This window comes from uncultured Arthrobacter sp. (genome assembly GCF_947495145.1).
Lineage (GTDB): Bacteria > Actinomycetota > Actinomycetes > Actinomycetales > Micrococcaceae > Arthrobacter_D.
Map to the genome: position 1 here is coordinate 57,672 of NZ_CANLXP010000004.1, position 57,182 is coordinate 114,853.

50 protein-coding genes and 1 tRNA gene (2 of these 51 cut by a window edge) are annotated in these 57,182 nt (G+C 64.3%); 22 read left to right on the forward strand and 29 right to left on the reverse strand.

Going from position 1 to position 57,182, the window contains the following annotated elements:
• The 6 genes in view from Q0877_RS04180 to Q0877_RS04205 are tightly spaced (at most 34 nt apart) and all read left to right on the forward strand, a layout consistent with a single transcriptional unit that may run on beyond the window.
• A protein-coding gene (locus Q0877_RS04180) for a glycerophosphoryl diester phosphodiesterase membrane domain-containing protein (RefSeq protein ID WP_299165990.1) crosses the window boundary here: on the forward strand, window positions 1-838 show its 3' portion. It extends 389 nt beyond the left edge of the window; only the last 838 of its 1,227 coding nucleotides appear in the window; the start codon falls outside the window, past its left edge; the stop codon is at window positions 836-838.
• Between the two features lie 5 nt (window positions 839-843).
• A complete protein-coding gene (locus Q0877_RS04185; RefSeq protein ID WP_299165992.1) occupies window positions 844-1,521 on the forward strand; it encodes a DUF4129 domain-containing protein in 678 nt (225 codons plus the stop codon).
• On the forward strand, window positions 1,518-2,759 hold the full coding sequence (locus Q0877_RS04190) for a DUF4350 domain-containing protein (RefSeq protein WP_299165994.1): 1,242 nt from the start codon (window positions 1,518-1,520) through the stop codon (window positions 2,757-2,759). Before Q0877_RS04185 ends, Q0877_RS04190 begins: the two co-directional genes overlap by 4 nt.
• The gene (locus Q0877_RS04195; protein WP_299165996.1) at window positions 2,756-3,808 is read left to right on the forward strand and encodes a MoxR family ATPase; all 1,053 of its coding nucleotides are present in this window, start codon (window positions 2,756-2,758) and stop codon (window positions 3,806-3,808) included. Before Q0877_RS04190 ends, Q0877_RS04195 begins: the two co-directional genes overlap by 4 nt.
• A 16-nt stretch (window positions 3,809-3,824) precedes the next feature.
• Window positions 3,825-5,117 carry a DUF58 domain-containing protein gene (locus Q0877_RS04200; protein ID WP_299165998.1) on the forward strand — a complete coding sequence of 431 codons (1,293 nt, stop codon included), beginning with the start codon at window positions 3,825-3,827 and terminating at the stop codon, window positions 5,115-5,117.
• A 34-nt stretch (window positions 5,118-5,151) separates the two neighbouring features.
• The gene (locus Q0877_RS04205) at window positions 5,152-5,823 is read left to right on the forward strand and encodes a DUF4166 domain-containing protein (RefSeq protein WP_299166000.1); all 672 of its coding nucleotides are present in this window, start codon (window positions 5,152-5,154) and stop codon (window positions 5,821-5,823) included.
• 29 nt (window positions 5,824-5,852) lie between these two features.
• On the opposite strand, the gene Q0877_RS04210 is transcribed toward Q0877_RS04205, so the two are convergent.
• The 4 genes from Q0877_RS04210 to Q0877_RS04225 are packed head-to-tail and all read right to left on the reverse strand — an operon-like array spanning window position 5,853 to window position 9,670.
• On the reverse strand, window positions 5,853-6,890 hold the full coding sequence (locus Q0877_RS04210; protein WP_299166003.1) for a hypothetical protein: 1,038 nt from the start codon (window positions 6,888-6,890) through the stop codon (window positions 5,853-5,855).
• Complete coding sequence (locus Q0877_RS04215) at window positions 6,883-7,245, reverse strand: chorismate mutase (RefSeq protein WP_299166007.1); 363 nt, start codon at window positions 7,243-7,245, stop codon at window positions 6,883-6,885. The genes Q0877_RS04210 and Q0877_RS04215 overlap by 8 nt, the downstream gene beginning before the upstream one ends.
• Window positions 7,246-7,305: 60 nt before the next feature.
• On the reverse strand, window positions 7,306-8,445 hold the full coding sequence (mnmA, locus tag Q0877_RS04220; protein ID WP_299166009.1) for a tRNA 2-thiouridine(34) synthase MnmA: 1,140 nt from the start codon (window positions 8,443-8,445) through the stop codon (window positions 7,306-7,308).
• A 16-nt stretch (window positions 8,446-8,461) separates the two neighbouring features.
• Window positions 8,462-9,670, reverse strand: a complete 1,209-nt coding sequence (locus Q0877_RS04225; RefSeq protein WP_299166011.1) for a cysteine desulfurase family protein — start codon at window positions 9,668-9,670, stop codon at window positions 8,462-8,464.
• A 128-nt stretch (window positions 9,671-9,798) separates the two neighbouring features.
• On the opposite strand from Q0877_RS04225, the gene folP reads away from it, so the two are divergent.
• Window positions 9,799-10,683, forward strand: coding sequence for a dihydropteroate synthase (gene folP / locus Q0877_RS04230; RefSeq protein WP_299166199.1), 885 nt, complete (start codon window positions 9,799-9,801; stop codon window positions 10,681-10,683).
• Entirely contained in the window at window positions 10,680-11,426 is a 747-nt protein-coding gene (locus Q0877_RS04235) for a pyrimidine reductase family protein (RefSeq protein WP_299166013.1), read from the forward strand. The genes folP and Q0877_RS04235 overlap by 4 nt, the downstream gene beginning before the upstream one ends.
• Here Q0877_RS04235 and Q0877_RS04240 read toward each other — a convergent pair.
• The 3 genes from Q0877_RS04240 to Q0877_RS04250 all read right to left on the reverse strand — a co-directional run bounded on the left by Q0877_RS04240 (window position 11,423) and on the right by Q0877_RS04250 (window position 13,723).
• The gene (locus Q0877_RS04240) at window positions 11,423-12,133 is read right to left on the reverse strand and encodes a hypothetical protein (RefSeq protein WP_299166015.1); all 711 of its coding nucleotides are present in this window, start codon (window positions 12,131-12,133) and stop codon (window positions 11,423-11,425) included. The genes Q0877_RS04235 and Q0877_RS04240 overlap by 4 nt on opposite strands.
• A 100-nt stretch (window positions 12,134-12,233) precedes the next feature.
• Window positions 12,234-13,124, reverse strand: a complete 891-nt coding sequence (locus Q0877_RS04245) for a diacylglycerol kinase family protein (protein WP_299166018.1) — start codon at window positions 13,122-13,124, stop codon at window positions 12,234-12,236.
• Window positions 13,121-13,723 (reverse strand): pentapeptide repeat-containing protein, encoded by a 603-nt coding sequence (locus Q0877_RS04250; protein ID WP_299166021.1) that lies wholly within the window; start codon window positions 13,721-13,723, stop codon window positions 13,121-13,123. The genes Q0877_RS04245 and Q0877_RS04250 overlap by 4 nt, the downstream gene beginning before the upstream one ends.
• A gap of 106 nt (window positions 13,724-13,829) precedes the next feature.
• Here Q0877_RS04250 and Q0877_RS04255 point away from each other — a divergent pair, with 106 nt between their 5' ends.
• From Q0877_RS04255 to Q0877_RS04275, 5 genes are all read left to right on the forward strand, one after another.
• A complete protein-coding gene (locus Q0877_RS04255; RefSeq protein WP_299166023.1) occupies window positions 13,830-14,756 on the forward strand; it encodes a J domain-containing protein in 927 nt (308 codons plus the stop codon).
• Between the two features lie 9 nt (window positions 14,757-14,765).
• On the forward strand, window positions 14,766-15,260 hold the full coding sequence (locus Q0877_RS04260; RefSeq protein WP_299166025.1) for a tRNA (cytidine(34)-2'-O)-methyltransferase: 495 nt from the start codon (window positions 14,766-14,768) through the stop codon (window positions 15,258-15,260).
• Window positions 15,257-16,054, forward strand: coding sequence for a class I SAM-dependent methyltransferase (locus tag Q0877_RS04265; RefSeq protein ID WP_299166027.1), 798 nt, complete (start codon window positions 15,257-15,259; stop codon window positions 16,052-16,054). Before Q0877_RS04260 ends, Q0877_RS04265 begins: the two co-directional genes overlap by 4 nt.
• 195 nt (window positions 16,055-16,249) lie before the next feature.
• Complete coding sequence (gene sigK / locus Q0877_RS04270; protein WP_299166029.1) at window positions 16,250-16,870, forward strand: ECF RNA polymerase sigma factor SigK; 621 nt, start codon at window positions 16,250-16,252, stop codon at window positions 16,868-16,870.
• 16 nt (window positions 16,871-16,886) lie between these two features.
• Window positions 16,887-17,672 carry an anti-sigma factor gene (locus tag Q0877_RS04275; RefSeq protein WP_299166030.1) on the forward strand — a complete coding sequence of 262 codons (786 nt, stop codon included), beginning with the start codon at window positions 16,887-16,889 and terminating at the stop codon, window positions 17,670-17,672.
• A 28-nt stretch (window positions 17,673-17,700) separates the two neighbouring features.
• On the opposite strand, the gene Q0877_RS04280 is transcribed toward Q0877_RS04275, so the two are convergent.
• From Q0877_RS04280 to Q0877_RS04295, 4 genes are all read right to left on the reverse strand, one after another.
• On the reverse strand, window positions 17,701-18,459 hold the full coding sequence (locus Q0877_RS04280; RefSeq protein WP_299166031.1) for a PIG-L deacetylase family protein: 759 nt from the start codon (window positions 18,457-18,459) through the stop codon (window positions 17,701-17,703).
• Window positions 18,460-18,461: 2 nt separating this feature from the next.
• Entirely contained in the window at window positions 18,462-19,409 is a 948-nt protein-coding gene (locus tag Q0877_RS04285) for an electron transfer flavoprotein subunit alpha/FixB family protein (RefSeq protein ID WP_299166033.1), read from the reverse strand.
• 42 nt (window positions 19,410-19,451) lie between these two features.
• Window positions 19,452-20,270 carry an electron transfer flavoprotein subunit beta/FixA family protein gene (locus tag Q0877_RS04290; RefSeq protein WP_299166035.1) on the reverse strand — a complete coding sequence of 273 codons (819 nt, stop codon included), beginning with the start codon at window positions 20,268-20,270 and terminating at the stop codon, window positions 19,452-19,454.
• Window positions 20,271-20,412: 142 nt separating this feature from the next.
• Entirely contained in the window at window positions 20,413-21,786 is a 1,374-nt protein-coding gene (locus Q0877_RS04295; RefSeq protein ID WP_299166037.1) for a S1C family serine protease, read from the reverse strand.
• Between the two features lie 307 nt (window positions 21,787-22,093).
• Between Q0877_RS04295 and Q0877_RS04300 the strand changes: the two genes are divergently transcribed.
• From Q0877_RS04300 to Q0877_RS04310, 3 genes are all read left to right on the forward strand, one after another.
• Window positions 22,094-24,202 (forward strand): TPM domain-containing protein, encoded by a 2,109-nt coding sequence (locus Q0877_RS04300; RefSeq protein WP_299166039.1) that lies wholly within the window; start codon window positions 22,094-22,096, stop codon window positions 24,200-24,202.
• A gap of 52 nt (window positions 24,203-24,254) precedes the next feature.
• On the forward strand, window positions 24,255-25,022 hold the full coding sequence (locus Q0877_RS04305) for a PspA/IM30 family protein (RefSeq protein WP_299166041.1): 768 nt from the start codon (window positions 24,255-24,257) through the stop codon (window positions 25,020-25,022).
• Between the two features lie 112 nt (window positions 25,023-25,134).
• Window positions 25,135-26,526 carry a deoxyribodipyrimidine photo-lyase gene (locus Q0877_RS04310; protein WP_299166044.1) on the forward strand — a complete coding sequence of 464 codons (1,392 nt, stop codon included), beginning with the start codon at window positions 25,135-25,137 and terminating at the stop codon, window positions 26,524-26,526.
• On the opposite strand, the gene Q0877_RS04315 is transcribed toward Q0877_RS04310, so the two are convergent.
• The 4 genes from Q0877_RS04315 to Q0877_RS04330 form a co-directional block, all read right to left on the reverse strand.
• On the reverse strand, window positions 26,495-27,019 hold the full coding sequence (locus Q0877_RS04315) for a DUF6328 family protein (protein ID WP_299166045.1): 525 nt from the start codon (window positions 27,017-27,019) through the stop codon (window positions 26,495-26,497). The genes Q0877_RS04310 and Q0877_RS04315 overlap by 32 nt on opposite strands.
• A 110-nt stretch (window positions 27,020-27,129) precedes the next feature.
• Window positions 27,130-27,203 (reverse strand) — tRNA-Met (locus tag Q0877_RS04320).
• 57 nt (window positions 27,204-27,260) lie between these two features.
• Window positions 27,261-30,218, reverse strand: a complete 2,958-nt coding sequence (locus Q0877_RS04325; protein WP_299166201.1) for a UPF0182 family protein — start codon at window positions 30,216-30,218, stop codon at window positions 27,261-27,263.
• 251 nt (window positions 30,219-30,469) lie between these two features.
• Window positions 30,470-31,573: a PDZ domain-containing protein gene (locus Q0877_RS04330; protein WP_299166047.1), complete on the reverse strand. Its 1,104-nt coding sequence runs from the start codon at window positions 31,571-31,573 to the stop codon at window positions 30,470-30,472.
• 312 nt (window positions 31,574-31,885) lie between these two features.
• On the opposite strand from Q0877_RS04330, the gene Q0877_RS04335 reads away from it, so the two are divergent.
• Window positions 31,886-33,301, forward strand: a complete 1,416-nt coding sequence (locus Q0877_RS04335) for a zinc-dependent metalloprotease (RefSeq protein ID WP_299166049.1) — start codon at window positions 31,886-31,888, stop codon at window positions 33,299-33,301.
• Between the two features lie 21 nt (window positions 33,302-33,322).
• On the opposite strand, the gene Q0877_RS04340 is transcribed toward Q0877_RS04335, so the two are convergent.
• Genes Q0877_RS04340 through nudC form a run of 3 tightly spaced genes read right to left on the reverse strand, consistent with a single transcriptional unit; the run spans window position 33,323 to window position 36,972 of the window.
• Entirely contained in the window at window positions 33,323-33,862 is a 540-nt protein-coding gene (locus Q0877_RS04340; RefSeq protein WP_299166051.1) for a M48 family metallopeptidase, read from the reverse strand.
• Window positions 33,863-33,889: 27 nt separating this feature from the next.
• Window positions 33,890-35,995, reverse strand: coding sequence for an ATP-dependent DNA helicase UvrD2 (locus tag Q0877_RS04345; protein WP_299166053.1), 2,106 nt, complete (start codon window positions 35,993-35,995; stop codon window positions 33,890-33,892).
• Window positions 35,995-36,972 carry an NAD(+) diphosphatase gene (gene nudC / locus Q0877_RS04350; protein WP_299166055.1) on the reverse strand — a complete coding sequence of 326 codons (978 nt, stop codon included), beginning with the start codon at window positions 36,970-36,972 and terminating at the stop codon, window positions 35,995-35,997. Before nudC ends, Q0877_RS04345 begins: the two co-directional genes overlap by 1 nt.
• A gap of 133 nt (window positions 36,973-37,105) precedes the next feature.
• Here nudC and Q0877_RS04355 point away from each other — a divergent pair, with 133 nt between their 5' ends.
• Window positions 37,106-38,200: a macrolide 2'-phosphotransferase gene (locus Q0877_RS04355; protein WP_299166057.1), complete on the forward strand. Its 1,095-nt coding sequence runs from the start codon at window positions 37,106-37,108 to the stop codon at window positions 38,198-38,200.
• Here Q0877_RS04355 and Q0877_RS04360 read toward each other — a convergent pair.
• From Q0877_RS04360 to Q0877_RS04370, 3 genes are read right to left on the reverse strand one after another with little or no spacing between them, the layout of a single operon-like run.
• On the reverse strand, window positions 38,197-41,703 hold the full coding sequence (locus Q0877_RS04360) for an ATP-dependent DNA helicase (protein ID WP_299166059.1): 3,507 nt from the start codon (window positions 41,701-41,703) through the stop codon (window positions 38,197-38,199). The two genes, Q0877_RS04355 and Q0877_RS04360, sit on opposite strands and share 4 nt — an antisense overlap.
• Complete coding sequence (locus Q0877_RS04365) at window positions 41,700-44,996, reverse strand: ATP-dependent DNA helicase (RefSeq protein WP_299166061.1); 3,297 nt, start codon at window positions 44,994-44,996, stop codon at window positions 41,700-41,702. The genes Q0877_RS04360 and Q0877_RS04365 overlap by 4 nt, the downstream gene beginning before the upstream one ends.
• Window positions 44,993-45,430 (reverse strand): MGMT family protein, encoded by a 438-nt coding sequence (locus tag Q0877_RS04370; RefSeq protein ID WP_299166062.1) that lies wholly within the window; start codon window positions 45,428-45,430, stop codon window positions 44,993-44,995. The genes Q0877_RS04365 and Q0877_RS04370 overlap by 4 nt, the downstream gene beginning before the upstream one ends.
• Window positions 45,431-45,528: 98 nt before the next feature.
• On the opposite strand from Q0877_RS04370, the gene Q0877_RS04375 reads away from it, so the two are divergent.
• The 4 genes from Q0877_RS04375 to Q0877_RS04390 all read left to right on the forward strand — a co-directional run bounded on the left by Q0877_RS04375 (window position 45,529) and on the right by Q0877_RS04390 (window position 49,224).
• Window positions 45,529-46,215 carry a 3'-5' exonuclease gene (locus Q0877_RS04375; protein WP_299166064.1) on the forward strand — a complete coding sequence of 229 codons (687 nt, stop codon included), beginning with the start codon at window positions 45,529-45,531 and terminating at the stop codon, window positions 46,213-46,215.
• Window positions 46,216-46,524: 309 nt separating this feature from the next.
• Complete coding sequence (locus tag Q0877_RS04380; protein WP_299166065.1) at window positions 46,525-47,505, forward strand: methionine ABC transporter ATP-binding protein; 981 nt, start codon at window positions 46,525-46,527, stop codon at window positions 47,503-47,505.
• Window positions 47,502-48,257 (forward strand): methionine ABC transporter permease, encoded by a 756-nt coding sequence (locus tag Q0877_RS04385; protein WP_299166067.1) that lies wholly within the window; start codon window positions 47,502-47,504, stop codon window positions 48,255-48,257. Before Q0877_RS04380 ends, Q0877_RS04385 begins: the two co-directional genes overlap by 4 nt.
• A gap of 124 nt (window positions 48,258-48,381) precedes the next feature.
• Window positions 48,382-49,224 (forward strand): MetQ/NlpA family ABC transporter substrate-binding protein, encoded by an 843-nt coding sequence (locus Q0877_RS04390; RefSeq protein WP_299166069.1) that lies wholly within the window; start codon window positions 48,382-48,384, stop codon window positions 49,222-49,224.
• A 137-nt stretch (window positions 49,225-49,361) separates the two neighbouring features.
• Here Q0877_RS04390 and hemL read toward each other — a convergent pair whose 3' ends face one another.
• The 8 genes from hemL to hemE form a co-directional block, all read right to left on the reverse strand.
• On the reverse strand, window positions 49,362-50,684 hold the full coding sequence (gene hemL / locus Q0877_RS04395; RefSeq protein WP_299166071.1) for a glutamate-1-semialdehyde 2,1-aminomutase: 1,323 nt from the start codon (window positions 50,682-50,684) through the stop codon (window positions 49,362-49,364).
• Window positions 50,685-51,668, reverse strand: a complete 984-nt coding sequence (hemB, locus tag Q0877_RS04400; RefSeq protein ID WP_299166073.1) for a porphobilinogen synthase — start codon at window positions 51,666-51,668, stop codon at window positions 50,685-50,687.
• Window positions 51,669-51,671: 3 nt separating this feature from the next.
• Complete coding sequence (locus tag Q0877_RS04405) at window positions 51,672-52,550, reverse strand: uroporphyrinogen-III synthase (RefSeq protein ID WP_299166075.1); 879 nt, start codon at window positions 52,548-52,550, stop codon at window positions 51,672-51,674.
• A complete protein-coding gene (gene hemC / locus Q0877_RS04410) occupies window positions 52,547-53,503 on the reverse strand; it encodes a hydroxymethylbilane synthase (protein ID WP_299166076.1) in 957 nt (318 codons plus the stop codon). The genes Q0877_RS04405 and hemC overlap by 4 nt, the downstream gene beginning before the upstream one ends.
• Window positions 53,500-54,702, reverse strand: a complete 1,203-nt coding sequence (locus Q0877_RS04415; RefSeq protein WP_299166077.1) for a ferrochelatase — start codon at window positions 54,700-54,702, stop codon at window positions 53,500-53,502. The genes hemC and Q0877_RS04415 overlap by 4 nt, the downstream gene beginning before the upstream one ends.
• On the reverse strand, window positions 54,699-55,424 hold the full coding sequence (gene hemQ, locus Q0877_RS04420) for a hydrogen peroxide-dependent heme synthase (protein WP_299166078.1): 726 nt from the start codon (window positions 55,422-55,424) through the stop codon (window positions 54,699-54,701). Before hemQ ends, Q0877_RS04415 begins: the two co-directional genes overlap by 4 nt.
• Window positions 55,425-55,510: 86 nt before the next feature.
• Window positions 55,511-56,956, reverse strand: a complete 1,446-nt coding sequence (gene hemG, locus Q0877_RS04425; RefSeq protein ID WP_299166079.1) for a protoporphyrinogen oxidase — start codon at window positions 56,954-56,956, stop codon at window positions 55,511-55,513.
• On the reverse strand, window positions 56,953-57,182 hold the 3' portion of the coding sequence (gene hemE, locus Q0877_RS04430) for a uroporphyrinogen decarboxylase (protein WP_299166081.1). Its footprint extends 838 nt past the window's final position; only the last 230 of its 1,068 coding nucleotides appear in the window; its start codon lies beyond the right edge, outside the window; the stop codon is at window positions 56,953-56,955. The genes hemG and hemE overlap by 4 nt, the downstream gene beginning before the upstream one ends.

The window sequence follows — 57,182 nt, forward strand, 5'->3', positions numbered from 1 at the left end:
ATCCTCTGCCGAGGTCACCGGGCTGGTGGCCTCGGCGCTCTCCGTCGGCTCAGTGCTCATCCTGCTGACCTCGGTGGGTGTCCTCATCCTGCAAGGAGTACTGATCATCCCGATTGCCCGGGCGGTTCTCGATGAACGCACCGGGTTCGGGCAGCTGTGGAAGCTTGCCGGGCGCAGGATTCTTCCGCTGGTAGGACTCGGTGCAATCCTTCTCCTGCTCTGGACAGTTTCCGCCGTCGTGCTCGTGCTGATTCTGGTCGGTCTTTCGCTCGCGCTTGAGGACGCCGCCGTCGCAATTGTTGTGATCGGTGTTCTGGCGGCGGTGGCTGTTGCCATCTGGCTCAATATCAAATGGATCATGGCGCCGGCCGCCCTGATGCTTGAGGGCGTCGGCCCCATAGGCGCTCTGCGCCGGTCCTGGACCCTCACCACAGGCAACTGGTGGCGGACGTTCGGGATCCTGGTGCTCACCTCCATTATTGTTTCGATCATCACCCAGGTTGTCGCGGCGCCCGTGTCTTTCCTTGCCTTCGGTTTGGGATCCTTCACATCTGCGCCCGCTTCTACCGAGGCGGCGCTCCTTGAGTCCCTCCCCGTGCTGCTGATCGTCCAGGCCGTTACCGCAGTTTTCACCGCAATCGGCTTCGCTTTCCAGGCCGGCGTCACCGCGCTCCTCTACGTCGACCTTCGTATTCGGCGCGAGGGCTTCGATATTGTCCTGCTGAGGGAGAACGAGGCACGTACCAAGGGGACCTACTCCCCCATCCCCGGACAGTCGACGGGCGGCGAGTACGGACACCCGGGGCCACAGGGGCCGTCAACCGGGCCGGGAGCCTGAGCCAGGTGTACGCCGGACCAGTGGTGTCGCTGCTGCCTGTCGCCGTGCCTGTTCAACCGGACGACGACGAAGCGCGCCAACTGCTTCAGGAGGAACTGGCGAAAGGCGTCTACCAGGAGGCCGAACCGTCGCTCCTTGAGCGGGCCTGGGCGGCTTTCCTCACCTGGCTTGGTGAAGTCCTGGGGCAAATTCGAAGTGTCGACGCCGGGCTGGGAACCGTCCTGTTGGCGGTGGGTGCCGTCGTCGTTATCGCTGCAGTAGTCCTCCTCATCAAACCTCGGCTCAACGCGCGGAAGCGTGCGGAGCCGCAAGTCTTCCAGGCCAAGACCCGGCTAACCGCGCAAGCTCATCGCGAATCCGCGGATGCTGCTGCCCGCACGGGGAGCTGGGACGACGCACTCACAGAGCGCTTCCGGGCAATAACCCGAGCCGCGGAAGAGCGCGTAATCCTCGACGAGCAGGCCGGGCGTACTGCCGGAGAGGTGGCCCGCCAACTCCAGGACCTGTTCACCGATCAAGCGGAAACCGTCGAATGGCTGGCCTTGCGCTTCAATGAAGTGCACTACGGTGCCAGACCGGCCACCCCGAACGACTATCAGCGGGCCGTTGGGCTCGACCAGGAACTGCAGCGAACCCAGCCCCGCCGACAGGCCGGAAACCAGCACTGGGCGGCCCCCGTATGAGCGGCGCTACGGAAGCCATGCAGTCCAGCCGACGCCGCGCCGCACCTGATGAAATTGCCGGCGGGGAAGTAGTCGGCGATGGAGGGAACGCGCGTTCCACACTTCGCGGCAAGCTGAAGCGGTTGCGGGGCTGGATAGTCCTCGGTGTCCTCCTCGTGCTCGCCGTCATCATCGGTGCAGTGGCAGCAGGGGCCGGAGGCCAGACTCCGCTCTCCCCCGACAATGCTGCGCCGGACGGGGCCCGGGCAGCCGCGGAGGTGTTAGGCCGCAGCGGCGTCGAGGTCATCCGTGCGGAATCCCTCGAAGCTGCCGTCGACGCCCTGCAGGGCCCAGATGACACGCTGCTCCTTCACGATTCCAACGGCTGGTTGACGTCGGAGCAATTAGCTACCTTGGGCGGCACGCTGGCCGACCGGACAGTCCTGGTCGAACCGAGCCTCACCATTCTCAGCGAACTGGCTGACGGCATACGTTCCGCCGGAGTTTTCCCGGCTGACCTCGGGGGTCCCCTTCAGGCAGCCTGCGCTGATGCGGATGCGAGAGCTGCAGCCGCCGTGAGCCCGGGCGGACTGTCCTACCGGGGCCCAGTCACGTGTTTCCCGCTTCCGCAGGGCGGCGATGGCAATCCCGCAGGAAGCTTCGCAACGACGGCCGACGGTACGGTTGCCGTCCTGGGCAACGCTGCTATCGCGAGCAACGACCTCATTGATGAGCACGGTAACGCCGCACTCACGCTGCGCGTGCTCGGCACCACGCCGACGCTCGTCTGGTACCAGCCTACCCAGGACGATCTGGCAGTTACGTCGGGGGCTGCGGATCCGCTGAGCCTGCTTCCCGACTTTGTTGATCCGCTGATGTTCTGGCTGCTGTTGACGGCGCTGTTAGCCATTCTGTGGCGGTCCCGCCGTCTGGGCCCTCTGGTAACCGAGCCGCTTCCCGTCGTCGTCCGCTCAGCTGAAACCGCCTCCGGAAGGGCACGCCTGTACCAGGATGCAGGTGCAATTGAGCACGCGGCGGAAACGCTCCGCGCCGGTACGCTGACACGGCTGGCGGCAGCACTGCGTATCCCGCCCTCCAGCCCGCGGGCATCCGTCATGGCGGCTGCAGCAAGAAAAACCCACAGGGAGTACGCCGACCTGGACCGGCTGCTCAACTCTTTCATCCCTCACTCCGACGCCCAACTGGTGCAATGGAGCCAGGAACTGGACAAACTCGAACAGGAGATTCTTCGTTCATGAATCAGCAATACCCGCACCAGCCGGCACCACCTGCGTACCAACCGGGACAGGGCACTGCTTCACACCGGACAGACGGTTCGGATGAGGGCACGACGACGACCGATCCGTCGCGCCGTGCCCTCGCGGCAGTGCGTCACGAGGTTGCCAAGGCTGTCGTCGGTCAAGACGCTGCGGTGACCGGGCTTCTCATCGCGCTCCTTGCCAAAGGCCACGTGCTTCTGGAAGGTGTGCCCGGCGTTGCAAAGACGCTTCTGGTGCGCAGCGTTTCCGCCGCTCTCAGCCTTGATACGAAGCGGGTCCAGTTCACACCGGACCTTATGCCCGGCGACGTGACCGGCTCACTTATCTTCGAATCCCGGACAGCTGAGTTCACTTTTCGGGAGGGCCCTGTCTTCACCAACATCCTCCTCGCCGACGAGATCAACCGCACGCCGCCCAAAACGCAGGCGGCACTATTGGAAGCAATGGAGGAGCGGCAGGTGTCGGTGGACGGAGTGACCCGGCCGCTGCCGGAGCCGTTCATCGTCGCAGCTACCCAGAACCCGGTGGAATACGAGGGAACCTATCCCCTTCCCGAGGCTCAACTGGATCGCTTCCTGCTGAAGCTCACCCTCCCACTGCCGGAGCGGGACGACGAGATCGAAGTCATCCGTCGGCACAGTGCAGGATTCGATCCCCGGGATCTAAATGCCGCGGGAGTGCGGGCCGTTGCAGGTGAACGTGATCTGGCAGCAGCCAGACACGCCGTGCAGCAGGTAGGAGTTGCTCCGGAGGTGCTCAGCTACATTGTCGACGTGGTGCGTGCAACGCGTTCCGCGCCGTCGTTCCAGCTTGGTGTCTCGCCCCGCGGTGCCACCGCGCTGTTGAACACCTCCCGTGCCTGGGCCTGGCTCTCCGGCCGTGATTTCGTCACCCCTGACGATGTGAAGGCGTTGGCGATGCCTGCCCTGCGGCACCGGGTGGCGCTGCGGCCGGAAGCGCAGATGGACGGCGTCAGCGTGGACAGCGTCCTGGGCAACATCCTCAGCACCGTTCCCGTGCCGAGGTAGTCGTGGGCTTCGCAGCATGACCATTACTGCCCGCCTCGTCTTCCTGGCGCTTCTCGGTGTCGTTCCTGTGATCCTTTACCCGGGGGCAGTCTCCATCGCCCTCTGGGTTGCTCTCCTGGTGCTTGGCTGCGCCGTGGATCTCACTCTCGCAGCTTCTCCGCGCGCAATCGGCGTTCAGCGGAGGCTCGCCGGGACCGTTCGCCTGACCGAGCAGACAACGAGCACGCTCACGGTTCGTAACCATTCCAAGCGAGTGTTCCGCGGCTGGATACGCGAGGGGTGGCAGCCGTCGGCCGGAGCACAAAATCCGGTGCACCGACTAAGCGTTCCGCAGGGTGAGGGCCGGAATCTCCGGGTGAATCTGGTCCCGCGCCGTCGCGGCGACCTATCGGTACACCATGTGACAATTCGCAGTGCAGGTCCTTTGGGGCTGGCTGCCCGCCAGGTCACTATCCCGGCACCCGGCACCCTGCGCGTGTTGCCGCCGTTTCATTCCAAGCGGCTTCTACCCTCGAAGCTGAGACGGCTGCGTGAACTCGATGGGCGCGCGGCAGTGCAGATCCGCGGAGCCGGCACCGAATTCGACTCGTTACGCGATTACGTCCGGGGGGACGACGTCCGCTCTATCGACTGGCGTGCCTCTGCGCGGCGCCGGGACACCGTCGTTCGGACGTGGCGGCCGGAGCGGGACCGCAGGGTGGTCATTGTGCTCGATACCTCGCGCACTTCGGCAGCCCGGATCGAGGATGAGCCCCGCCTGGACACCGGGATAGAGGCGTCCCTCCTGCTCGCAGTGCTGGCCCAGCGGGGCGGTGACCGCGTGGACTTCCTCGCGTTCGATCGGCGCCCGCGGGCAAGAGTCCAGTCGGCGGCCAAGGGTAATCTGCTCCAATCCCTGGTGACCGCTATGGCGCCGCTTGAATCCGAGCTGATTGAAGCCGATTTCTCGCAGATCCCGGCGCAAGTGCGCTCAATCTCCGCTCACCGTAGCCTCGTGGTACTCCTGACCGCGCTCGACTCGGGTGCTGTGGAGGAAGGCCTCCTTCCCATGCTCCCGTCGTTGATCTCACAGCATGTTGTGGTGGTGGCGTCGGTCCGCGACCCGTTCCTCGACGAACTGCGTTTGGAGCGAAGCACTGCTGCTGACACCTATCGGGCGGCGGCTGCCGAACGCGCCCTCCTGGACCGCGCGGCCATCAAGGAGCGGCTCCGCCAGCTCGGTGCGGAGGTAGTGGACGAGCCACCGCACGAGCTCCCGTCCAAACTTGCCGATCTCTACATCCGACTCAAGGCAGCTGGCCGGTTGTGACTACCTTGGAATGGCTCGTACAAAGGAGATGGCCATGACATCCTCGATCTATCAGCGGGCGCTTGGAACGGAATTCGGCCGGTTGCAACCGGAGCTTCAGGAGTACTTCAGCCTCCACGAAAACTCACAGGTGTATGGAACCGGACGCGGCACGTTCGACGTTGCCGGGAGCCCTGCGCGGCTCCTCAAACCGTTCTTCTCAGTTGCGGCAAAGGAGAACTCTTTCTTCCCCGAGTACGAGAACCACGTGGACTTCACCGTCCGGAACTGGGCGCACCTCGACCCGTTCGGCAGGCCCTCCCTCACAGCACGCCGCGATATCTCGTTCAGCGCCGTGGCGCGGGTATTCGAAGACACTACTTCGTGGACCGGCGACCGGTTGATCGACTACCTCGGGGTCCATCGCCGCATGGCCACAGCTCTGACCTGCGAGGTGACGGCCGGCGGTCACATGCGGATGGTTTCTTCCGCTACCCGCCTGTTCGCCGGGCTCAGGCTGCCGCTGCCCGACGTCATCGGCGCCCAGGCGTACATGGAGCAGTGGTGGGATGAGGACGAACATCGGTTCCGCATCAAGACCAATGTGCTGCACAGACAGCTCGGGCCGGTACTGGTGTACGCGGGATGGTTCAGCTATGAGCTCACCGAGTACGACGGCGGCCTGCCGGATGCCGTGGCACCGGTCCGCTGGGAACCACGCACTTAGGGAACCACGCACGTTAGGCGGAATTACCCTCAGGCGTCCGCGATTGCCTGATTGAGCGCATCCGCGCTTTGGTGCAAATGGGCCAGCATTTCGCGGGCACGGTCGGGCCCGCGCTCCGCCAGGCTGCCTGCGGGAACCAGCCGGACCGAGCCTAGCGAACCGACCGTCAGGCCGAGACCACGCCACGGACGAAGAATCACATCAGCAGTTTGCTGTGCCCGCGGGGGCCTGCCGTTCGGAACCGGCACACCTGCCCACAGTGTCCGGCCGTCTTCAATCAGTTCAGCGAGCGCCTCCCATTCGCGGTGTGAGACCGCACCTACCGGAACAGCGACGCCTACGCCGGGTACGCGCCGCGTCAGCGAAACCTGCTCTGCGGTGCTGAAGGCGAGCACGACGCCGGCCGCACCGGCTTTGCCGGCACCTTCCGCAAGCAGCGTCCATGCTTCAGCTGCTTCATGTTCCGGCACTGCGCGCAGCGTCCGGTAGCCGCTGGCGGTCGGTATGGTGCCCGCAAATATTCTGGAGATCTCGGGCTCATCGACCTGCAGCGTGAGTTTGGCACCGGGGCTGGCGGTAGCCGCACGTTGCAACAGCGAGCCGATGCCCTCGATGAGTGCATCACGAAGGTCACGACGCGCGCCGTGATCGAGCAGGGCCCGCTCGCCGCTGTGAAGGTGAAGATTAGCTGCGAGCGACAGCGGACCCCGGCAATGCACCTTGAGCTCAGCAGCCGGAGCATCTTCGGCCCCTACCGCTTCGGCGAGGACATCGAAGTCCGTGGACAAGGCTGACACAGCCCGCCGGAGGTCCCTGCCCGGATGGTCCACGAGCCGCCAGCCATGCGGCTGCAGATCGACGGGAAGTTCAGCCAGAAGCCCCGCCGTTCGGCCGATTTCGTCGCTGCCGGCACCGCGATCGGGCAGCGAGGGGAGGAACGGCAGGTTCGGGTGGCCGAGCTCGCCGCGGATGATCCGGGTTGCTTCCACAGGATCCTGGCCCGGCCAGTCGCCCAGGGCAGTGACCGTGACAGCGGCGGAGTCAGGCGGCGCAGCGGCGTCAGACATCGCGGAGCGAGTGGTTCTGCGAGATGTCCTGGTGGTGACGGATAACCTCGGAGATGATGAAGTTCAGGAACTTCTCCGCGAACGCCGGATCGAGGTGCGCTTCTTCAGCCAGTGCCCGTAGCCGGGCAATCTGCGCCGATTCTCGCGCCGGGTCCGCCGGCGGAAGTTTGTGCTCGGCTTTGAGATGGCCGACGCGCTGTGTTGCTTTGAAGCGCTCCGCCAGCAGGTACACGAGCGTGGCGTCAATGTTGTCGATGCTGCCCCGAACTGAGAGCAGTTCTTCCATTACGGCGGGATCGACTTCGCCGGCGAGTGAACTCGCCTCGGGGTCGAAACGCCGGGTCTTCTCAGTCATGGTTCCAGTTAAGCAGACGGTGCGGACCCACCTCGCATTGTGTCTGTGATCCGCCGCTTGTCAGCGTGCCACCGCGAGGTCGGGGCGCTCCAGCGAACGGGCTGAATCCAGTGTTGCCTGCCCCAGCACCCGGGTGCCCTGATAAATCACGACCGTCTGTCCGGGCGCTACACCACGCATCGGCTCGACGAGCCTAACCACGAGACTCTGGCGGCCGTCGTCGTCGTACTCAACCTGCGCGCGCGCGTCGACCGGATCACCGTGGGCACGCACCTGCGCCATGCAATCAAACTCCTCGCCGGTTTCGACGGCGGGAATGGGCAGCCCCGCCCATGACACCTTGATGCCGCGGAGCTGGTCGACGGCTAGCATGCGCTCTGGGCCCACCACAACCGTATTTTCCTTGGGACGGATCTCGAGGACGAACCGGGGCTTGCCGTCGGGAGCCGGGCGTCCGAGTTTCAGTCCCTTTCGCTGTCCGACCGTGAACGCGTTGGCTCCGGGATGCGTGCCGATCGTTTCGCCGTCGACATCCACGATGTCGCCCTCCGTCAGCTCGATGCGCTCCTCAAGCCAGCCGCGTGTGTCGCCGTCCGGGATGAAACAGATGTCGTGGCTGTCCGGCTTGTTGGCAACCGACAAACCGCGCCGTTCCGCCTCTGCACGGACTTCCGCCTTGGACGGTGTCTCGGCGAGCGGAAACATGGAGTGCTTCAGCTGCTCGTGGGTGAGGACCCCCAGCACGTAGGACTGGTCCTTGGCCCAATCGGCTGCACGGTGCAGTTCCCGACTGCCGTCAGCATTCTCGATAACCTTCGCGTAATGTCCCGTGCAGACAGCGTCGAACCCAAGAGCGAGAGCCTTCTCCAGCAGCGCCGCAAACTTGATGCGCTCGTTGCACCGCATGCACGGGTTGGGGGTGCGTCCGGCCGCATACTCGGCGATGAAGTCGTCCACCACGTCTTCCTTGAACCGCTCCGAAAAATCCCAGACGTAATAGGGGATACCGAGAATGTCGCAGGCGCGCCAGGCATCCCGGCTGTCCTCGATTGTGCAGCACCCGCGGCTGCCGGTTCGCAGGGTCCCGGGCATGCGTGAGAGCGCGAGGTGGACGCCGACGACGTCGTGCCCCGCCTCGACTGCGCGGGCGGCCGCCACGGCCGAATCTACTCCGCCGCTCATCGCTGCGAGTACCTTCATTGTTTCGGGTTCTCCCTCAGTTGAAACCTGTTCCTGCTGTTCGGATGGATGACGCGTGGCCCGACATGCCTGCCTTGCGCGCACGCTCGTATGCTTCGGGCACTGCGGCCACCAAGGCGTCAACGTCCTGGGTTGTCGATGTATGCCCGAGGCTGAAACGCTGGGCACCGCGCGCTTCGGTTTCGCTCAGTCCCATAGCCAGCAGGACGTGCGACGGCCGCGGAACGCCGGCGGTGCACGCCGAGCCTGTGGAGGACTCCACCCCCGCCACGTCCAGCAGGAAGAGCAGCGAATCGCCCTCGCAGCCCGGAAAGGTGAAGTGGGCGTTACCCGGCAGCCGTTCGGTGCGCGGCCCCCTCAAAACAGCTTCCGGAATTTCGCGTTCGACGCCGGCAATCAGGCGGTCCCGCAATGAGGCGATACGGACGGACTCCTCGGGAAGGTTGGTGACCACGTCGTCGGCGGCCGCCGCAAATGCAGCTATACCGGCGGTATCAAGCGTCCCCGAGCGGATGTCGCGCTCCTGCCCACCGCCGTGCTGAACCGGAGTGAGTTTCACCGCGCGCCCTACGAGCAACGCACCGACTCCCACCGGGCCGCCGATCTTGTGTCCGCTGACGGCCATGGTGGCGAGTCCGGATTCGGCGAAGGACACCGGAACGGAGCCGAAGGCCTGCACCGCATCTGAGTGCACAGGGATGCCGTGAGCGGCCGCTGCAGCAGTGATGCTGGACATCGGCTGCAGGGCACCCACCTCATTGTTGGCCCACATGACGGTAATCAGCGCAATCTCGTCGGCGCTGTCATCGAGTTCCTGCTCAAGCGCGTCCAGGCGGACGATGCCTTCGGCGGTCACCGAGAGCCAGGTCACCTGGGCACCCTCGTGCCGCTCCAGCCATTCGACGGTGTCCTGGACGGCCGGGTGCTCGATCGCGCTGCAAAGGATTCGCATCCGTCGTGGATCGGCTGCCCTGCGAGCCCAGTACAGGCCCTTCACGGCGAGATTGTCAGCTTCGGTTCCACCGGAGGTGAAGATAACTTCCGAAGGATGCGCACCGGCCGCCCGTGCAAGGGTTTCGCGGGCGTCCTCGACTACTCTGCGGGCACGGCGACCTGAGCCGTGCAGCGACGAAGGGTTGCCGCTACGGCTGAGCTCTGTGGTGAGTGCGGCGAGCGCGGGCGCCGAGAGGGGCGTGGTCGCCGCGTGGTCGAGGTACACGGGCACCCGACGATTCTATCGTCGGGACGGCCCAAAGCCGAACGAACCCCGGAGTCGCCATCAGGAAGGACTGATAGAAATGAGCTGTGGAAAAGACTCCCGTGCATACCGGCTCCCCGCAGTTCGTTCCCCAACTGCTGCACGCCAGGCATCATTTCGGGCAGCGCACTCTCGACTTCGACCGGCAGATAGCCCTGATGGCAATCATCAACCGCACTCCGGACTCCTTTTACGACGGCGGACGCACCTTCGCGCTACAGGCGGCAGTTGATGCTTCACTGCAGGCAGTCGCCGACGGCGCCGATTGGGTGGATATCGGCGGCGCGCCCTTTGCGCCGGGGCCGGCGATCCCCGCGGCTGAGGAAGCCGACCGGATTGTTCCGGTGATCCAGGCCGTCCGGCACGCCTCCGACGTCGTCATTTCGGCCGATACCTTCCTGCCGGAGGTCGCTGAACAGGCCATCAAGGCAGGCGCGAACGTCGTCAATGACACCACCGGCCTGCGGAACCGGGATCTCGCCGCTGTGATTGCCCAGACTGGTGCACACGTGGTGATCACCCATAGCCTTGCCAAGCCGCGGACCATCGTCGGACGGCCCACCTACACCGATGTGGTCGCAGACGTGGCGGAGTTCCTGGTTCGGCAGGTGGAACTAGCCGTTTCGCTCGGTATCAGCGAAGACCGCATCCTGGTGGATCCCGGCCACGACCTGAACAAGAACACCCTGCACTCACTCGAAATCACCCGCCGGTTCTCGGAAATCGCCAGGCTGGGGTATCCGACGCTCGCGGCGGTCTCGAACAAGGACTTCATCGGCGAGACCCTGAACGTCCCAAAGCCTGAACGGGTGGAAGGGTCTCTGGCCGCAGCCGTCATGTGCACCCTCGGCGGCGCCCGCATCCTCCGCATGCATAACGTGGCCGCGGCTCGTTCCGCCATCAACATCGTCGAGGCCGCCATGGGTTGGCGCCGCCCTGCCTATCTCCGGCACAACATGGGGGAGTTCAACGAACCATGATCAACCAGCTCCTGCCGGACAGCGCCGCCGATCGAACCGATGACGACCTGCTGGCGCTCTACGGCTATCCTTCCCAGCGCCCGTGGGTGCGGTTCAACTTCATTTCCAGCCTCGACGGATCAGCTACCCATCAGGGAGTGTCCGCGCCTTTGGGTAATGCGGGTGACCGCCGCCTGTTCGGGCTCATCCGGCGGCTCTGCGATGTGATCCTCGTGGGAGCGGGCACCGTGCGCGCCGAAGGTTATGCCGGGCCACTGGTCAGCGATGAGGACATCCGGTGGCGTACCGCACATGGACTCGCTGCACATCCCGCCCTCGGAATCATTTCAGGCACGCTGGGGGTCGATCCGGACAGCGATTTGTTCAGGCTCTCTCCGGTTCGACCCATACTTTTTACGACGACGGCTGCCGACCAGGAGCGCGTGGAGTCCCTTTCCGCGGTGTCCGATGTCGTCATTGCGGGAGTTGAAAGCGTCGGAGCAAGCACGTGCGCAGCCTGGCTCAACGACCGCGGGCTGGGACGCATACTGTGCGAAGGCGGGCCGAGCGTCTTCGACGGATTTCTTGCGGAGGGTGCAGTGGACGAACTGTGTCTGTCCCTGAGCCCGCTGCTTACCGGCGGGCAGGGTTCACGCATTGCGGCCGGCGTCGACAGTCCCGATCTGCGCGACATGGTGCTGGCGTCGCTGCTCGAATCGGATTCTGCTCTCTACGGACGGTGGGTGCGTGCGCAGGGCCCCTAGCCCGGCGGAACAACCGATACCCGGCTGCGGAGGTCCGTGACGGCAGCGGCCAGGTCTTCATCCGATGGGCAGGAGACGCTGAATACGAGCGCTGTGCCCGTTGCGTGGAAAAGCCGCAGCGAAACTGCGCTCGCGGGAGCATCGCCGGCGGCCTGCTGCGTGTAGGTCAGGAACTCGATTGATGCCGCTGACTCTCCGGGCGATGCTCCCCACAGCCACCCGGTCGTTTCCAGGTACTCGGGCAGGATGCTCGGGTCCAGATAGCGGAACAGAGCCTCGGTCGATGCCCTGTCGTCGCCGTCGACAAGGAGAGGACCCTGCGCCGGCGTAGAGCGCAGCGATGTGGTGCAACCGGCGTCGCTGACGTACACGGACTCACCGTTGACCAACAGTCTGGTCGGCGTCCAGCCCGGTGCCCGGGAAATTGCCTCCGAGAACGCCACAGTATCGGCTTCATCGATATACGCTCCCCGGTCCAAGGTCATGTCATTACCGACAATTTCGGCGCGCGGCAACGGTGGCAGCTCCGAAGCATCTTCAGCAGTTTTCGACGACGTCGGCGCCGGTGCTGGTGCCGTGGGCGCCGCCGGAGTATCCGCGTTTCCGCCGGGTGTAACGGGCACCTCGATCCGGCAGCCCGCGAGCAGCGGCACAAGGGTGACCAGGGCAACACCGGTCAGGAGCGGTCCATCCCGCCATGCCAGCACGGTGCTCCCCCGTCATTCAGTGAATCGTTGACAATGCCCGTATCTACTCTAGCGAGCGCACGGCAGTACCACGGGGAAGCGTTCTATCGGCGCCCCATGCTTACGCCAGCACTTTCAGCGCACCGGGTACTACGTCGATGCGCACCCGGCCGGTGCCAACCGGCTCGCCGTCGGCATACAGCGCGATGTGCGGCACCTCAAGTTCCACGGACGAAGCGGTGCGGATCTGCACCTCGCGGCGTCGCACATGCCGACCTGAGAAGAGGAGCGGGAACAACGCGAGCAGCTTCAGCCGGGGCAGCGGACGAACGACGAGCAGGTTCAGCCGACCGTCGTCGGGCCGCGCGTCCGGTGTGATGAGCATTCCGCCGCCGATGGAACGGAGGTTCGAAACGCAGACAAGCATGGCCAAGACGTCAGCCGGAGCACCATCGACGGTCATCCGGTAGTCCAGCGGCCGACAGAACGGCAGCTCGCGCAGCAGTGCCAGTACGTATCTGGCCCTGCCCCGCGGACGGACCCAACTGTTGGCCCGAGCACTCACCACAGCGTCGAGACCCGCGGAACAGGCAGCTGCAAACCAGATGTCCTGACCGCCGGCGCTCGTGATCAGCCCCAGGTCCATGCGTCGCGCTCCACTCTCCAGTGAGGACAGCAGCACCGTAAGGGCAGCGGAGGGCGAGCGGAGGGGAAGCTTCAGCGAGCGCGCGATGTCGTTTCCGGTGCCGACCGGGATGATGCCCAGCGGCACATCGGTTCCAGCAAGGAGGTTGACCGCGGTGTGAACGAGCCCGTCTCCCCCGACCGCGACGAGTGCGTCCGGGTTGCGCGCCATCGCTGCTGCGAGCTCGTCCGGCAACCGCGCCGCCCCCCGCAGCCCAACGACGTCGAGGTCGTGCCCTGCGTCTTCCAGCCCGCTCAGTACCCCCGGCACCGCACGTGCACCCGCGCCGGAACCTGCCAGCGGGTTCAGTGCAACGATGAGCCTCACCGGATCACCGCGCCGTGAGCCTCCGCTATGGCCATGGCCTGCGCAACGTCGACGACGGCGCCGCGGACATTGAAGTCCTCGGCTTCTATTCCCTCAAGGGCGCTTCCGCGCAGGTCAGCGCTGCGCAACCGTGCACCGCTCCAGGTGACGTTGACCAGGCGGCAGTCGCGCAGTTCGGAATTGCGGAGGTCGGCGTTGCTGAGATCGGCCTCCGTGAAATTGACCTGGGAGAAGGAGCTGCGTTGCAGATCTGCGCCCGCCAACGAGACAAAAGACCAGTTGCCGCCCTCTACGCGGACCGGCTTGAGCGAAGATCCAATGAAGACGCTGCCTGTGAACTTGCAACCTTCGAAGACGGCATCGAAGAAATTGCAGTGTTCGAACCGGCAGTTGTCAAAGGCGCTGTTGACGTGAACGGACACGTTGAACCGCACGTTGCGGAAGACACAGCCGCTGAAGATGCTGCCTTCACTGTGCATTTCAGTGAAGTCGCAGTCGACGAAGCGCTCGCCCCTGTGATCCTCGCGCTCGCTCCGAACCGCATACCAGTCAAGTCCGCTTTGTACTTTGCCATTATCTGCCTCACCAATGCCTGCCATGCCCCTGATGCTAGCTGCCCATTTGCCGGAGGGAACGGCACCGTTTACAGTCAAGCGCGGAACCTGCGAACACCGTTTCTGATCCCATCCCGCATGAAAGGCCACTATGGCAGCCCCCGACCGCACGTACTACACCGTGCTTGGGGTGAGCAGGAGCGCCACTGCGAAGGAGATCAAGGACGGCTACCGCAAGGCCGCCCGGTCAGCTCACCCTGACCAGGGCGGGACCGCTGAACTGTTCCACGACGTGGCCGTAGCCTATGAGATGCTTTCCGATCCCGAGCGCCGCCGCCGCTACGATCGCACCCTCGGTATTGAGGACCCCTTGCCCGGCGCCCGGCCTGCATCCGGTCCAAAACGCCGGCCGCAGGCGACAGCCGCCGAGGCTTACTCCCAACCGCCGCGCTACGAACCCGCCTACGACGCCGGCAGGCAGGCTCCGCCGATTCCGCTCGCCATCGCGCAGCAACAGGTGCACGGCACGGCCCGCCAGCCCGGCGCCCTCGCCCGCCTGAAGCCGGGTGCGACTGCCCGCCATGATGGTGAGCGAGCGACCGCGCGCCTGCTGGAGGCCAGTCTGCTGCCGGGTTTCCCTGCCGCACGGCTCGTCAACGGACTGGCCTTCGGTAGCGGTGCCGACGTCGGGCACGCCCTGCTCGCCGGCTACCGAATCGCCGTCATCGACTCGCTCCTGGCACCGCCTGGGAACTATTCCTGGGATGGTCACCGACTGCGGCATCGCGGCCGTCATGCCGGGGACGTACGAATTACAGAGACGGTGCGTCAGGTTCAGGACCTGTTCCCGGAGTGCAACGTGCGCGGCTGGCTGGTGCTGCACGGCCGCCAGAACAACCCTTTCGAACCGATCGTGGACTACCCGCCCTCGCTGGACCGTTCTGCCCTGGTGTCCGTTCACGTTGCCAACGCCGGCACGTTGCTACGGGAGGTCCGTCGTTTCCTCTCCGAAGGCCCGCAACCCAATACGGTGCAGGTGCCGGTGCTGGCCCGACTGCTCCATGCAGCCGGGCGCTAGGATTACACAGTGTTTCGCATCCTCTTCTACACCCCGGAAATCCCCGGCAACACCGGCAATGCCATCCGCCTTGCTGCGGTTACCGGCGCAGAGCTACACCTGGTTGAGCCCCTCGGCTTCGATCTGGACGATACGAAGCTCCGCAGGGCTGGGCTGGATTACCACGACCTTGCAGTCCTGACAGTCCACCCGGACCTGGACACCGCCCTCGCAGCCCTTCGACCCGACCGGGTCTTCGCCTATACGTCCGAGGGCACCGTTACGTACTCTGACATCCAGTACGGTCCCCGTGACGTGCTCCTCTTCGGACCGGAGTCCGTCGGGCTGCCCGCCGAGGTGAAGAACCACCCCGCCGTCACCGCAACGGTTCGGCTGCCCATGCTGCCGTCGCGCCGTTCACTCAACCTGGCCAACTCCGCATCGATCGTGGTCTACGAAGCGTGGCGCCAGCTGGGATTCGACGGCGCAGTCCAGGCACAGTCCACCGCGAAGGAGCACTCGTGACCAACGTAGGCACCCTGTTCGACGACGGCGCGGTGCACTTCGAGCGCCTCGCTCCCACTCTCTGGAACACGATGGGAAACGCGGTGGTTGCCGCCGCTGACCTGCGCGTGGGCGAGCACGTGCTGGATGCCTGTTGCGGAAGCGGGGCGGGCACCATACCCGCCGCCCAGGTGGTCGGCCCCGAGGGACGGATCGACGCCGTCGACCTTTCCTCCGAACTTCTCGCGCTGGCAGCTGCGAAGGCCGCCGCTCTTGACCTCCACACCATCACCTTCGCCAACGCGGATGTCTCGGCCTGGACGTCCGAGAAGTCCTATGACGCTGTGCTCTGCGGTTATGGGCTCTTTTTCCTTCCGGACATGGCCGATGGCACCCGGCATCTGGCGGCCCAGTTGCGCAGTGGCGGCAAGTTCGCCATGAGCACCTGGCACGAACACGCTCATGAGCCGTTTGCCTCTCTCCTGCGCGACGTCTGCGTCGAAGAGCAACCGCACCTGCTTGAAGCTGCCGTACCCAGACCCATCCGGCAGATGGCAGAGATCTCGTCGGTGGAGAAGCTGCGCGCTTTCCTTCAGGCCGCGGGGTTCGAGTCAATCGAGGTACACGAGGCCCCGCTGCAGATACCGTTGGACGCCGACCTTGCCTGGGCACTGGTCCTGGGCACCGGATACCGCTTTTTGTTGCCTTCCGACGCCGACAGCCGCGAACGCGTCCGCACCCGGTTCCTGGCGAAACTCGGAGAGAACTTCACCTTCAACGCCGATTCCCTGATCGCTATCGCGGTCCGCCGGTAACGCTGGATCAAAGACCCATCCGCTACGCCCTGTGCTCCGAACATGCTGTGTCATCTGTTGCAGTAGATCGAGTACCTGAATACGGAGAAACGGCGGTGGGGCATGGGCGCAGTGGTGGCTGGGCGAAGCGCACTCACCCGCGCTGCATGCCAGCCTGTTCGGGATACCCGATCCGGAGCTTTATGCTTGAAACCTATGGATACGCCACGTGTGAGCCGGATAACGCCCGGCAGGTCAGCCGCTGATCCGGCCGACGGTGAATCCCCGGGTTCCGCAGCTGATCTGGCTGGGCTCCTGCAGCGGATCGCGCAACAGGATCAAAGCGCATTCGCGGAGTTTTATACACAGACGTCGCGCAGGGTCTACGGCCTTGCCCGACGCGTTCTGATTGACCCCGAGCTCAGCGAAGACACCACGCAGGAGGTCTACCTGCAGGTGTGGAACATGGCGGACAGGTTCAATGCGGAAGCCGGAAGCCCCCTGGCGTGGCTGATGACGCTGGCCCATCGCCGTGCGGTGGACAGGGTGCGGTCCGAGCAAAGCTCCACGAACCGGGAAGCCCGGTACGGTGCGGCCATGCAGGTCAAAGACCATGACGACGTCGTCGACACAGTGACGCAGCGGCTGGAAGCTGAAGCTGTGGTGCAGTGTCTGGAGACCCTGACCCCGACCCAACAGGAATCCGTCCGGCTGGCTTACTACGGCGGGCTGACCTACCGGGAAGTGGCCGAGAAGCTCGACGTGGCGGTACCGACCATCAAGTCCCGGATTCGGGACGGATTGATCCGATTGAAAACGTGTTTGGGGGTGAATTGAGATGCAGGACAGAGAAATGAACAAGCAGTTTGCGGATGATCTTCGGCAGGATCTGGCCGGTGGGCTGGCTCCCGAGTGGGCTGAGCTGTATGCCCTGGATGCTGTGAGCGAAGAGGAGCGTGCCACGCTCGAGAACTACACCTCAGCTGCCGCTCCCGACGTCCGCGATGCCTTCCACCGGCGGGTTCAGTCCGCCCGTGAGACGCTGGCGCAGGCTTACGCAGTCCACGAGGAAGAGCCCCCGGCTGACCTGTTCACGCGCATCCTGGACAAACTGCCGACGGACAGTTCGTCGGCCGGCTCTACCGCTGCGCCGCTTCCGGAAGACGAGTTGGCCGCACGCCGCACCCGTCGGAGCCAGTCCCCCGTCGGTCGTTGGCTGGTCGCGGCAGCTGCTGCCGTGGTCGTGGCCGTGGGCGGCGTGACCGTGGCGCAAAACCTGCAGCCTTCGTCCGTCCAGGAGCAGGTGCTGCAGGCGAACGACGTCCAGCGCGAGGAAGTGGCGATCGGTGACACGGGAACCGCTGAACTGGCGTTCTCTGCATCCGAGGATGCGGCAGTCGTAACCCTTGACGGCGTCCCCGCCCCGCCCGAGGGCAAGGTGTACCAGATGTGGCGTCTTCCGGCGGACGGCGCATCACCGGAATCGCTCGGAACGATGACCGGCGAGGACGTAGCCCACACCGAACTCGCCATCGAAGGCATCAACTCTTACAGCGGCCTTGCAATCACTGTTGAGCCGGAGGGCGGCTCCGCAACGCCGACCCTCCCGATCGTGGTGCAGATTCCGTTCGACGCCTAAGGGCGCAAGCCACGCCCGGTCGAAAGGTTCAGAATCCGGCGATGGTTGTATCGGTGTTGACGGGAACCACCTGGAAAACCTCGGCGCATCGCCCCGGGCCCAGGCCGCCGCGCTCACCATTGGCAGCGAGGAAAGTCCGTACGGCGCTGTCCATCCGCTCGATGTCGGGATGCTGGCTGGCGTGAAAACGCAGGGCCTGCATCTTGTCTTCGACATGGTCGGTCACATCAACAAAGTGGTTCTCCAGCTGCGTAGGTCCGCCGAAGAACCACAACCAGGGCACGCGGTAGGCCTCAAGCCCGCGGGCTGCGAGTTCAGGGAAAGCATAGGGGTTCTCAACGGCGGGATAGATTGCCCGGGTGACAGCTTCGCCGCACGCCAGATGGTCGGGATGGCTCTTCTGGATCCGTTCCCAATTGCGCTCAGGGTGCATGGACAGGACGATCTGCGGCCGCACGTTCCTGATCATTTCCACTACGCCGCCCACCAGTTCCTGGTTCGGCTCCAGGTAACCGTCCTTGTGTCCGAGGAAATGCACGGTTTCAACACCGACCAGGCGAGCCGCCGCGCGCTGTTCTTCCCGTCGTCGTTCGACGATGTCGGGGCGGTGCTCGTCTGAGAAGCCCCCCGCGTCCCCGTCAGTCATGATGCAGTAATCGACAACGACGCTGGCCGCACTCCACCGCGCAACCGTACCGGCCGCTCCGAAATCGATATCATCCGGGTGCGCTGCGAAACAGAGGACCCGGCTCACGCCGTCCTCGATCGCCATGGGAAAGTCCGGCATGATCAGCTCTTGCGCTTCCTTATTTCTTCTGTTGCCTGCGGCAGGACGGTCGCCAGATCACCGATGATGCCGAAGTCGGCGATCTCGAATACCGGTGCATCAGGGTCTTTGTTAACCGCAACGATGACCTTCGCAGTCTGCATTCCGGCTTTCTGCTGGATGGCGCCGGAGATGCCAGCGGAGATGTAAAGCTGCGGTGAGACCGTCTTCCCGGTTTGGCCGACCTGCGCCGAATGGTCGATCCAGCCGGCGTCCGTTGCGGCTCTCGAGGCGCCGACCGCGCCTCCCAGCGCGTCCGCCAGATCCTCCACCGGCCCGAAGTTGCCGTCCACTCCCCGTCCGCCTGAAACCACCACGCGGGCTTCGTCCAGGGATGGGCGCCCGCTTGCGGCCTTCTGCGAACGACCGGTGATGCGTGCGGCTGCGCTGGGCACTTCCACTTGCACCGGAACAATCTCGGGAGGGGAACCGCCCTGCGGCGTCTCGATCTCCACACTGTTGGCCTTGACCGTGATGATCGGCCGACCGGTGGTTACAGCAGCGTTCACCCCGTACGAGCCGGCAAAAACCGACTTTGTGGCGGTGAAGTCATTGCCCACCGCTATGGCATCCGTGATGACGCCGGAAGAAAGACGGATACCGGCCCGCGCAGCAATCTCCTTGGCCTCGAAGGTGTTGCCCAGAAGCACGGCGTCCGCATCCGCGTCGACCGCGGCCGCAGCGAGGAAAGCAGCCTTGCCGGCAACCAGCAGCTCTTCAAGCCCGCCCGTCGAGGGCTGATATACGATACCGGCGCCGTAGGCACCCAGCTCCGCCGTGACGCCGCCTGTCAACTCTCCAAACAGGGCAACCACCGGATCCCCGAGTCTGCCTGCGAGTGTCAGCAGCTCACGATCGGTCTTGTGCAGATTGTCGCCGGGCGTATCGATATAGACGAGGACTTTTGCCATTCCAGGGACTCCTTGAAAGTTGTGTCGCTGAGCCGGATGCCGCTAGAGCAGCTTCTGCTCGGCGAGGAAATCGACCAGCCGACGCCCGGCATCGCCCTCGTCGGTGATAACCACACCCTGTGAACGCGGAGGGCGAGGCTGAGCCTGCTCCACCCGGGTCCACGCTCCGGTAAGACCGACCTCAGAAGCATCGAGGCCGATGTCGGCAAGTGAAAGGGTGGTGATCGGCTTTTTCTTGGCTGCCATGATGCCCTTGAAGTTGGGGTACCGGGGCTCGTTGATCTGGTCTGTCACGGAGACGACAGCGGGTAGCGCGCTCTCCACCGTCTCAGCCACGTTATCGCTCTCGCGGCGTGCTGTGAGGCGACGGCCGCCGTCGTCGTCGGTGAGCTCAAGGCTGGAAGCGAAAGTGACCTGAGGCAGTTCGAGCAGCTCCGCGAGCTGCGCGGGAACAAGGGATGTTTCACCGTCGGTCGAAGCCATGCCGGTGATCACCAGGTCAATCTCGCCGAGATGGCGTACGACGGCGGCCAGCGCACGCGAGGTGCCCGACGCGTCTGAACCGGCCAGGGCGTCGTCGTTGAGGTGGACACCCTCATGGGCGCCGATCTGAAGGGCCTTCTTCACTGCGTTCACCGCGGCTGTTGGACCCATGGTGACAGCCGTGACACGGTGGCCGTCACCGCCCTGCGCTTCGACGAGCTGCAGTGCCGCTTCGAGGGCATACTCGTCCAGCTCGGACAGGATGCTTTCCGAGCGCTCAGTGGTGTAGTGGTCTCCGTCAAGGTGACGATCGAACTGGGTGTCCGGTACGTGCTTGACCAACACCGCGATGTTCAGCCCGGGATTTGCCTCGTCCATTGCTGCCTTTCCTCCGGCCAATAGGTGCCCGCAAACAAGCTAACCACACAGGTGTGCCGTTTACCGCAGCCATATGACGAAGCAGCAGCGCCCTGTCCGGGAGCTGCTGCTTCTTCGTTCCAACGGTGTATTTCGGTCGGTGCTAGGCCGGTGACTGGCCGACCGTAACGTCAAGGGTCAGGGTCTCTTCACCGCGAATCAGTTCCACCTGGGTGGACTCTCCTTCGGCGAGCGTCCGTACGGCGGCCGTGAGGGCTTGCGGGTCCTCAATCGGCAGATCGCCAACGCGCGTGATCACGTCACCTTCCTGGAATCCGGCAGTCTCGGCGGGGCTGCCTGGTTCGACAGACTGCACCTGGGCACCGACGGAGAAAGAGCTGCCGCCCTCTGCGCTGCCCGACGCCGCTGCGCCGACACTCACTCCGAGGAAGCCGTGTGTTGCTTCGCCGTTGGCGATGATTTCCTCTGCCACGCGCTGTGCGTAATTGATCGGGATGGAGAAGCCGACGCCGATATTCCCGGCACTCTCGCCCGTTCCAGCAGAGGCGATAGCCACGTTGACGCCGATGATCCTGCCCTGGGAATCAACCAGGGCACCTCCCGAATTGCCCTGGTTGATGGCGGCATCAGTCTGGATCACATTGAGGTAGATGGAGCCCTGGCTTCCCTGCTGCGGGGCTTGGGATCCATCCGGCGGCAGGAAATTGAACCCGTCTCCCGGTTCCTGTTCCGGTGCGTCCGACTGTTCCTCGGGGACTGCGGAGGACTGCACACTGATGGTCCGGTTGAGTGTGGAGACGATCCCATCCGTGACGGTGCCGCTCAGGCCCAGCGGAGCGCCAATCGCGATGGCGACGTCCCCGACGTTCAGCTCGGATGAATCCGCGAGGGTTGCCGGCTGCAGGTCCGGGGCATCGATTTTGATAACCGCCAGGTCCGAGAGTGGATCGGTGCCGACTATCTGCGCCTGAAAAACCCTCCCGTCATTCGTGCGCACCTCAACGGCGGGCTCGGCGACCTGGCCGCCGAGCGTGACGACGTGGGTATTGGTGAGAATGTGGCCCTCGGCATCGAGAATGATGCCCGAGCCGGAACCGCCCGAGCCGCCGCCGCTGACCGAAATTGTTACGACGCTGGGAGAGGCCTTGGCTGCGGCGCCGGTGATCTCGTTGACGCTTTCAGTGTCGTTGACGACGACGGACTGCGCCTGTGCGGGACTGTTATTCGACCCTGGATTGCCTGACTCAAGGAGTGCGTCAGCACCCACCGCCACGCCTCCACCGAGGAGACCGGCGACCAGCATTCCGCTGAGGAACGTGCCGGTTCCGACGCGCCGCCTTGGCTCACGCTGCTTTTTTGCTCCCCCACCGGGCGCCGGATAAGGTCCGTACCCGATAGGTGCTGTGTAGGGGTGGGGCTGCTGCTGCGTGGGTGCGAAGTCCGGGTTGCTGCTCGGCGGGTTCTGCGGCCGGGGAGGAAGCGGGCCGTTGTAGGAACCGGGGGTGTTCTCGGTCATCGGGTGTCCTTTCACTGGTGCTTCCTGAACTATGCCAAAGCAAACTGTGCCTGCCACTGACGTTGCCTGTGCAGCCGCTGTGAGCCAGCCGAAAGAAGGGCCCTTCCCAGTATCCCGCACGGATCAGTGCCAAATTGATTGAGGAGGCGGGAATGCCGGGGTTTCGCTCGGGGCATACTCCTCTCGGTGGACTGCCCCCGGAGCGCGCCATAGAATCGCAATCAGGCAGACGCCGGGGGTTTGTGCCGTACCAACGGCGGTCCGCCTGTTCCCGGAGCGCCCGGCGGACACGTCTGAAGGGTTGTGAATGAAGTCGAGCATCGCACGCATCTGCTCCGCCGCGGGTGTTGGAACATTCGCCCTGTTGAGCCCGCTGGTGGCCGCGCCCGCCTACGCCGTGGATCCGGTCGACTTCAGCTCCCAAACAGTGGTGGATCAGGCTGATGTCCTTTCCGATGCTGAACAACAGCAAGTGGAACAGTCAATCGAGCAGTTGCAAAGCGAACATGGGTACACCCTGCATGTCGCCTACGTCGATTCGTTCAGCAATCCGTCGGATCCGCGCGAATGGGCTGCCGCCACCGCCGAAGTCAGCTCCTTCCAGGCCGATGACGCGATTTTCGTAGTGGGCATTGATGACAGTACCGGCGGTCTCCTCGCAGACAGTTCGAGTGTTGTGGATGACCAGTCCAACGGGATCTACCAGAGTTTCGCGGTACCGGAATTGCGGGACGATGACTGGACGGGTGCCGCGGTCGCCGCTGTCACCGGCGTTGACCAGGTCCTCGATGGCGGGACGGTCAGCCCCGCTGGAACATCCGATGACGGCGGCGGAGGTTCCTTCCTCTTCATCGGTGGACTTCTGGTTCTCGCCGGCGTGGGCGGATACTTCTACCTGCGTTCGAAGCGCCCGAAGCAGGGCGCCCGGGAACAGAACCAGCACCCGTCGGAGATTGAGTTCGGACCCGGCCGGGGCGCCGATGGACAGGTGCTCGATCCGTTGGCTTCACAGAGTGTGGAGGACCTGCGGCTCCGTGCGGGAAGCCTGCTGATAGCCGCCGATGATGCAATCAAGTCGAGCGAACAGGAAGTCGGTTTCGCGCAGGCCCAGTACGGAGACGAAGCCGTCAAGCCGTTCGCCGCCGATATCGCTGCGGCGAAGGCCCACATGAGCGAGTCATTCAAGCTTCAGCAGCAACTTGACGACCATATTCCGGACACCGAGGAAGACCAGCGGAAATGGCTCGGTGACATCATTCGCCGGTGCGAATCGGTCGATGCCAGCCTGCAGGAACACAAGGCCGACTTCGACGCACTACGAAAGCTTGAGCGCAATGCTCCGCAGGCTCTCGCAGACGCACAGGCAGCAGCCGGCGACGTCGGGACCCGCTTGACCGCGGCTGAACAGACGCTGCGCCAGCTGCAGGGTCGATACGCCGCCTCAGCTACCTCGCAGATCGAAGACAATGTGGATCAGGCTCGTGAACGTCTTCAGTTCGTCGACAATGCCGCTTCTACAGCCCAGAGCCACCTTTCAGGGGGCAACACCGGTGCCGCCGTCGTCGCCGTCCGTGCCGCAGAAGAAGGCGTGCACCAAACCAAGGTCCTGCTCGAAGCGATCGACCGACGCGCCTCCGAACTGTCCACCGCCGAGCGCGAAATGGAACGGGCCGTCTCTGACACTGCCCAGGACCTGGCGCAGGCGAAGGCAATGGTTGCCGCAGGATCTCACCCTGAACTCGCCGGGCCAGTAGCAGGAGCTGCCACGGCGCTGGACTCGGTCAAACGCGAAATCGCCTCGGGCAAGTTCGATCCGGTGTCGCTTCTGGAACGAGTCGAGAAAGCACACACCCAGTTGGACTCGACGATCGGCGGCGTGCGTGATCAGGCGGAGCAGATTCGCCGGGCACGCGAAAGTCTGCAGCACACCATCATGGCCGCCCAATCGCGGATCTCCGGCACTGCGGACTATATCCGTGCCCGCCGCGGCGGTGTGGGCAGCGAAGCCCGCACGCGTTTGGCTGAAGCGGAACGCAACCTGGACTACGCGATGCGCATTCAGACTGAAGACCCGGTCACTGCGCTCTCCCATGCTCAGCAGGCCGTAGCCCTTGCGGAACAGGCCGGCCAGATCGCCCAGAGCGATGTGGACGGGTTCGGCGGCCGGATGGGCGGCTTCGGCGGCGGCGGTATGTTCGGCGGTCGCGGAGACGGCATGGGCGGCGCGCTGCTCGGCGGCATCCTCATCGGTTCCATTCTTAACGGCGGCGGTCACGGCGGCGGATTCTTCGGCGGGGGCGGTGGCGGCTTCAGCGGGGGCGACGGCGGCGGCGTGTTCGGCGGAGGCGGGTTTGGCGGGTTTGACGCCGGTGGCGGCGGATTCGGTGACTTCGGGGGCGGCTTCGGAGATTTTTAGATGAGCGACCTCAACAGGCAGTGAACTACGTAGGCAGATCGAAAGGTATCCCATGGTAAAGCAATCAATATTCGGACGTATCGCAACACTGGCGAAAGCCAACATCAACGCGATGCTGGATCAGGCGGAAGACCCACAGAAGATGCTCGACCAGATGGTCCGCGACTACTCGAACAGTATCGCCGAGGCGGAGAGCGCAGTGGCGCAGACCATCGGAAACCTGCGCATGCTTCAGGAGGACTACAACGAGGACCGCGAGAACGCCCGCACCTGGGGAAACAAGGCGCTCGCGGCATCGAAGAAGGCCGACGAATACCGTGCGTCCGGGGACACAGCGGACGCCGAGAAGTTCGACAATCTGGCCAAGGTAGCGATCCAGCGGCAGATCACGGCAGAGAACGAGGCCAAGGGCGCAGAGCCCACCATCTCGTCCCAGACCGAGATCGTCGACAAGCTCAAGACCGGGCTCAACCAGATGAAGGGCAAGCTCAACGAGCTCACCAGCAAGCGCGATGAGCTTATTGCCCGCTCTCGCACGGCAGCGGCACAGGCGCAGGTGCACGATGCGATGAAGAGCATCGACTTCATGGATCCCACGAGCGAGGTAGGCCGCTTCGAGGAGAAGATCCGCCGCGAAGAAGCACGTGTCCTCGGTCAGGCCGAACTTGCCAATTCAAGCCTGGATGCGCAGTTCGAGAGCCTCGAGGACCTGGGCGAACAGAGCGAGATAGAAGCACGTCTCGCTGCTCTCAAGTCCGGCAGCTCCGATGCAGACGCTCCTTCAGCCATTGAGCAGGGCGAGGAAAGCCCGAAGTACTAGCCAAAAGCTTTCCTGCACGACGGCGGTTCCTCACGGGACCGCCGTCGTATCTGCTTACGGACCCGCTGGCCGTTGGATCCGCTGGCCGTTGGCCGCCGGTACATTGGGAGCTATGGCCCTGACAGTAGTATGGCTTCGCGACGACCTTCGCATCGCCGACAATCCTGCGCTGCACACTGCGGCTGAGCGTGGTGACGTCGTCGTCTGTTATCTGCTGGACGAGGTGAGCGCGGGCATACGGCCGCTCGGCGGTGCCAGCCGATGGTGGCTCCACCACTCGCTGTCCTCGCTGGCTGGTGCACTGGAGGAGCGTGGGATTCCGCTGGTACTCCGATCGGGCCAGGCAGAGGAAGAGATCCCGCGTCTCCTCACAGAGTGTGGGGCGGATGCTGTCTTCTGGAACCGCCGATACGCGTTCACGGAGCGAAATATCGATGCATTGCTTACCGCGTCCCTGACCGACGACGGATACCAGGTACAGGACTTCCAGGCGAACCTGATGTTCGAACCCTGGCAGGTAGCCACGGGCAGCGGTTCCCCCTACAAGGTCTTCACTCCCTTTTGGCGTGCCTGCCGTAACCGACAGGCACCGCGGGCACCGCTTGATGCGCCTCCTGAGTTAAGAGGCCCGAGGATACCCTCGGAAGACCTCGACGCGTGGCAGCTGCTTCCCAGCTCGCCCGACTGGGCCGGTGGCCTGAGGGAAACGTGGACCCCGGGAGAGCCAACGGCCCAGGTGCTCCTCGAACACTTTTTGACCGATACCGTTGACGGATATGCGCAGGCACGCCAGCTGCCGAACGTTGAGGGGACAAGCCGACTTTCGCCCCATTTGCGGTTCGGTGAGATAAGTCCGTTCCAGGTGTGGCATTCGGCGCAGAGCGGTTCTACCTCCGCAACTGCGGATGATCTGACGGTCTTCACGCAGGAGATCGGCTGGCGGGAGTTCTGCTGGCAGCTGCTCTACCACCAACCGCAGCTCGCTACTGAGAACTACCGATCGGAGTTCAACGCTTTCCCCTGGCAGCAGCCGGAAGCGGAAGATCTGGACGCTTGGCGTCATGGGCACACGGGGTTCCCCTTGATCGATGCCGGCATGCGCCAACTCTGGCACACCGGCTGGATGCACAATCGGGTGCGTATGACCGTGGGTTCATTCCTCGTCAAAAACATGATGGTGGACTGGCGGGTGGGTGAGCAGTGGTTCTGGGACACGCTGGTGGACGCTGATCCCGCGAACAACGCAGCGAACTGGCAGTGGGTAGCCGGCTCGGGAGCCGATGCAGCTCCCTACTTCCGCATCTTCAACCCGGTAACACAGAGCAGGAAATTCGATCCCGACGGCGGTTACCTCCGCCGTTGGGTTCCAGAGTTGCGTTCGGTGAGTAATGTGCATGAGCCGTGGAAGGATGATTCGCCCGGCGGCTATGCCGCGCCGCTTCTGGATTTGTTGGCTTCACGGGATCAGGCACTCAGCGCGTACCAGGATCTTCGCCGGGGCTAGCTGCCTTTATCGACCGCCGCTTGAGCAGTTGGGGCACGGCTACCCACAGCGCGAAGATGAGCACGGCAAGACTGATCGCGGTGATGCTACCCGCTGTCCGGTTCAGCACGATGTCAAAGATCAACCCCGTTGTCCCAATCAGGACCACGGCCACGAGCATCATCGTTGCCCGGAGAATGCGGTGCGCGTGGCGAACCAGCGCCTCCTTGATCCGCAACCGGAAGAACGTTCGGTGCATGATGACTGTACCGAGCAGCAGTGCCGTGATGAGTGCGGATAGCACCACAAGCACGAGGTACACAGCGATCTGGAACGAATCAAGCTCGGTAAAGCGGGACTGGAAAGGCAGCGTGAGAAGGAAGCCGGTGAGAATCTGGATACCGGTCTGGAGTACGCGAAGCTCCTGAAGTATTTCCAGCCAGTTCCGGTCGACCCGCTGGAGCGCGGTTTCCCCGCGTTCCTTGTCCTCACCAACCGCGCCCTGTTCGATCATGGACATAGTGTAGGTGAGCTGTGGTCGCGGTGCGGGAACGGTCGCGGGATCTCAATCCCATAAATGACGGAAGTCCTGAAAGCTTGGCTTCCAGGACTTCCGTCTCTTTGTTGCGGGGGCAAGATTTGAACTTGCGACCTCTGGGTTATGAGCCCAGCGAGCTACCGAACTGCTCCACCCCGCGGCGTGATTACTACTCTACCCGCCGCGGGGACAGATCCCAAATCGGGATCCAGATCTCTTATTCGGGGGCCCCTCCAGCCGCTTCCGAGAGGCGTGTTTCGGCGTCCAGCGCCCGCTGCAGTGCCTGGTCGAGCCGCTCCTGCGCCTCGCCGTACGCTGCGAAGTCGCCATCAGCCAGTGCGGCCTGTCCCTCCTGAATCGCTGCGTTCGCGTCCTCAAGCGCTGCACGAAGATCCGCTGCGGGGTCCCCCGTTCCCGGATCCGCGGGAGTGGTCGGTTCCTCTGCGGGTTCCTCGGTTGGCTCCGCCGTCGGCTCTTCCCCTGCCGGCGGCGCGGCCGGGTCGTCAGGGGTCTCCCCGACGTTCTCGCTGTCGCCGGTAACAGCGCCGGAGTCTCCCTGGAACACCTGGTCCAGGGCTTCGTCCAGTGTCGGTGCAAAGCCGACCTGCTCGCCGAAGCTCACCAGTACGCGACGCAGCACCGGGAAGGATGAGTCACCGGACGACTGGACATACACCGGCTGAACGTAGGCGATACCGCCGCCGATCGGCAGAGTGAGCAAGTTGCCGCTGATGACTTCTGATGCGCCCTGGCGCAGGAGGTTCAGCTGTTGCGAAACCTCCGTGTCGGAGTTGAAGAGGTTCGCTGCCTGGCCCGGGCCAACTGCTGAGTCCTGTCCGGAGGAGTCGAGCAGGCGGAGGGTGCCGTAGGTTTCCGCCTTGACTCCATTCTCGCCGGTTCCCGCATCACCGTCTGCGGCAAGGAATCCGTACAGGATGTTGCGCGGTTCCTGGCCCTCCGGAACGAATGGAATGAACGGCGTCGTCAGTGAGAAGCTTGCGGACTCCTGTTCGGGCATCTGCAGCGACAGGTAGAACGGCGGCTGCTTGACCTCCTGCTCACCGTCCTCCAGCGTCGGGTCGATCGGCACGGTCCACGCTTCGTTGTTGCTGTAGAAAGGCAGCGTTTCCGTTACGTGGTATCGAGCGAGCAGCTCCCGCTGAACCTTGAAGAGGTCCTCCGGGTACCGCACATGCGCCATGAGATCGGCCGACATCTCGCTGAAAGGCTGCAGGGAGGTCGGGTAGATCTGCTGCCAGGCCTGCAGAATCGGGTCCTGATCGTCCCAGGCGTACAGGTCAACCGAGCCGTCGTAAGCGTCAACCGTTGCCTTGACTGCATTGCGGATGTAGTTGACCTGTTCGGCCGGCAGTGCAGTCGCCACACCCTCAGCGGTCAGCGAATCAACCGTCGCTGACTGAAGCTCCTGCTGCGTTGAGTACGGGTACTCGGAGCTGGTGGTATAGCCCTCGATGATCCACTTGACGCGCCCGTCGACGATCGCCGGGTAGGTATTGCTGTCGAGGGTGAGGTAGGGAGCGACCTTCTCGACGCGCTCGACAGGATCGCGGTCATACAGGATCTGGGAGGCAGAGTTCACCTGGTCTGACAGCAACAGGTCGGTGGACTGGAACTTCAGCGCATACACCAGCCGGTTGAAGAAGCTGCCAATTCCCGGGCCCCCGTCGCCCTGGAAGGTACTGCGGGCTTCCTGGTCCGACTCTTCGGTCTCCGGCCGGTCAATCTCTACCGGTGTTTCCCCCTCCGGGGCACCGACGATCGAGTACTCGGGTGACTCCTCACCGAAATAGATCCTCGGTTCATAGGTGCTTTCGTCACCGAGCAGTCCGGTGGACGGGATTCCCGACTGGATGAACTCAGGACGACCATCCGGCTCCACGGTCGATCCGGCGGCAGCCACTACTCCGTAACCGTGGGTGTAGTACACGTGCTCGTTAATCCAGCCGTCGGGTACACCGGCGGTGTTCAGCTCGCGCACCGCGATAACGGTGTCCTCCACTTCACCGTCAATCTCATAGCGGTCAACGTTGAGGATTTCGGGAAATTGGTAGTACTGGCGGAACTGCTGAAGCTGGCTGAACGCATCGCTTACCAGGTTGGGATCAAGGAGACGGATATTGGCCGTGGTTTCGCCGTCCTCATCCAGGGCGCCCTCTTCGGGGACGTCCGTAGCTGCGTAGTTGTCGACCTGAACCTGGTCAAGACCGTAAGCGGCCCGCGTCATCGCGATGTTGCGGTCGATGAACTGCTCCTCGCGATTGAACTCATTGGGCACAACCTGGAAGCGCTGAATCACCCATGGGTAGACGCCGCCCGCGAGGATGGCCGTGATGACCAGCATCGCCGTTCCGATGACGGGTAGGCGCCACCTGCCGATCACAGCAGAGACGATGAAAAGTACCGCCACAATGATCGCGGCGGCGGCGAGGATTGCCTTGGTGGGGATGACGGCATTCACATCCGTGTAGAGGGCTCCTGCCCATTTGCCGTCGCTGCCGGTGACGGTGGCGTACCGGTCCAACCAGTAATTGACGCCCTGCAGGATCAGGAAGAGGGCAGCCAGGACCGCGATGTGGGTCCGCGCAGCCCTGCTGGTGAACAGCCCTTTTTCCTCCAGGCGGATGCCGCCGTACAGGTAGTGCGTGAGCACGCCGGCAATGCCGCTGATGACGACGACGCTCACCAGGAAGCCGAGCAGGAAGCTCAGGAACGGGAGCGTGAAGACGTAGAACGCGATATCGAGCCCGAACTCCGGATCGGTTTCGCCGAAAGGCACTGAATTGAAGAACAGAAGCATCCGTTCCCACTGGGATGACGCCGCCGTACCTGCGAACGCTCCGAGCACGATCGGGATGCCAAGCATAAGCAGCCGGCGTATCGGTTCAAGCTGTGCCTGGTAACGGTTCAGATTGTCCTGAATGTTGCTGTCCGGTGCATAGATGGGCCGTGAGCGGTAGGCGATCCGGAGGCTGAAGTAGACGCTGGCACCCATGATGAGGAAGGCCGCCACGAACAATCCGATGCGGGAGAGGTTCTCGGTGACGAACACCTCAAGGAATCCGAGCTGGTTATACCAGAGCACATCGGCATAGACCTGCGAGAAGTAGACGAAGCCAACGACGATCAGACCGAGAACGATCAGGGTCGGCACCAGCGGCCCGCGCCGCCGGGTTGGGGAAGAAGACGGTTGGCTCGGTCGACTGCTGAACGGCCGGTCAGGTCCGGATGTCACTATTACCTCATCCTTGGGGGTACGGGAATGCTGGATGCGCTCAGCGGCGCACGGTTTCCTCTTGTTTATTCTGCCCTGTGCACGTCTGGGCCACACAATTCAGTTCCGTCCGGGCCGATGCACGCTGGAATCGTTTCCCAATCGTGTCCGGGTTCCGCGTTTGAGCGGGCAGGTCAACCTTCGCAGGAAGGCAGCAGCGCGCCGTCGTCGTTCTCTGCTCCGAGTGTCCGGACGGCAGCGACTGCGTCGTCAAGGGTCTCGACGCTGACCACCCGCAGGCCATCGGGAACATGACCGACCACCTCAGCACAGTTTGCCGCCGGGGCGAGGAAAACCTCCGCACCTGCTTCCCTGGCGCCGACCAGCTTCTGGCGGATCCCCCCGATGGGCCCGACCGCGCCGGACGAGTCGATGGTTCCTGTGCCGGCGAAGTGCCTGCCGCCGGTCAGTTGCCCCTCAGTCAGTTTGTCCACGATTCCGAGGGCGAACATTGTTCCGGCTGAAGGACCGCCGACGTTGTTCAGCGCGATATCCACCTCGAACGGAAACTGGAATTCGGACATGAGGAAGACACCGAGCTGGTAATCACCGGACTCGCCCTTTCGCGGCTCTACCGATTCCACAACCGTCTCGCCGTTGCGGGTAACGGTGATGTCGACGCTCTCACCACCGGCCGCATTCAGCGCATCTTTCAGCGGCTGCAGCGACTCGATCGCTTCGCCATTGACGTCGGTGAGGAGGTCCCCTTCCTGAAGAATTCCCTCGGCAGCTGAGTCCGGCGCGAAGCCCACTACCGAGAGCGTTTCCCCGTAGGGAATTTCCAGGTGGGCAAGCGCCGCTGCGACCGCCGATTCCTGCGAGGAGGTCATTGCCTCTGCGTTCTGCTCCTCGATGTCTGACTCCGAAACGTCCGGCGGGTAGACCAGTTCGCGCGGCGTAACTGCCTGCGCAGGGTCCGTCCACGCCCGGAACGCATCGAAGATGCTGATTTTCTGCCCAGGGCCGCCGGCAACGAAGACGGTGGTCAGGTCCAGCGCGCCGTCTGTCGGGTAGGTCTCGCGACCCTCAACGGTGATGAGCGGTTCCTGGTTGATCTGACCGATGGTGTTGAAGGTAGGACCGGGTGACTCTACAACGTAGGGGGAGGGCAGCAGCACGGCCGCGGCGCCGAGGCCCAGTGCAAGCAGCCCTGATACAGACATCACAGTGAAGCGGGGGTCCCGCTTCACGGCGTCGTGCTTTGGCCGGTCTGTGTGCTCGGTAAGCGGGTGGGTCAACGGTGTCACCTTCAGATTGGGGGCGCCTGCCGCCTCCGCCGCGGGGCGGAAGGTCCGGGCATCACGTCCCAAGCCTACAAGCCGGACGTGGGCAGAAGGGATTTGTCCGCGGACCCGCTTTGCCTAGAGCGAACTCTCCCGGGGCGTGCAGACAAGTGCGGGGGCTGCCGGTAACGTTTGAGTCCCGACCAGCCATGCCGCGGCTGGCTATGGCATCTGTATGCCGCAGCGGGACGGGTGCCGGGGCCGCGCCGTATACGAGCAAGATCCGACCAAGTTTCTCCGACCAAGTTTCAAGGACCGGTGGTATCGATGAGTTCCAATCCGTCGAATAACGACGACGACACTCCGAAGGATCCCCTCTCCGAGATGCTCGAGCGCTTGATGGGCGGCAATATGCAGGGCATGGACCCGCAGGAAATTGCCAAGGCTGCAGGTTTGCCCAATGACCCGCAGGCCATGGCAATGATGATGCAGCAGGTTCAGGCCATGTTCTCGGCGCAATCCGAGGGACCTGTGAACTGGACCATGGCACGGGACCAGGCCCGGCGTGCCGCTGCTGCCGGCGGTGATCCATCGGTGAGCAGCAAAGACCAGCGCGAAGTCGACGACGCCCTGAGGCTCGCCGAGATGTGGCTCGATCCTGTCACCGATTTCCCGTCTACAGCACTCCTAGGCAGGGCATGGTCCCGTGCCGAGTGGGTCGAGGCGACGATGGCGACCTGGAAGCGGTTGACCGAACCCGTGGCGACCAGCATCGCCCTCGCCCTGTCCAACGCCATCACTGAACAGATGCCTGAAGAGATGAAGACCATGATGGGCGGCGCCACCTCCATGCTGCAGAACATGGGCGGCGCCATGTTCGGAATGCAGTTGGGGCAGGCTGTAGGCGCTCTGTCCCGCGACGTGGTCAGTTCAACGGACATCGGCATACCGCTGGCCGCAAACAACATGGCGCTCCTTCCGGCCAACGTCGCAGCATTCGGACAGGGCCTGGACATCTCCGAGTACGACGTCCGGTTGTTCCTCGCTGTGCGGGAAGCCGCCCATGTGCGGCTCTTCACCCAGGTTCCGTGGCTGACGGGTCACCTTTTGGGCGCCATCGAAAGCTATGCGCGCGGCATCCATATCGACATGTCGAAGATCGAGGACGTTGCCCGGGACATCGACCCGTCGAATCCTGAGTCATTGCAGAGCGCGCTCTCCGAGGGTGTCTTCATGCCCGAGCGCACCCCTGCCCAAGAGACCGCTCTGGCCCGTCTGGAAACTACCCTTGCACTCGTCGAGGGCTGGGTTGATGAGCTGACAGCGGCCGCTACCGCGAATCTCGAATCATCCGTGGCATTGCGCGAGATGGTCCGCCGCCGCCGGGCGACCGGCGGCCCGGCTGAGAACGCCTTCGCATCACTGGTGGGTCTCGAGTTGCGTCCACGGCGCCTTCGGGATGCCGCTGCGCTTTGGGAACAGCTGCGCCAGGAACGCGGGATAGCGGGACGCGATGCGATCTGGCAGCATCCCGACCTGTTGCCTACGCCGGAAGACCTGGATGATCCCGCTGGATTCAGCACGAGGCGCCAGTTGGCCGAATCAGGTGACGCCGACGTGGACGCCGCCCTCGAAAAGCTGCTTGCCGGCGGATTCGAACCGGCTGCCGATGAGAGTTCTGAGGGCGAGGACGCGCCCGAACCGGAGGACGGCGGAGAGGATTCGAACGGCGGGACACGCTGACCTGCAGGGGCGCTCCCATTCTTACCGGCCGCTGAGGCCGTGGTCCGCTGCGAATGCTGCGCCAAGTAGGAACGCCTTGGCGGTTTCGGTGTGTGGGTAGCTCCTCAAGAGAGACCAGAAGGCATCACTGTGCGAGGGTTCTATCAGGTGCGCCATTTCGTGCAGGATCACATAGTCGATGACCCACTCCGGCATCCCCTGAAGTTTGTGGGATAGCCGGATAGCGCGGGCGGCCGGCGTTGCCGATCCCCAGCGGGAGTTCTGGTTGGTTACCCATCGGATACTCGCAGGAATTCCTTTCCCCGCCAGGAATTCAGCTGACAATTGTGCGGCGCGTCCGCTCAGGCCGTCGTCCGAATGTGCCGGCAGCACCGACTTCGCGTTGAGCTTGGCCACCATCCGTTCCACCCACTGCTTTTCCTGGCGGGCGGTGAAAGTTGCGGGAATAGACACCACTGCGACGCCGTCCCGCAGGTCCACGCTGACAGTTCGACGGCGGCGCGCAGAGCGGCGCACCTCGACCGGGTACGGCACGGGAGCCGAGGCATCGTTCGACATCATGCGCGAGCCCCTTCCCCGGCAATACTGCTAGCTACTCTTTGCGAGGACACTGAGCACCGACTCTCCGTATCGGTCCAGCTTGGCCGGCCCCACTCCGGCGAGTTGGGCAAGCTTTTCCAGTGAATCGGGGCGCGCTTCGGCGATCGCCACCAGGGTGGCGTCGGTGAAGACGACGAAGGCCGGGACATCTGTCTCACGGGCAGCCTGCAGGCGCCACTCCCGCAGCGCTTCGAACGTCTCCTCGCTGTAGCTCGCCGGGCAATCGCGGCAGCGCCCGATCTTGCGTTCAGCACCGGAGCCAAGAACCTTTCCGCAGGTGCGGCAGTGGGTGGGGCCGGACACCTTCCGCTCCCTGCGCTGGACGGGCTGGCGGAACGAGCGGGTACCCGTGGAATCCGGGCGAAGTCCATCCAGGAACCTGGACGGCTTGCGCGAGGCACGGCCACCGGGAGTGCGTGATGTGGACCAGGACAAGGCAAGGTGTTTGCGCGCCCGGGTGATGCCGACGTAGAGGAGTCTGCGTTCCTCGTCGACTGCGTCCGGAGTGTCGGCGAATGAGATGGGCATCAGTCCCTCGCTCAATCCGACCAGGAAGACTGCGTCCCATTCCAGGCCTTTTGCCGAATGGAGCGATGCAAGCGTCACGCCCTGAACCGTCGGGGCGTGCTGCGCTGCGGCTCGTTCCTCAAGCTCAGCGACGAAGTCCTGCAGGGTGAATCCCTGCGCCGAGCGGGCCAGATGGAGTTCCTCGGCAAGGGAGACCAGCGCAGCGAGCGATTCCCATTTTTCCCTTACGGCGCCCGAGCTTTGCGGCGCCTGGCTGGTATAGCCGAGCGATGCAAGAACATCCCGCACCAGTTGGGGCACGTCGTCGTCGGTTGTTGCACGGGCAGCTGCCCGTAGCTGCAGCAGGCTTTCCCGCACCTCCCGCCGGGCGAAGAATCTCTCGGCACCGCGCAACTGGTACCCGATCCCTGCTGCGGCGAGGGCTTGTTCGTACGCTTCAGACTGACCATTGGTCCGGTAGAGGATGGCGATCTCGCTCGCCATCACACCATCATTGAGCAGCCTGGAGATCCTCCGGACGACGTCGGCAGCTTCAGCCTCGTCATCACTGCATTCAGAGAAGGTAGGGTCCGGGCCCGCCGGGCGCTGAGCAACGAGCTGAAGCGGTGTAGCCCAGGTTCCCGTACCGCCCCGCCGCCCGGCCTCGGCCGTGCGTGCTGCAAGCAGGGAGTTGGCGAGGTGCACCACCTGAGGTGTGGAACGGTAGTCCCGAACGAGTCTGACGACCTGTGCCTGCCGGTATCTGCTGGTGAAATTCAAGAGGTGGGCACTGGTGGCGCCGGTGAAGGAGTAGATGGTCTGGCTGGCGTCTCCGACAACACAGAGCTCTTCGCGCTCCCCCAGCCAGAGGTCGAGCAGCCGCTGCTGAAGCGGGGACACGTCCTGGTACTCGTCCACCACGAAATGCCGGTATTGGGCGCGTACGGTCGCTGCGACTTTCGGGTCTTCCTGCAGGATGCCCACGGTGATCAGGAGGACGTCCTCGAAATCGATGACGTTGCGATCCACCTTGAGGTCTTCGTACGCGCTGAAAAGACGCGTCACTGTTGTGGAATCCATGCCCGCCGGCTCTGCCCGGCCCTTCGCCGCCTCGACGTAGGTGTCAGGAGTCAGCATGGACACCTTGGCCCATTCGATCTCCGCGGCGAGGTCCCGGATTGTGGCCCGATCGGTGCTCAGCCTCAGCCGCCGCGAGGCTTCCGCGATGAGTTGTGCCTTATGGTCCACAAGGGACGGTAGCGTCCCTCCGACAGCCTGCGGCCAGAAGTACTGCAACTGTCGGAGCGCAGCAGCGTGGAAGGTGCGTGCCTGCACTCCTTGTGCTCCGAGGTCTCGCAACCGCGTCCGCATTTCGGCGGCAGCCCGCGCGGTGAACGTCACAGCGAGCACTTGCTGCGGCTTGTAGACGCCCGTGTGAACTCCGTAGGCAATGCGGTGAGTGATGGCACGTGTTTTGCCTGTTCCGGCTCCTGCGAGAACGCAGAGCGGACCGCTCAACTGGGATGCCACGGCCCGCTGTTCATCGTCCAGGCCGGCCAGGATTCCCTCTTCGACCGAACCGTCCACTACGGTCTCCCGGCGGACGGCTCTTCATCCAGGGGGCCGCCGTACCAATGTTCGATGAGTGCGCGCGCGATGGACGCGCCGGACGCCACGGACAGGCGTTCCTCCTTCAGGCCGGTGAACAGTTCATCTCTGCTGAACCAGCGCACTTCCCTTATCTCGACGCCGTCCGGAACAGGGCGGGCGTGTGCTGCCTTTGCGGTGAAACCGAGCATCAACGATGCCGGGAACGGCCAGGGCTGCGAGCCAAGATATGTAGGCGAGTGGACCACGATGCCGGACTCTTCCTCAATTTCGCGCACAACCGCTGCTTCCAGCGACTCTCCCGGCTCAACGAAACCTGCGAGGGTAGAAAACCGGTTCTCAGGCCAGGCAGCCGAGGAACCCAGAAGCAGGCGGTCTTCCTCATCTGTCACCGTGACGATGATGGCCGGATCGGTGCGTGGATAGTGAAGGCTCTCATCCGCAGGGCAACGCCGGACCCAGCCACCGTCAATCGACTCGGTGCGGTGTCCGCAGCGGGGGCAGTGGGTATGGGTGGCGTGCCAGTTCGAGATAGCCACGGCCTCTACGAAGAGCCCTGATTCCAGAGCCGGCAGACTGGCGGCGGCGTCCCGCAGGCCCAGCCATGATTCGACAGGCGCCAAGTCCGCTTGAACGTCCTCATGCTCCACCAGCACAATGTGAGTGCCGGCCGCCAGATTGGCCGTTGATTCCACGGTGCTGCCGAGGTACACGGGATTCTCCGGACGAACCACCTCCGCGGCGGAACTGAGTACGAGCCGGTGGTCCTGGACAGGCGACTGTTTCCCGGCGAGATGAAGGACACGGGTCCCGGGTTCCTCCCACAAACGATCAAACAAGTCAGGTGCGGTGCGAAAAGCTGAGCCCCGATCCGCCGTGCCGCGCGCCAGCGGCAGAGATCCGAGTGGGGGAAGGCTGGCGATTCCGGCTCCATGCATGCCGACGGCTTGGGTCATATTTCTACGGTACGGTCCCGCACCCCCAAAAGGACATTCGGGAGGGCATTCTGGAGGAATAGTGCGCAGCGGACAGCGACTCGCCGTGGACGGACATCCGGGCCGATGACCTCCCACGCTTACGGTTGGTGATGTGAAACGCTCACCAATGGAACTTGCGGCCCTTGCCAGTGCGGCCGTGCCGGGCCTCGCCCCGACCGGCGTCTCCGGTGCACCCGACGACCCGGCCGACTTCGAGTCCGCCCTCCTTGTGGATGAATCGGGTAAGCAGTGGCGGGTCCGGGCGCCCAGGCACGCCGAGGCCAGCATGCGGCTGGAAACCGAGCTGCAGGTACTGCGGGCGTTCAGCCCCGGCGTCCGCGCCGAGCTTCCGTTCCTGGTTCCGCATGTCGCGGGCACTGTCCGGCTCGGCGATCTGCGCACCTTTGTCTATTCCCACATCGAAGGATCAAACCGCTCCCTCGACGAGCTCGCTGCTGGCGGCCGTGAACTGGCGAGGGAGATCGGCCGGGCCATTGCCGCAATCCACGAGCTTCCAAGGATGCTCGTCAGCGAGGCTGACCTGCCTGCCTACGAGGCGAATGAAGTGCGGCAGCGGCGGCTCAACGAGCTGGACCAGGCCGCAACCACGGGCAGGATCCCCGCAGACTTGCTGCGCCGTTGGGAACATGCGCTGGAGGATGTCTCGCTGTGGCGTTTCAACCCCGTTGTGGTCCACGGTGATATCCACGAAGACAATCTGCTCCTCGACGGCGGCCGCGTTTGCGCCGTAACGGGTTGGACAGACCTCTCCGTTGGAGACGCGGCAGATGACTTCGCCTGGCTTGCAGCGACGCAAGACACTTCTTTCGCCGATGAGGTGCATCAAGCTTATGTCGACGCCCGCTCGGATGCGCCGGATGAGCACCTCCTGCGACGAGCCGCGCTGGCCGCGGAGTTCGCTCTCGCGCAGTGGATGGTTCGCGGGCTTGCCTTGCACGACGAGGACATGGTGGCGGAAGCCGAGGAGATGATGCGTTCACTCTCCGCTGACCTTGCTGCCGAAGAAGCAGCCCTGGCGGCCGACGCCGATGATGACGGACCCGCTGACAGCAGCGGAACCGCCGAGGGTCAAGGAGAGAATCAAGACACTGACACTGACAGTGACACCGGCAGTGACACCGGCACAGCATCGCGGGATCAGGAGGATCTCGAAACTTCTGCCCTGCCCGTGGTGCCGCGCCCCTAGCCCGCGGGTTCGACTCCACCCCTAGTTGGCCCCCCGGCTCCCGTTGCCTTTCTGATAATTCTTTCCAACTCGTTGCTATCGGCGAGGTCGTGTGGCCGAATCAGTTGGTCTTCTCCAACGTAGTAGAACGCTGCCCGCACAGACCCCAGCGGGACGTTCATGAACCGTGACCACGCCAGCCTGTAGACAGCCAGCTGGATGGCCTTTGATTCCCGGTGCCCCGGCGCGGGCGGGCGCCCCGTCTTCCAGTCGATGAGGTCCCATGTGCCGTCGTCGTCCTGGAAGACTGCATCAATTCGCCCCCGGACGACGATCGTATGAACCCGTGTCTCCACCGGAACCTCAATGCCGTGGGGAACACGCCGGGCCCAGACGGACTCCCGGAACGTTTCGGTGAGCTGCTCCAGCTTCAGTCCATCGTCGACGAAGGAGTCTGCGGCACCGGGGAACTCCCCCAGATCGAGCATCCCCGTGGCGCCGTAAAACTCTTCAATCCAGGCGTGGAAAGCTGTACCCCGCCGTGCGGCCGATCCGGGGCGCCGCGGGACAGGCCGACGCAGTCGCCTTGCCACCGCTGCACTGTCTTCTGTCAGTTCAACCATCAGCGAGGCAGAGATATGGGTGGGTAGTTCGACCGGTGCAGAAGTAAACCTTTGCTGCTGCCGCGCTAGCGCCTTGCGCACTTCATCGTTCCAGCGTCCGGAAGCGTCGGCGTTTACCGAGCCCTGCCAAGAGGCAGGCCGGTGTCGCTGGTCATTTGCGGCCGCCAGCACAGCTGCTGCCGCCTGTTCCATAGCGCCGCGTCGCATGCGCAGCGGGTCGACCGGCCAGATCGCCCTGTCGCTGTGTGCGCGGGCGGGATTGTCCGTCCCCACCGCGCTGTCTTCGATCCAGGCGAGTTCCCGGTAGCCCCGTTCCCCTGCTGTGGCGAGATCCCGTAGCTGTTCCAGATAACGGGACGGCGCAGTCGGCTTGGACCGACCTCCTCCCCAAGCCGACGATGAGCAAACGAGGACGTGGCGGGCTCGGGTGAGGGCGACGTAAGCCAGGCGCCGTTCCTCCCGCTCGGTGTGGGTCAGCGCATCCTCGGCGAACAGCTTCTCGCTTTCGAGCCATGATTTCTGATCGGGTTGGTCCCAGTCCCACTGCGGCAGTTCAGCTGCGTCGCCGCGCAACGGCCATGGCACGGAAGCGTCTCCGGAACTCCAGCGCGAGCCTGTTCCGCTGGGGAAAGAACCTTCGTTCATACCCGGAACGAACACTACATCCCACTCCAGCCCTTTGGCGGCGTGAACCGTCAGCAGCTGGACGGCTTCCCTGCTGGTTTCCAGCGCGGTCACGGGCAGTCCGTCTTCTTCCGCGTCGGCTGCCTCCAACCACGCGAGAAAGGCCGGCAGGTCGATGCGGTCGGAGGTTGAGACGAAGCTGCTGACGGCATCCGCGAAGGCGTCAAGATTGCGCCGGGCATCGTGGATACTAACCCCCGGTTTCGATGCAAGCTCGATGTCGAGCAGGAGGATCTGCTCGATCTCGCCGATCAGGGTAAGCAGATCGTCACCCACTGACTGGCGGAGACCACGCAACTCATCCCGCAACCGTGTTAGCCGCTCCCTCGCTGTGCCGGACAGGCTGCGTCCGCTGCCCGACATCCATCCGTCCGGCGGAAGATGGTCGACGGCGTCAACGAGACTTGCTGGTTCCGCGTCCTCGGTTGGCGTGGGGGGCTGCCCGTGACCGTCGTCAGGTGAAACCGGGAAACCGTCCGCAGCCGCGCTGCCCGCCTTCGTCGAGGACTCGGAGGCGCCCTTTCGAAGTTGATTGATCCGGAGATCGCGGTCGTAGGCGAGCTGGCGGGCCCAGTCGCCGAGTGCCATCAGATCGGCAGTTCCTACGCGCCAGCGGGCACCGGCGAGGAGCCTGAGCATTGCATCTGACCGCTCCGGATCCCCCAGCACTCTCAGGACCGAAAGGATTTCGATGATTTCCGGAGTACGCAGGAGCCCGCCCAGTCCCACGATCTGCACCGGTATGCCTGCTGCCTGCAGTTCCCGCCGCAAGGGTTCGAACTGCCGTCGTCCGCGGCAGAGGACCGCAATCGTAGGACGCAGCGGTCGTCCGTCGTCGTCCACGTCGAAGAACCGTCGCCGCTGGGCCTCAATGATCCGCGCCAGCGCTGCTGCCTCGTTCGCTTGCGGGTTGTCAGGTGCTGACGCGTCGGAAGGATCGGCGGCGGTCTCACTGAGGTAGCGGGCGAGGTACACCTCTCCTTCCGGTGCCTTCGGGCGTGGCAGCAGGGCTGGGACCTGTAACTGATGCTGCGGGCCCACCCACGGAGGCGGGGAGTTAAGGGAACCGGCCACAGCATTGGCAGCTTCAAGAATGCTGGTTGAGTTCCGCCACGCCACGGAGAGGTTGACCATGGGCGCAGGCTCAAGAGCGGACCCGGTGCCTGCTGGAAAACGCGATCTGAATGTTCCGAGCTGGCCGGCGGAGGCACCGCGGAATCCGTAGATGGACTGGTGCGGATCTCCCACCGCAGTGACTGATCTGCCGTCGCCGAACAATTTGGAGAATAGGACCATTTGGGCGTGGGAGGTGTCCTGGAACTCGTCAAGGAGAACAACAGCGAACTTCTGCCGTTCGACCTCCACTGCCTCTGGCACGTCGCTGACAATACGCGCGGCCAGTGACACGAGGTCGCCGTAATCGAGCTGGCCGGACTGGTGTTTCAGGGCTGTGTAGCGTTCCACCAGTTCGGTAACGGTGACACGCGTTCTCAGCTTGTTCAGCAGGTCCTTCACGCCATTCGTGGCGGGCTTCGGCTTTCCCGACTGGAAGGGGCGTGCAGCAACTGCGTCAATCTGATTCAGCAGCGACGCCCTCACTGCTACTGGCTCCACGAGGTGTTCCGCGCATTCGGAGGCCATGGTCAGAACAGCGCCTGTCAGTGTGGTTTTCGCAGCGGAGAGATGCTCCCATGGCCCCTGGTAGGACTCGACGACTCTTGCGGCCAGCTGCCAGGACTGCGCCGTGCCCAGCATGACGGCGTCCCGCTCCACGCCGATGCGCAGTCCGTAGTCCTGCACAATGCCGTTGGCGTAGGAATGATAGGTGGAAATGGTTGGTTCCAGCCGGTCCTCGTGCAGGTCAACCGCGTTCTCCGCCTGCGCCCGGTACAGCGCCAGCAGCTGTTGCCGGATACGGGCCGCGAGCTCGCCGGCTGCCTTGCGGGTAAAGGTCACCCCGAGAATCTGTTCCGGTCGAACCAGCCCATTAGCAACAAGCCACACGACCCGGTCCGCCATGGTTTTCGTCTTGCCTGATCCCGCGCCGGCGATCACCAGCAGCGGCTGCAGCGGCGCTTCGATGATGCGAGTTTGTTCAGCTGTCGGGTAAAGGACCTGTGCGCCGCCGTCCCCGGCAAGCAGCCGCGCCAATGCCTCAGCTGACAGCTGCGGTGCAGAACCCGCAGCCGCCTCCGCGTGTGCCGCTTCCACGCTCATTCGGTTACCTGCCTTCCCTCAACACACAGTGGACAGATTTCCGGAAGCCGGCATCCGCCTCCACCGAAAGACGACCGCTTGGGGTCGTGGACTGACTCAAATTCTGCTCCCGACATCAAACCTGCGGCCTGCTCAATCATTTCGTGCGCCCAGGATTCATCCGGTCCGAGTGGGGGCTGATCCTGAACCTTCGGGGACTTTGCGCCTGTGCCCAGCTGCACCAGGGCTGCTCCGCCAACGGCACGCGTGTCCGTGGACTCTGTATCCGCGCCTGCGGCGACGGAGTCCCCAAGGCCACCGGCACCTGCGGCAACCTGATAGGCGGCGAGTTGGGGATGCGCAGGCACATCGGGGTCTCGCGGCGCGTTTTTTCCGGTCTTGAGATCGACGACGAAAAGACGCCCGTCATGGGTGATTTCGAGACGGTCTACCTGCCCCCGGAGACGGGCCTGCCTCTCAACGCCGTCAACCGTCACGGGAAGGTCAACGCTGAAACTCGCCTCGGTGCTTGCGAGGGAACGGCCCGCCTTTCTCATCTCCACGAGGTAGGCGCCGAGTTTCCTCACCATTTCTTCAGCCCGTCGCAGATCGGCTTTGGACTCCCAGGTATCCTTCATGCCGAGGGCAGGCCAGCGACGCACGAGTTCCGCCGCGTACTGGTTTCCCGTGGCATCCGGAATGTCCTGCGCAATTGAGTGAACGAGCGTTCCAAGGGACCTGGCGAAATCAGTCGGCCGCTCCCCTCCTGCGGCCGAGACGAACCAGTTCAGCGGCGAGGCAAGGACTGCCTCCACTTTCGAGGGAGAAACGGGGATCACAGAGGCAGCAGGAACGACGGGATCGGTGGACGAAAGTCCGGCCAACCCCCACCACTGGTCTGGATCAGCACCTGGAACGGGGGGTTCGTGGAGCATCATCGTACCGAGGTGCCCGGCAGCTTCCAGAGCAGTAACGGGATGCCGGTCAGGCTGCTGGGCGTACTTCCGAAGCTCTGCGACCAGCGCACGAAGGGTCAGTGGCCGCTTTACCTCGGTGCGCGGGCGCTCATAGACACCGGTAGGCAGGGGGGCGAGGATGTCGAGAAAGGAGGAGGGCTGCTGATCCTCCGATGAAACGGCAACGCAGATCAGTTCCTGGGATGCGCGGCTGACGGCCGCGGAGAAGCTCCGCAATTCATCGGCACGGGTCAGCTGCATGAGGGAAAGCGGGTCACGATGGTGTCGGAAATCCCGGCCGTGCTCAAGCAGCGCAACGAGGTCACCGGAGCCAAGCAGTTCTCCCCTGACCCGCAGATTGGGCCAGACTCCTTCCTGTACGCCAGCCACAATCACTACCGGCCATTGGCGCCCGGCTGCTGCGGCCGGCGTCAGAATTGCAACGGCGGCACCCTTTTGTGCGCGCGCAGCGAGGGTGTCCATGGGGAGTTCCTGGCTCAGCAGGTACTCCAGGAAATTGGTTGTTGGCGCACCGGGCATCTGGTCCACGTACCGCTCGGCGGTTTGAAACAGCGCGACGACGGCGTCCAGGTCACGGTCTGCCCGTGCTGATGCAGCGCCGTGACGGAGTGCTGCTTCTTCCCATCGCGAAGAGAGGCCGGAAGCAGACCAAACCGCCCAGAGTAGGATCTCCGGCGTACTCGCCTCATCCTGCAGCGCCTCGCGACCGGCACGTATCATGGAGTGCAGCCGCCGAACCGGACGCAGTTGCCCTCGAAAGTCGTCAATCTCAGCTTCGGACAGCAGATCGACGATCAATTGATCGGAGTCACGCGCTCCCCCCGCCAGCCGTTCCTCCTGCCTGAGCAGCTGCCGGAGGCGGCGAATCTCGAGCGGGCCGGCGCCGCCTATCCTGGACGTCATGACTGAGACGGCAAGTTCAGCGTCAAGCTCCCTGGCACCGGTAACGACACCGAGAATGTCAAGCAACGGCCGTACCGCCGGTTCATCGCGGATTGCCCGCTCGGCGGGCGGGACGCTGACCGGTATATCCTGCCCGGCAAGGTAGCGCTGAAGCTCGGCTACGTGCGCGCCGGTCCTCGTGATGACGGCGATGTCATCGAAACTATGTTCCTGCTCGACGTGGGCCTCCAGGATCCGTTGCGCGATGTATCGCTGCTCGTGATAACCCGAATCGACCACATGGACGGAAACTCCGCCGGAGCCGTGCTCATCCACCGGCGCTTCGCGTGGCCGGGGATTGGCGTCAGGATCGAGCAACCGCCGGTAGCCCACCGGCGTTCCGCTCACGGGCGTCCTCGAAGCGACTGATTGCCACGCCGAAGCAAGCATTCCGGTGAGGCGGTGTGATGCGGTCAGCTGCACAGTGCGTACGGGTCCCAATACCTCGGGCAGGCGGGCGGCAAGCTCTGGGCGTGCACCCCGGAAACCCTGGACCGTAGTGTCAGGGCACGCCGTGATCAGGGAATCTTTTCCACCGGCAAGAACGCCGCACAACGCGTGGGTGGCGGTGTTGGACTCCTGGTAGTCATCAATCAGGATCAGTCCGTACTTGCTGCGTTCCTCAGCGCAGAACCGGGGATTGGTTTCGAGAATGCCTCGCGCTGCGGTAAGGATTCCGGCAGGATCGAACGCTTCGGGCATGCGAAGATCCAGGACGTCGCGGTACTCGCTGTAGAGGGCCGCTGCGGCCACCCAATCGGGGCGGTCGAACCTGCGTCCGAGATCAGCCAGTTCATCGGCGTGCAGGCTGTACTCGCTGACCCGGTCGAAAAGCTCCCTCACCTCCTGACGGAAACCCCTGGTCCCCAGCGCGAGCTGCAAGCCCTCCGGCCAGCGGAACTCAAGGGGGCCCAACGTGCGGTGGCCTTCAAGGAGCTCTTTGATAATGAGGTCCTGCTCTGCTCCGGACAGGAGTCGCGGTGAACGGGTCAGCTCCGGCAGCAGCCCTGCCACGCGCGCCCGGCGGATCAGGTCAAAGGCGTAGGACGACCAGGTTCGCGCCGGCGGCGCGCTCAGACTGCAGTCCAGACGGGAGGTCACCTCATCACGCAGGCGTGCTGCCGCCAACCTTGTGGGGGCAACAATCAAAATGCGGTCTGGTTCCACCTCCCCGTTCCGGATCCGGCTGACGGCCGCCTCCACCAGGAGTTGCGTCTTGCCCGTTCCCGGGCCGCCGAGCACCAGCACCGGACCCCCTCCAACCCCCAGGGAAAGCACGCTCTGCTGTTCCTCACTGAGGACGGGGTCCGGCGGGCCCGCCACACTTCTGGAGGGCAACCGCAGATCGGCGGTAGACAGCAGCGCAGCGGCGGTGTTTCGTGAGGAAGAGCTCATGGGTCCACCCCATCATCCGCCTCCGACAATCCGGATGCCCCTATTCGGACGTCGTTTTTCAGAGCGGCGCGGACTTGTTGGAGCGCGCACTGTTCAGCCGGTGCCGGATCCCAGCGGGACTTCGACAGATCGACCCGACGGGTGCGCGCGTCCGCCCGGCGGCTGCGGTTGGCGACAGGGCGCAGTGCAGTCGACTCCTCCAGGTAATGCTCGACGGCGGAAGCTTCCAGTCCCTGCGGCGGGCTGCCATCGGCGCGAAGCACGCGCCACCACGGCACACCTGCGTCTCCACGGGACATGACCGTTCCTACCTGGCGGGGCCCGCCCTTCTCAAGGATCTCGGCGATGTCGCCGTAGGTGAGTACCCTTCCTGCAGGTATCAAACTGACGATGTCCAGGACCGCCTCTTCATAGTCCAGGGCTCTTTCGCGCACCAACCCAGACTATCGAAATGCGCGGACCGAGCGGGCCGGGTCGGCCGTGTCTTCAACCGCCGGAGAGAATGTCGTACCCGGCCGATACCGTCTGGACCATGAACAGCTGGCACATGCATCCCCGGGCGGCCTTCGACCTCGAAACTACCGGCCGCGACCCGCTCACCGCACGAATCGTGACCGCCTCGATCATCCTCGTGGATGGGCAGGGAAAGGTCCTGCAGCACCACGAGTGGCTGGCGAACCCGGGGGTGGACATCCCTGTTGAGGCGACCGCCGTTCACGGCATCGCCACCCATACTGCCAGGACGCAGGGCGCACCGGCAGCCCAGGTGGTCAACCAGATCAGCGGAGTCCTCGACGGATTCTTCCGGGACAAAATACCGGTGCTCGCCTTCAATGCGCGCTACGACTTCACGGTCCTCGCACGGGAGGGTGCACGGCATGGGGTTATCACCGCCGATCCGTTCCCGGTCCTCGATCCCTACGTGATGGATAAGCATGCTGACCGCTACCGCCCCGGGAAGAGGACTCTGTCCGCCATGTGCGCCCACTATGGTGTGCCTCTCGAGAACGCGCACACCTCAGCCGCCGATGTGCTGGCGACCCTTGGTGTGGGGGCCGTCCTTGCCGAGCGGTTTCCCCAACTGCGGAGGCCTGCCAGGGACCTCCATGAGTTTCAAATGACGTGGGCACTCCGACAGGCCGAAAGCTTCCAGGAGTATCTTCGACGCACTGACCCGCAAGCGGTGGTTGAGGGTCGCTGGCCGGCTATTGCCTCATGACTCACCTGAGTCTCCTACGAGTTCCCTACGCAACACAATCGGAACCGGGTTCGTCGCAGATTATTCGATACGAAGGGCAATAAGGACGACGGCGGCACAACCAGCGTGATGTCCGGCACTAAATTTCAGCGGGATCTTTCATGCATGCCACAATTGCAAAGCACCGTCAGCGCCAGTGCCGGCCCACTCCGGGGCGGCCGAGGAACCTCCACTTTCTCGAGCAGCGCACTGACCGATGCTTCTTTTCTGCTCGCTTGAGTAGCGGGTTTCGCGGAAGCCCCTGCGGAGCCCCGGACAGCACGAGGACCTATGATCACAGTCACCAACCTGCGTAAAACCTATCGACAGGGTGAGCGAACCGTTACAGCACTGGACGATGTCACCCTTTCGGTGCCCAAGGGTTCAATCCACGGCATCGTAGGCCACTCCGGCGCGGGCAAGTCCACCCTCGTCCGGTGCCTGACCCTTCTGGACCGTCCTACATCGGGCTCGGTTGTCATCGACGGTCGTGAACTGACCAGTGTCAAGGACTCTGAAGTCCGCACCGCCCGGCGCCGTATCGGCATGGTGTTCCAGCACGCCAACCTCATGGACTCACGGACGGCCGCCCAGAACGTTGCCCATCCGCTCGAACTGGTGAAGACGCCGAAAGCCGAAATCGGCCGCAAGGTAGCCGAGCTGCTCTCCCTCGTTGGCCTGACGGAGTTCGCAGACGCTTACCCCTCGCAACTCTCCGGAGGCCAGAAGCAGCGCGTCGGCATCGCCCGCGCACTGGCGTCGGATCCCGATGTGCTGCTCTGTGACGAGCCCACGTCGGCCCTCGATCCTGCCACCACCGAGGACATCCTCACGCTCATCCGGAAGCTCACGCAAACGCTGGACCTGACGGTCCTGGTTATCACTCACGAAATGCATGTGGTCAAGCGGATCTGCGACTCGGTTTCCCTGCTTGAGCGCGGCCGGATCATCGAACACGGCGCCCTCCGGGACATCGTGGGTGACCGGGCCGGCTCCCTCGGCAGGTCCCTGATGCCCCTGCCTTCCAGCACCGCGGATGCCACCCTGCCGGAACTTGAGCTTCTGCTGGTCGGCGAGACTGCCTCTGCACCCATCCTCTCCGAACTCACCCGCCGTTTCGATGCCAACGTCAACGTCATCGCAGGAACGGTGGAGACGTTGGGAGGATCCCGCTTCGGCCGGCTCCGCGTCGAGGTTGATTCCGCCAGACCCCTGGGTGAGATCACGGCCTATCTCGAAGGCGCCGGCGTACATGTGGAGGTGGCGGCATGAACCTTCTCGACAACCTCTTCCAAAATCCCGGTATCACCGAAGCGTTGCCCGAAGAATTCCTCGCCACCCTCCAGATGGTCGGCATCTCGGGCTTCTTCACCCTGCTTATCGGCCTTCCGCTGGGCATATTCCTGCACACCAGCAGCCCCGGCGGTCTGCGGGCAATGCCCGTTACCAACCGGATCGTCAGCGATGTGGTCGTCAACATCACACGGTCCATTCCATTCGCCATCCTGATGGTGTCGCTTATTCCCCTCGCCCGGTTCCTGACCGGTTCCTCAATCGGGCCCGTCGCTGCGTCGGTTTCACTGAGCATCGGCGCCATCCCGTTCTTTGCGCGCCTTGTGGAAACAAGCCTGCGTGATGTTTCTTCGGGCAAGATTGATGCGGCTCTGGTCATGGGCTCGACTCGCCTCCAGGTCATCACCAAGGTAATGATCGCCGAGGCCCTTCCGTCCCTGATCGCAGCATTCACCACCACGCTCGTGACCCTCGTAGGTTATTCGGCGATGGCGGGCATCATCGGCGGCGGCGGACTGGGCAGGCTTGCCTACAACTACGGACTGCAGCGGTTCGACACCGCGGTCATGGTGGTCATCATCGTGATCATCGTCGCCATCGTGCAGATCATCCAGCTCATCGGCGACCGGCTCGCGCAGCGGGTAGACCATCGCACTGCTGCAACAGCGGGTGCACGCCAAAGCCGGAGCGATCGCCGGCAGGCAATGGCCAACAACGTCGTCGGCGTCTGAACAAGACCCCCCAACCTGCCCCGCCTATGAGCGGGGCCGACGACGGCCGGTAGCCGCCAGCCGTCACTTCACCGGCGCACGGTCCCATCCGACCGCCGGAACTACGAAAGGAACGCACATATTCATGCGTAAGCAGTTTTCGCTGGCAGCCGCCGGGCTGGCCGCACTTCTCACCCTCTCGGCCTGCGGCGCCGGAGACAGCGCTCCCGCCGCTGTCGAGACGCTCGATCCAGCCAGCCCTGCGACGGTCACCGTCGGCGCCAGCCCCGTGCCGCACGCACAAGTGCTGGAGTTCGTACGCGACAACCTGGCCGAGGGCAGCGGCATTGAGCTCGAGATCCAGGAGTTCGACGATTACACCACTCCCAACATCGCGCTGAGCGAGGGTGACCTGGACGCCAACTACTTCCAGCACCTCCCCTACTTCGAGAGCCAGGTCGAGAGCCAGGGCTATGAATTCGCCCATGGCGAGGGCGTGCACATCGAGCCCTACGCTGCCTTCTCCGACAAGCACGATGATGCCTCGGCCATCCCCGACGGCGGCCGTGTAGCCATCACCAATGACCCTTCCAACCAGGCGCGTGCCCTTACGCTGCTGCAGGAAGCCGGTCTGCTCGAGAACATCGAGGCGGATGCCTCCGTCCTGTCGCTGAGCGAAGAGCAGAACCCGAAGGGCCTCGAGTTCATCGAGAACCAGCCGGAACTGCTGCTCAACGATCTGCAGGACCCAACCGTGGATCTCGCAATCATCAACGGAAACTACATCCTCGATGCAGGACTCAGCACGGAGGACGCCCTCATCGTTGAATCGGTAGAGGACAACCCGTACGCGAACTTCCTTGCGTGGAACACCTCGTCCGAGGGTGATGCACGAATTGCCAAGCTTGAGGAACTGCTGCACTCGCCCGAGGTCAAGCAGTACATCGAGGAAACCTGGCCGAGCGGGGACGTAGCTCCAGCCTTCTAGGTCTTCCTGCGGCGCCCACATGTGAGCGGTAGACAGGACAGCAGACAAGAGAGCATGGATACAGGAATGGCCGGCGGCCCTTACGGGTTCGCCGGCCATTCCTGCGTTTCCGGCCAGTTGCGCAGGGCCGATAAGAACTACACGCCGGAGGGTGTTGCTCCCGCGGCGACCGCAGCACGCGCAGCGGCAGGTAGCGCCGCCACGATCTGTTCCATGGCCGCGTCATCGTGTGCCGAGGAAAGGAACCACGCCTCAAAGACCGATGGAGGCAGGTAGACGCCCGACTCAAGCATTGAGTGGAAGAACGGCGCATACCGGAAAGTCTCCTGCGCCTGCGCGTCGGCGTAGTTCGACACACCCAGTTCAGACGTTCCGAAGGCAATGCTGAAAAGGTTTCCGGCGCGCTGGACGGAATGGTCGACGCCGGCACGCGACAACTCCTCGGACACCGCCGCAGACAGTTCCAGGGAGCGCGCATCGATGGAGCGGTATACCTCGTCCGTAGCGTGGGTCAACTGGGCGACGCCTGCCGCCATCGCGAGCGGATTGCCCGACAACGTGCCGGCCTGGTAGACCGGCCCCAGCGGCGCCAGGTATTCCATAACGTCTGCGCGGCCACCTAGTGCAGCCGCCGGCAGTCCACCGCCGATTACCTTGCCGAAGGTCAACAGGTCCGGCGCCCAACCCTCGGACTCACCGGTCAGCCCCCAGTAACCGCCCGGACCCACCCGGAAGCCGGTCAGCACCTCGTCCAGGATGAGCAGCGAGCCGTGGTCGGAAGTAATTCTGGACAGGGCCGCATTGAACCCTGGAGCAGGCTTCACCACACCCATGTTCGCCGGGGCAGCTTCCGTAATGATCGCCGCGATCGAGTGCCCGTGTTGTGCGAAGGCGGCCTCCACTGCTTCGACGTCGTTATACGGCAGCACAAGGGTCTCCGCAGCGGTGGCGTCAGTTACCCCCGCGGATCCCGGCAGGGCCAGGGTTGCAACGCCGGATCCCGCTGCAGCGAGCAGGCCGTCAAGATGTCCGTGGTAGCAGCCGGCGAACTTCACGATGAGGTTGCGGCCTGTGAAACCGCGTGCAAGGCGCACTGCGGTCATGGTTGCTTCAGTGCCGGTGGAGACCATCCGGATGCGTTCGACGGCGGACACCCGGTTCCGGACCAATTGCGCCAGTTCCGCTTCCGCAGGCGTGGATGCGCCGAAGGACAATCCGCGGTCAGCGGCACTATGGACGGCGTCCAGCACGGCAGGGTGGGCGTGACCGAGCAGCGCCGGCCCCCAGGAGCACACCAGGTCAACGTACCGGCGGCCGTCGGCGTCCGTAACGTAGGGCCCCTGCGCCGACACGAGGAATCGCGGGGTGCCGCCGACGGAACCGAAGGCGCGTACCGGGGAATTGACCCCGCCGGGCATGAGGGTCTGGGCACGCGCAAAGAGGTCTTCGGACTGTGTCATCTAATCATTCTCCTTCAGCCACATTGCCAGCTCGGTCGCCCAGTACGTGAGGATGATCTGCGCACCGGCACGCTTGATGCCGAGCACCGACTCCTCGATTGAGCGACGGCGGTCAATCCAGCCGTTCGCGGCGGCAGCCTCGATCATGGCGTACTCCCCCGATATCTGGTAGGCAGCGACCGGAACGGGCGACATCGCCGCGACGTCCGCCACAATGTCGAGGTAGCTCATCGCCGGTTTGACCATCACCATGTCCGCGCCTTCCTCGAGATCCAACTGAACTTCAAGGAGCGCTTCGCGACGGTTTGCTGCATCCATCTGGTAAGTCCGGCGGTCACCGGTCAACTGGGAGTCCACAGCCTCCCGGAATGGGCCGTAGAAAGCCGAAGCATATTTCGCTGCATAGGCCAGCACTGCTGTGCCCTGGTGTCCGGCGTCATCAAGCGCGCGCCGGATGACACCGACCTGACCGTCCATCATTCCGGACGGGCCAAGTACGTGGGCGCCGGCGTCGGCCTGGGCCACGGCCATCTGCGCATAGAGTTCGAGCGTTGCGTCATTGTCCACTGCGCCGTCGGCCGTCAGCACGCCGCAGTGGCCGTGATCGGTGAATTCGTCGAGGCAGACGTCGCTCATGATGACGAGTGAATCCCCCACCTCTGAGCGGACATCGGCAATTGCCCTGTTCAGGATGCCGTCCGGGTCGATTCCGGCGCTGCCGGTTGCGTCACGATGCGCCGGAATCCCAAAGAGCATAATGCCCCCGATGCCCAGTCCAGCGGCTTCCGAGGCAGCGCGCCGGAGGGTGTCGGAGCTGTGCTGGACCACGCCGGGCATCGAGCTGATGGCCACCGGTTCGGTCAATCCCTCGCGGATGAATGCGGGCAGGATCAATTCGGCCGGGCTGAGCCTGTTCTCTGCAGTCAGCCTGCGGATTGCAGAGGTGGAGCGCAGCCGGCGCGGTCTGTGTTGAGGGAAGCTCATGCGTTAGTTCCTCTTCCGATGATTGACGACGGCGGTGCTCACCGCGTCTGCAATTCCTGCCGGGCTCGGCAATGCCGCTGTTGCGTCGATCCGTAGTCCGAGCGCTGAAGCGTCCCGTTCGGTGCGTCGCCCGATGGCGACCGTTGCCACGGTGTCAGGCAGCATTTCCATCATGGCATGAAGGCGGGCTGCGATGCTGGGCGAGGTGAGGACGACGGCGTCAACCTGTCCCTGCCGAAGCCGCGCCGCCAGTTCCTCCCGGCTCACGGCGGCTGCAGCATGCTCAGGGTCAGCGCTGACTCCGCTGATCCGTCTTCCGGCAGCGGCGGGGTAGTCGACGGTTCTGTAGGCGACGACTGTGTCCGCGGTCCAGCCGCGTGCGGACAGCCCGGCCCGGAGCGCGTCGGCCGCGAGGTCCGATTGGGGAAGCAGAGCCCTGCCGGGTTCCGAAGGCAAGCAGGCAAGGAGTCCTTCGGCTGATTGATCATCCCCCGGCGTCAAATGGACTGCAACCCCGAGCTCTTCGAGGGCGGCGCCGGTGGCGGCTCCAACAGCGGCTACCCGCGCCGATCCGATCAGCGCTGGCAAGGGAACTCTCCGCTCGTGGGCCCACCGTGCAAGGACTCGAACCGTGGTCACACTGGTGATTACCAACCAGTCATAGGAAGGTGCTGCGTCGAGGAGCCGGTCCAGCTCGCCTGTGTCCGCCGGCAGTTCCCAGTCGATCATGGGCACCAGCAGGGTTTCCGCTCCCCTGACGGCAAGTTCCGCAGCCATGGCAGCGCCCCGGTCCGGGCTTCGCAGCAAAGCTACCGTGATCCCGGCGAGAGACCCGGAGTGAGTCTTGGAGAGGTCACGTTCTGCTGGGCTGCCGGTGCTCATGAAGCCGCGGTAAGCCCGGCAATCTCCGCTGCCCCGTTGGCAAGGAGCTCCTCAGCCAGCACCACGCCGACGGCGGCCGCGCCGTCCACGGTGAGGGCCGTCGTCGCTCGGGTGCGGCGCAGCAGGCGGCTGCCGTCCACGCTGCACACCACGGCTTCAAGGCTCAGCGACTCACCATTCACCGTCGCATGGGCGCCGATGGGTGCTGTACAACCTGCCTCGAGCCGGCGGAGGACGGCACGCTCCGCGGTGACCGCCAGGCGCGTGGGCGCGTGATCGTAGTGCTGGAGCGCAACAGCCAGAGCCGCCGACCCGGCGTCGTCGTTTCGGCACTCGACGGCCAGCGCGCCCTGACCGGGAGCCGGCAGCATCAGCGCGGGATCCAGGTACTCCGTAATCAGTGCCTCGCGGCCAAGACGGGAAAGGCCGGCGGCTGCCAGCACGACTGCATCGAGATCACCCGGTCCACCGTCCACCAGCCCGGCTACCCGGGCCAGCCGTGTGTCGACGTTGCCGCGGATGTCAATCACCGACAGGTCTGGGCGGGCAGCCCGCAGCTGGGCGGCGCGCCGGGGAGAGCCGGTTCCAACGCTCGCGCCTTCGGGCAGCCCGGCGAGGGTAAGACCGTCGCGGGCACACAGAGCATCGCGGATATCGGCGCGTTCGGGCACCGCGGCGACAGTGAGTCCCTCCGCCTCGCCCGTCGGCAGGTCCTTCAGGGAATGCACCGCGACGTCACACGTATCGTCGAGCAGCGCCTCGCGGAGTGCCGCGACGAAGACGCCGGTTCCGCCGATCTGCGACAGCGAGGCGCGGTTGACGTCGCCGGTGGTGCTCACGCGCACCAGCTCATAGTCGAATCCACCCAGGCGGGCAAGCGACTCGGCGACCGTGGTGGTCTGCGTCAACGCCAGAGCGCTGGCGCGCGTCCCTACCCGGACAGCCTGGTTCATGCCTGCTCTGTCCCGGGAAGGCCGACGGTGGAGTCCGCACCCGCAACCGTGGGCTTCTCTCCCCTGCGGTTGGCGCAGCAGTTGGGGCGGCACACGTCATACCAGGGGCCCAGGTCGGTAGCCGCGGGGCGCTCCAAAATGGTGTTGTCGGCGGTTCGCTCGCTGACGAGGTCGATAAGGCCGGAGACAAACCGGGCGTGCGTTCCGGGCGTTGGTACGCGCTCTGCCACCAGGCCCAGTTCGGCGCACGTTTCCATTGCCTCGGTGTCCAGGTCCCAGACGACCTCCATATGGTCGCTCACGAACCCGAGCGGCACAATGACCACACCCTTGGCTCCGGTAGCGGCCAGATCGCCCAGTGCGTCGTTGATGTCCGGCTCAAGCCATGGAATGTGCGGGGCACCGGAGCGGGACTGGTACACCAGCGACCACTCGGACTCGGCTGCCTCAGGAACCCGGTCGAGCACGGCCTGTGCGGTGGCGAGGTGCTGCGCGACATAGGCGCCGCCCTCGAGGATGGGGCCGCCGTCTTCATTCCGGGGGCCGGCAGCGTCCGCATCGCCGATGGGGATGGAGTGCGTTGCAAACATGATGTGCACGGGTGCGTCCGCCTCACCGTCTGCGGCCAAACGCTCCCGGACTGACTTCAGCCCGTTGGTGACACCCTCCACGAACGGCTCGACGAAGCCTGGGTGATCAAAGTACTGGCGGACCTTGTCCACCTCGAGCTTGCCTGCCAGCCCGGTTTCGACCAGTGCCATGCCGAGGTCTTCGCGGTACTGTCGGCAGCTGGAGTAGCAGGAGTAAGCGCTGGTGGTGACGGCGAGAATGCGGCGGTGGCCGGCGTCGTACGCGTCCTTGAGAGTGTCCGCGATGAACGGCGCCCAGTTGCGGTTGCCCCACAGCACCGGCAGGCCAATCCCGCGGCGGGCGAGTTCCGCTTCCATGGCGGCTTTCAGCTCACGGTTCTGCCGGTTGATCGGGCTGATGCCGCCGAACGCGCGGTAGTGATGTGAGACCTCTTCGAGCCTTTCATCGGGGATTCCCCGGCCGCGGGTCACGTTGCGCAGGAAGGGAATGACGTCGTCCTGGCCTTCCGGCCCGCCGAACGACGCAAGCACGATCGCGTCATACTTCTTCGGTGCCATCCGGCCGTTTTCATCGACGCCGTCCAGCGGATGGAAAGTGGGAATGCTCATCGGAGTACCTCGGCTACTTCCTGCGCAGTGATTCGCCGGCCGGTGTAGAACGGGACTTCCTCACGAACGTGCCGGCGGGCCTCAGTCTCGCGAAGGTGGCGCATGAGATCCACCAGGTCCACAAGTTGGGGTGCTTCGAGTGCCAGGATCCATTCCCAGTCGCCGAGTGCGAACGAGGACACCGTATTGGAGAGGACCTGGGGATACTGGCGACCCTTCATGCCATGGTCATACAGCATGGTCCGGCGTTCCTCGCTGGGGAGGATGTACCAGTCATAGGATCGCACGAAGGGGTACACGCAGACCCATGACTCCGGAGCGACCCCGCGTGCGAAAGCAGGTGAATGGCTCTTCGAGAATTCGGCGTCGCGGTGCACGCCCATTGCGGACCACGCGATCTCAGCACCGGCCAGTGTTGCCGTACGCCGAAGGGTGCGGACGCCGGCCTGGAGATCCTCCGCCTCAGAGCCGTGGAGCCACACCATAATGTCGGCATCAGCCCGCATCGCAGATACATCATAGAAACCGCGGACGCTTACGCCGGCCGCCTCGAGTTCCGAGATCGCGGTGTCAAGCGCACCGCCGTCGTCGGGCGTGCCGGCTGACCGCTTGAAGACGGTCCAGAGCGTGTAGAACTGGGAGGTTTCGGCGTCGTCACCGCTCTGGGAGGTGGTGCCGGTGGAGGGACTCTGCATGTGTTCGTGACCCGCATTCTCGCTCATGGATCCAGTCTGCTCCTGTCATCAGGCAAATGAAAATTGATCGGTTCTACAGGCGGTAGAAGGTTATCAATTTCACAGGGCCGCTGTCAGGTCCCGGTTGCAAGGCGACGGGCGAGGGCGGCGCCGCGGTCGCGTGCATTGTCGATCACCGACACCAGACCCGTGCCGGCGAGCCAGGCGCCGGTGATTTCGAGGCTTCGGTCATCGGCGGCGGCAGCCCGAACTCGTGCAACGCGGTCCCGGTGCCCGAGGGTGGCATGCGGCAGCGCATTGGTCCATCGGACCACGTCCCAGTCGACGACGTCGGCGGGGTCGATTTCGATCCCGAGCAGCACCGAGGCGTCCTGGAGAGCAGCCTTGAAAAGGTCCTCGTCGGGCAACCGTGCGGTTTCATCATCGCCGGCGCCGCGCCCGAAGGACAGGCGCAACACATGGCTGCCCGGCCCCGCCCGTTCTGCGAGCCAGGCCCACTTGGCGGTGGCGTGCGTGAGCGCTTTGGCACGTACGCCGGGGGTGTCCGGCGCGACCAGCACTCCAGTGCCCCGTGGTGCAGCGTCCAGCTGCGGCACATCCACCACCAGACTGACAAGCGCCACTGCCGGCACCACTTCCGGACGGTCTTCGCTCAATCGCGGAACAGTTGGGATCAGCAGGTCGACGGCGGAGGGACCGTCAGTCGCAACCACGACGGCGGCGGCCTTCAGCGTCTGTGCCTCGGAAGTGACGGTCCAGCCGTCGCTTGTCCGCTCAAGGTCCCTCACCCGTCCCGACGTCCGGAGGATGACGCCGGCCTGCTCCAGGCGCTGTGTGAGCGCCGTAGCCAGCTGGTGCATTCCGCCGTCAAGGCCCGCGACCGCGGTACCCGCCGGCGCGGCCTTCCGCATGGCTCCGACAGCCGCGCCGAGTGATCCATGCTTACGCATCATGGCCCGCAGCCCCGGCACGGCGGCGTCAACGTCGAGGCCGTCCGGGTCGGCCGACAGGACACCTCCGACGACGGGTGCCACCAACCGCTTCAAAACCTCCGGTCCCATTCGGGCCCTGACCACCGCTCCCAGACTCAGCTGCTCCTGGTTGAGCAGTCCGCCCAGGGGCAGCGCACGGTCCAGGCTTGCCCGCACGCTCGCTGCGCGCCCGATCAGCCGGGCCAGCTCCGGATCACGCACGTCGGCTGGTATGCCGAGGAGACCGGATTTCGGAAGGGGAAGGTCAATGGATCCGCCGTCCTGGGAGGGCAGGTGAAGCCAGGCACCGGCGGAATTAGGGGTGCGAATCAGATTGCCCAGTCCCAGTTCACGCGCCAGGGCGGGCACGGTGTCGGAGCGGGTCGAGAACGACTCCGCGCCGGCGTCGAGCGTTAGCCCCGCCAATTCATGACTGGCGACGGACCCGCCAAGCGAGGCAGACGCCTCCAGGACGGTCACTTGCTGCCCCGCCGCCGCCAGCTCCCGCGCCGCACACAGCCCCGCTATGCCACCTCCAATGACGACGACGACGGCGGGACCAGTGCTTGTCTGCTTCTCGCGGCTCATCGGCTGGGCGGCACCGAGTGGATGAGCGATACAACCCGGGTCAGCACCTCAGGATCCGCATCCGGCGGGACACCGTGGCCAAGGTTGACAACGTGGCCCGGCGCCGATGAGCCGGCTTCCAGCACTGCCCTTATATGCGCCTCCAGAACCTCCCAGGGTGCCGAGAGCAGTGCCGGGTCGATATTGCCCTGCAATGCAACGGTCCCGCCGAGCCGCCGGTTCGCTT

What these genes read in the sequence shown, in the direction of transcription:
- Q0877_RS04390 (WP_299166069.1), top strand. Translation starts at nt 48,382, where the DNA reads ATGCGTAAGCAGTTTTCGCTGGCAGCCGCCGGGCTGGCCGCACTTCTC.
- Q0877_RS04200 (WP_299165998.1), top strand. Translation starts at nt 3,825, where the DNA reads ATGACCATTACTGCCCGCCTCGTCTTCCTGGCGCTTCTCGGTGTCGTT.
- nudC (WP_299166055.1), bottom strand. Translation starts at nt 36,972, where the DNA reads ATGACCCAAGCCGTCGGCATGCATGGAGCCGGAATCGCCAGCCTTCCC.
- Q0877_RS04210 (WP_299166003.1), bottom strand. Translation starts at nt 6,890, where the DNA reads ATGTCTGACGCCGCTGCGCCGCCTGACTCCGCCGCTGTCACGGTCACT.
- Q0877_RS04280 (WP_299166031.1), bottom strand. Translation starts at nt 18,459, where the DNA reads ATGCCGGACTTTCCCATGGCGATCGAGGACGGCGTGAGCCGGGTCCTC.
- hemB (WP_299166073.1), bottom strand. Translation starts at nt 51,668, where the DNA reads ATGAGCTTCCCTCAACACAGACCGCGCCGGCTGCGCTCCACCTCTGCA.
- Q0877_RS04300 (WP_299166039.1), top strand. Translation starts at nt 22,094, where the DNA reads ATGAAGTCGAGCATCGCACGCATCTGCTCCGCCGCGGGTGTTGGAACA.
- Q0877_RS04375 (WP_299166064.1), top strand. Translation starts at nt 45,529, where the DNA reads ATGAACAGCTGGCACATGCATCCCCGGGCGGCCTTCGACCTCGAAACT.
- hemG (WP_299166079.1), bottom strand. Translation starts at nt 56,956, where the DNA reads ATGAGCCGCGAGAAGCAGACAAGCACTGGTCCCGCCGTCGTCGTCGTC.
- Q0877_RS04340 (WP_299166051.1), bottom strand. Translation starts at nt 33,862, where the DNA reads ATGATGTCGAACGATGCCTCGGCTCCCGTGCCGTACCCGGTCGAGGTG.
- Q0877_RS04405 (WP_299166075.1), bottom strand. Translation starts at nt 52,550, where the DNA reads ATGAGCACCGGCAGCCCAGCAGAACGTGACCTCTCCAAGACTCACTCC.
- Q0877_RS04205 (WP_299166000.1), top strand. Translation starts at nt 5,152, where the DNA reads ATGACATCCTCGATCTATCAGCGGGCGCTTGGAACGGAATTCGGCCGG.
- Q0877_RS04365 (WP_299166061.1), bottom strand. Translation starts at nt 44,996, where the DNA reads ATGAGCTCTTCCTCACGAAACACCGCCGCTGCGCTGCTGTCTACCGCC.
- Q0877_RS04360 (WP_299166059.1), bottom strand. Translation starts at nt 41,703, where the DNA reads ATGAGCGTGGAAGCGGCACACGCGGAGGCGGCTGCGGGTTCTGCACCG.
- Q0877_RS04235 (WP_299166013.1), top strand. Translation starts at nt 10,680, where the DNA reads ATGATCAACCAGCTCCTGCCGGACAGCGCCGCCGATCGAACCGATGAC.
- Q0877_RS04275 (WP_299166030.1), top strand. Translation starts at nt 16,887, where the DNA reads ATGAACAAGCAGTTTGCGGATGATCTTCGGCAGGATCTGGCCGGTGGG.
- Q0877_RS04310 (WP_299166044.1), top strand. Translation starts at nt 25,135, where the DNA reads ATGGCCCTGACAGTAGTATGGCTTCGCGACGACCTTCGCATCGCCGAC.
- hemQ (WP_299166078.1), bottom strand. Translation starts at nt 55,424, where the DNA reads ATGAGCGAGAATGCGGGTCACGAACACATGCAGAGTCCCTCCACCGGC.
- Q0877_RS04250 (WP_299166021.1), bottom strand. Translation starts at nt 13,723, where the DNA reads ATGGCAGGCATTGGTGAGGCAGATAATGGCAAAGTACAAAGCGGACTT.
- Q0877_RS04290 (WP_299166035.1), bottom strand. Translation starts at nt 20,270, where the DNA reads ATGGACGAGGCAAATCCCGGGCTGAACATCGCGGTGTTGGTCAAGCAC.
- Q0877_RS04335 (WP_299166049.1), top strand. Translation starts at nt 31,886, where the DNA reads ATGAGTTCCAATCCGTCGAATAACGACGACGACACTCCGAAGGATCCC.
- Q0877_RS04255 (WP_299166023.1), top strand. Translation starts at nt 13,830, where the DNA reads ATGGCAGCCCCCGACCGCACGTACTACACCGTGCTTGGGGTGAGCAGG.
- Q0877_RS04215 (WP_299166007.1), bottom strand. Translation starts at nt 7,245, where the DNA reads ATGACTGAGAAGACCCGGCGTTTCGACCCCGAGGCGAGTTCACTCGCC.
- Q0877_RS04305 (WP_299166041.1), top strand. Translation starts at nt 24,255, where the DNA reads ATGGTAAAGCAATCAATATTCGGACGTATCGCAACACTGGCGAAAGCC.
- mnmA (WP_299166009.1), bottom strand. Translation starts at nt 8,445, where the DNA reads ATGAAGGTACTCGCAGCGATGAGCGGCGGAGTAGATTCGGCCGTGGCG.
- Q0877_RS04195 (WP_299165996.1), top strand. Translation starts at nt 2,756, where the DNA reads ATGAATCAGCAATACCCGCACCAGCCGGCACCACCTGCGTACCAACCG.
- Q0877_RS04385 (WP_299166067.1), top strand. Translation starts at nt 47,502, where the DNA reads ATGAACCTTCTCGACAACCTCTTCCAAAATCCCGGTATCACCGAAGCG.
- hemL (WP_299166071.1), bottom strand. Translation starts at nt 50,684, where the DNA reads ATGACACAGTCCGAAGACCTCTTTGCGCGTGCCCAGACCCTCATGCCC.
- hemC (WP_299166076.1), bottom strand. Translation starts at nt 53,503, where the DNA reads ATGAACCAGGCTGTCCGGGTAGGGACGCGCGCCAGCGCTCTGGCGTTG.
- Q0877_RS04295 (WP_299166037.1), bottom strand. Translation starts at nt 21,786, where the DNA reads ATGACCGAGAACACCCCCGGTTCCTACAACGGCCCGCTTCCTCCCCGG.
- sigK (WP_299166029.1), top strand. Translation starts at nt 16,250, where the DNA reads ATGGATACGCCACGTGTGAGCCGGATAACGCCCGGCAGGTCAGCCGCT.
- Q0877_RS04315 (WP_299166045.1), bottom strand. Translation starts at nt 27,019, where the DNA reads ATGATCGAACAGGGCGCGGTTGGTGAGGACAAGGAACGCGGGGAAACC.
- Q0877_RS04285 (WP_299166033.1), bottom strand. Translation starts at nt 19,409, where the DNA reads ATGGCAAAAGTCCTCGTCTATATCGATACGCCCGGCGACAATCTGCAC.
- Q0877_RS04190 (WP_299165994.1), top strand. Translation starts at nt 1,518, where the DNA reads ATGAGCGGCGCTACGGAAGCCATGCAGTCCAGCCGACGCCGCGCCGCA.
- Q0877_RS04415 (WP_299166077.1), bottom strand. Translation starts at nt 54,702, where the DNA reads ATGAGCATTCCCACTTTCCATCCGCTGGACGGCGTCGATGAAAACGGC.
- Q0877_RS04380 (WP_299166065.1), top strand. Translation starts at nt 46,525, where the DNA reads ATGATCACAGTCACCAACCTGCGTAAAACCTATCGACAGGGTGAGCGA.